This is a genomic window from Dehalococcoidia bacterium (assembly GCA_003597995.1).
Lineage (GTDB): Bacteria > Chloroflexota > Dehalococcoidia > Dehalococcoidales > UBA1222 > SURF-27.
In genome coordinates, this window is sequence record QZJY01000026.1 from 1 (window position 1) to 57,671 (window position 57,671).

The window sequence follows — 57,671 nt, forward strand, 5'->3', positions numbered from 1 at the left end:
AAATCGCCAAAAAGGCCGGCATCACCTCCATACTGGGAGTGCCGGTTGCCTGTGGCGAGGAGACTTATGGGGCGATTCGCGTCTATTTCAAGGAGCCATATTCGGTAACCAACCAGGACACCAGCTTCGTCGTCACGCTGGCGCACCTGGCGGCGTTGGCACTATGCGGTGTCGAAGCGCGCTCGGGCAATGGAGCGGTCCAAAAAGCGGCGGGGGAGCCGGCTGAAGCGTCCAAACAACGCAGCACCGTCCATTTCGCCCACGAAAGCGAAGCGGAGTTTGCTCACATACTGGATTTTTACGGCATTGACTGGATTTACGAGCCGCGCTCTTTCCCGCTGGAGAACAAAAGCGAACATGCCAGCGAGATGTTCACGCCGGATTTTTACATCCCCTCGCTTGACCTGTACGTCGAGCTTACCACCATGAAGCAGAACCTGGTGACGGGCAAGAACCGCAAGCTACGCCAGCTTAAAGCGCTCTACCCCGAGATAAAAATCAGCCTGTTATATAAAAACGATTACGACAGGCTGCTGGCCAAGTATGGGGCGGGGCCGCTGGCGCAGTCCAGGGCGCACGGCATCCGCCGGGTGCTTTTTTCCGCTTCGGAAATCGATAAGAGGGTGAGGCAACTGGCGGAAAAAATGTCGGCTGATTACGCAGAACGCAGGCCCATCCTGGTGGGAGTCCAGCGCGGCTTTCTGTGTTTCATGGCCGACCTGATGCGCCAGATAACGGTGCCGCTCGACCTGGATTTCATGGCCATCTCGCATTACAGCCAGGAGGAGGGCGTCAGGGTTACCAAGGACATCGACATGCAGGCCAAGGACCGCCACGTCATTTTAGTGGAAGACATCGTAGACACCGGCATCACGCTGAATTACATGCTCAAACACCTGCGGGCCAAAGAACCGGCCAGTCTGGCGGTATGCGCGCTGCTGGACAGAAGGGCGCGGCGGCTGGTGGATGAAAAGCTCGATTATGTGGGGTTCGAGGTGCCGGACGAGTTCGTGGTGGGCTACGGCCTGGATTTCCACGAGGAGTACCGCAACCTGCCGTTCATCGCTGTTCCCGAGATAAAAGAGTTTCCTCAGAAATAAGCCTCAACGGCAATACCTGTTTTTAGATTGGCAGCATTGCCACAGGCCTCAACTTGTCTCGACATCGATGGAATTAAGCCATTCCAGATTTTTTGCTGGCAACGCAGCCGGAAATAAAAAAGAGAGGAGTAAACTCCTCTCTTTCGGAACCCCTTAAAACGGGGCCCCAGGTAGCCTCTGCACCCGGAACAGTCCACTTAGCACTTTCCTTGGCGGCACCCCGCGGATTTCCGTTACGTCCATTTCGGTTGGGACCTAGTGCACGCTAGGTTGCCCTTTGGGGTTGACCACCAGGTGACTAGTCGGGTGGCTGTCGCCACTGCATTGGTTACCTGGGACGGGTTTACTATCTCATACGCACCGCGAAGTGTCAAAGCGGCGAACTAGAATGAAAAGGTATTTAAATCCACCCATCAAGGTCAAACATACCTGTTAACTCTCTGGAACTCTCTCGCTCTCTCGCTTTGGCTCTGGTCAGGCGTATTTGTTTGAAGCTTAGAGCTTGATTTTCATGCCCCAGACATCGGGGATAACCTGGATATAGGCACGACCAGATAAATGGATTAGAGGACTCTCGCCAGCCTTACAGCATCGGCTGCAATTTGAGAGACCGACGGCTCGTAGTACCTAAAGACCTATCTCTGGCACAGGTCCGGCGGGAATCTGGGACGCGGACCTAAACCCAGGCGCAGCCGGCTGTATTCCGAGCTTATTTCTGCTCCCATGACAAGGATAAAGGCCACGTAGCGGGCAAATATCAGCAGGATGATGATGGAGCCGAACCAGCCATAGACTGTCTCTACGTGGGAAAATCGGCTGAAATAAACCACCATAATAATGCGCGCCACTTCAAATGCCGCACTCGAGAAAAGAGCTCCAGGCCACACATGAAGCCAGTAGGTTTTAGTACAGGGTATGGTTTTATAAACCAGTAAAAAGATCAAGAACACGAATGCGAACTCAAATATATTAAGTGCCAGACCTCCTGCTACTCCACCTCCGGCGCCGAAGGAAACGAGGACCGCAGTCGCTGTAATCGCCCCATAGAAAAACATGCAGGCGCCGACCGACATGGCGACTTCGCGCAACTTGCGGATGTGAAATGGATGGCGGACGTTGACCCCCCAGGCGCGATTGACCCCCAGGCTGATAGCTCTGAACATGGCACCGGCCGACAAAAATAGCGCTACCAAACTGAAAATGCCCAGCGGCCCGCGTACCTGAATAATGCTCGTAATGTTGAGCCTTAATATGTCCTCGGCGGCCGGCAGATTCATTTCTATGAAACTGAATATCTGGTCCTGCACTGTAGCAGAGGGTAGGAAGAAACCCAACAGGGAAATAACCACCAGCAGCAGGGGGAACAGAGAAAGAATGGCATCATAGGCTATGGCTCCCACCACCTCGGAGGCGCCGTCGTTGCCCATGCCCTCGATAACCTCGTTAAGGAAACCGAAAAAAGGTATCCTGATAAGCCTGGCACGAGCCTGTTCGGCCTTAATGCCCGGAATCCTGGAGAGGGTTACCATCCGGTCTCTCCATCGCCCAGGAGGCTTATTGAGATTCTCTCGGTTATCTTTCATTTGCGTGCTCTGGCATTCTTCACCTGAGGCTGACTTTCATATCTGGATTATTAGTCATTTCCGGCTTGTTTTACTTCAATTTTCAGCGTAAGGAGAGGAATTTGATGATAGAGTAATGACTGTGCCTATGTCAAATGCCGGCACTATGGATGTCGATTAAGAAATCATAAAATCGCTGCTGAAATAGTTACAAAGTTATGACTTTTAACATTTTTCAACCGTAACGGCAATTACGGGTTGCATTGAAAGCCGGAGGCGCGCTAGACTGAAACCTACTGGAATCCCGCATGAAATTCACCTATCCTGAACAGACTGCCTATGAATAAACGAAGGACACTTCTATTCGTGGGGGCGCACCCGGACGACGAAACCTTCGGCATAGGAGGCACGCTGGCACAGTATGCCGCAGTCGGCGTCAGAGTCTACTATGCCTGCGCCACGCGCGGCGAAGTCGGCACGGCCGACGCCGAGTCCATGAAAGGCTTCAACTCGGTGGGCGACATGCGCTGGGCCGAGCTTGAGTGCGCCGCACGGGTACTGGGACTGGCGGGGGTCGTACACCTGGGTTACCGCGATTCCGGTATGGCAGGCTCGCCTGACAATCGCCACCCCGAGTCCCTGGCCATGGCACCGCTGGAGCAGGCGGCAGGAAGAGTCGTCAGGGCAATCAGGGAGTTCAAACCGGAAGTGGTCATCACGCACGACCCGCTCGGCGGCTACCGCCATCCCGACCATATCGCTGCTCACAGGGCTACCGTTGCCGCCTTCGAGGCAGCCGGTGACAGCAGCAAATATGTGAACGCCGGAGCGGTTTTCGCGCCACAGAAACTCTATTTCAACGTTTTCCCGCGCGGATGGCTGAAGCTAGCCGTAAAACTGCTGCCGCTCCTGGGACAGAATCCCCGTAGGTTCGGGCGCAACCATGACATCGACATCGCCAGCCTGGCGCAGACGGAGTTTCCCGTCCACGCGCGTGTGCGTCTTGACAAGCGTTCCGTGGCTATCCGCGCCGAGGCTACCGCCTGCTATAAAAGTCAGATGGGCGGAGGCCCGCCGCGCCGGGGTCTTTTCCGTCTTATCAACACATTCTCCATCCAGCAGGACTCTTACATGCGCGCCTGCCCTGAGGTAAAGGGATATCTGCGCGAGAATGACCTTTTCGCGGGCGTCATCTAGCCATTCGCTTTTTTTCTTCTGCGGCGACGAGATACTGCTGGCGCAGTTCAAATTTCAAACAGCATCACGGGCATACACGAGATAAACATAGGAGCGGAACTATCGTATTTTCATTCCGAGACAGTAGAGTGCTCAGGCATCAGAGGAGATTAACGGACATTACAAAGAAGATGTTAATGAAAAGGTGGATGATAAAAGCCGGCCAGACGGACTTCCCTCGATACGCGATATACCCGAACAATATGCCGGTTAATATCGTGCTCACCGTTTCCAGTTCCGGCTTGCCCAGGTGCACCAGGACAAAGGGAATCATCTGAATGAAAATGCTCCCCTCTTTCAGTTTTTCTTTCAGACCGAACAAGAGAAACCCGCGGAAGAAAAATTCTGACGCAAACAGGCTGGCGCAGTTTACCAGAGAGTAATTGATGAGACTGAAGTGCTCTATGCTGTAGTACTTTTGAAAAGCGGGGGTGAATGAAGTGGCAAACAGTATCGGTGCTGCTATCAGACACACTATGGCGGCATAATAGCCCCAAACTTTAAAGTCCCCCCGTTTCAACCCAAAATCCAAAGGATTTCTGCGTAAACAAACCACAATGGTCAGGACGGGTAAAACAGCATAGTATAGAAGGGCGCTGAACCATTCGTTCCATATGGGATGATACCTGTTGAGAGACAGGAAGAGCGTGGCGGAACTGATGACAATGGCCTCATCCTTGTTCCTTTTTAAGAAAAGGTAGATGCCGTTAAGCTCAGTTTGGATAAATTGTGTCAATAAGACTCCGTTCAAATAGAAAGGCTCAGCGCTTTGACCAAATTAGCATCAGTTTATATCATCATTAGCTTGCTCGGCAATTATCCTTCCCTTTTGGGGAGCAGTATAGGTTCTCACACTTCCTGTGTCTTTGACGGACTGAGACACATCTGCTATAGTCCTCGTTTCTAATTATGGACGTTGGCAGGAACAAGTGATAAGATTTAAATAGTAACATATGCTGATGGCCATTCAATGCCCAATGTATGTTCACTATTACGGTTGTCCGTCATCAAGAGCCTCTCGCTGTCAAGGAGCGATAGGTAGCCCAAGCAGGCCACTACGGCCTGGGAGACGCCAATTGGATAAAGCACAAAGGGCTCACTCCAAATTTGGGAAATAAAATAAGAATACTTCTGGCTGATGACCACGCCGTTTTGCGCGCCGGGTTGAAGCTCCTGCTAAATTCCGAACCCGATATGGAAGTAATCGGCGAAGCGGCTGATGGACGGGAAACAGTGCAAGCAAGTCGTCAAACTAATCCGGATATAGTTCTCATGGATATCAATATGCCGGGGTTAAACGGCATAGAGGCTACCCGCGAAATATGCAGATCGAACCCGGAGATAAAAATCGTGGCACTAACGATGTATGAAGACTATGGGTACGTTGATCAGATGCTTCAAGCCGGGGCTATAAGTTATGTATCCAAGAAATCTGCGGACAAAGAACTGATCAATGCCATCCGATCTACCTACCGTGGAGAGCAGGTTATTTATTCCTCGAAGACCTCCGGTGTTGTGGTGGAACATCATAGTAAAAAGGATGCTATCAGTTTGGAACATCAGGATGTTAAACTCAACCAAAGGGAAATAGAATTGCTCAAGCTTATAGCGATGGGTTTTACTAATCAGGCAATTGCCGATAAAATACATTTAAGTCTCAAGACCATAGAGGATAACAAGGCTTGCCTCAAAGAGAAGCTGGGGCTTAGCTCCCGTTCGGAATTAGTTCGCTATGCCATACAAAAGGGTTTAATGGAAAACGCACCCTGAAACTTACCTCAAAACAAGTAGTTTAACGAGAGATACCTGAAATCAGTATTCTCTTTATTTACGCCGCATAATTATTTACTATCCCCAAATTCAATAGTTTTACTGCAGAAACAGGGTTTTCCCTTACATCAATCTTCATAACATTCTGCTATAATTGCTGAATTATTTGCGAGGAGGGTTAGTGTATGCCCAAAGAGGTTAACCGTCGTGATTTCATCAAGTTAGCCGCTGTCGCTGCCTCGGTGGTTACGGTAGGTCAGGTACTACCGCTACAACCGAAACAGGCAATGGCAGCTAGCAGCGCTCCGAATCCGGCAGTGACGTTACCGGTCGGTGCTGTCTCGGATACATCGGATGTCCTGCTACGTATGCAGCAGGAACTGATACAAGCGCTCAAAAAACCTGTGGAACAGCGTCATTGGCGCATGGTGCTTGACCTGAACAAGTGTGTTGGATGTTCTGCTTGTACTATAGCCTGCGTCTCCGAGAACAAATTGCCTCCCGGAGTTGTCTATCGCCCGGTGTTAGATGAAGAAATCGGAACTTACCCCAATGTTACTCGCCGCTTTACCCCGCGTCCTTGTTTTCAGTGCGACCATCCTCCCTGTGTACCCGTATGCCCTGTTAATGCCACCTGGAAACAGGCCGATGGCGTTGTTGTTGTTGACTATAACCTCTGCATTGGTTGCCGCTATTGTCTCGTTGCCTGTCCATATCACGCACGAACCTCTGATTTCGGGGCAAACTATTGTCAAAATACTGCCGAGGCAGCCGGAATCATTGTAGGCCAGCAAAAGGCTGATGATTACGAAAAGATGCCAAATTTTGAGTATGGCAAAAAATGGCCTAGAAAGAAATATACATCCCCAATTGGAAACGCGCGCAAGTGCCATTTCTGCTTGCACCGAGTGGCAAATGGGATGCTGCCTGCCTGTGTCACCACGTGCATTGGTCGTGCCACCTATTTCGGTGACACAAACGACCCAGACAGCTTAGTTTCTGAACTTGTTTCCCGCCCGGATGCTATCAGGTTAAAAGAAGAACTGGGGACCGAACCCAGTGTCTATTATTTGGTCTAAGTGAGGACAGATATGAACTACGAAAAGGTGCGAAAACTGCTTTGGGTCATACTTGGAGTAACTCTGATTATCGGCCTGATCTCGTTTGTCTTCAGGGTTATGGGTGGGCTTGCTACTACTGACCTGGGAAGTTATGTTCCCTGGGGGCTATTCATAGCTGGCGACATATACTTTATTAGTATGTCGGCGGGGGCTTTCCTTATATCATCACTGGTCTACGTCTTCGGTGTAAAAACCTTGGAACCTGTTGGCCCGTTAGCGTTGTTTACCGCGTTAATCTGCCTTCTTGCATCCATGTTGCACGTTATTTTCGATTTAGGTCGTATTGAACGCTTCTGGTATATGATAGCTAGCCCTAATCTTGGTTCCCTGCTGAACTATATAGTATGGGCATATATGGTCTATTCCCTTCTAATGATTGCCGAACTATTCTTAGCCATAAGGGGTCGCTTGTGGGTAAAGGCAAAACGAGTTTATACCCCCGATATGGAGGCTAAAGACAAACGCATTGTAAAAATTCTTGCTATCTTGGGCATACCTTTGGCTATTTCTTTCCACGGCGGTGTTGGTGCCATGTTTGGTGTGCTTATAGCACGTCCCTATTGGCATGGTGGAGTGTATCCCATTCTTTTCCTTATCGCCGCCTTAGCTGCCGGTGGTGCGTTTATGACTTTCATAATTGCTTTTTTTAATTCCAAAAAAGGGGAGAGTTCTAATCTCCTACGTTTTATAGCCCGTCTTAGCTTGGGGATACTCATTTTCGAGAATCTCTATCTTCTCGCGGAGTATTTCCTGGTGCTTTACCAGGGAGCCCCACATGATGTACAAGCTGTCATGTGGGTTTTCACCGGACCTTATTCATGGGCTTTTTGGTCAATCCAACTTATATTGGGGACTCTGGTACCGATTATCATCTTGTCCCATCCTCGCTTAATTCGTAAGACAACCTGGGTGGGTATGGCCGGACTACTAATAGTCATTGGTTTCTTCGTAACGCGCTTAAACATAATTCTACCGGCTTTAGCCACATCCACATCCGAGAATGAAGCGTTTCTAAGTGCCTTTGATGGTGTAAGGTTGACCCTCAGCTACATTCCCACATTAACAGAATGGGGAGTTGTCATTGGCGCTATTAGTCTCGCCGCTATACTTTTCCTTATTGGTTATGAACGGTTGCCTCTAATTGATAAAACCCATACCGAAGTGGCTGACCGATGAGTGTGTGGTTTTTATGCGAAACGCATAATGCTTGTCTAATATGGAGCTGGTAAAGCGGAAGCTGTTTGTACAGAAACTAAATAAGGAGAGAAGCAGAGAGAAAATGGATAATAAGATAATCAAAACCGAGTCGGCCAACAGCGAATTCAATCGCCGCGACTTCCTTAAAATTTCGGCCCTTCTGGGTGGCAGTGCTCTGCTAGCAGGTTGCAACGGCTTGGGGCCAGGATTGTCCAAGGCAGAACGCGAGAACCTTTTAGGGGATGTCTCCTACGAGTTAGCCAAACCTGAAAACATCATCTATAGCGTCTGCCAGCAATGCAATACCCAGTGCGGAATCAAGGTAAAGATAATCGATGGGGTTGCATCCAAGATAGACGGCAATCCCTATAGCCCGTGGACTATGATGCCACACCTGGACTACAAGACTCCTATAGCATCAGCAGCCCCCGTTGACGGCGCCATCTGCCCTAAAGGTCATGCCACATTGCAAACTGCCTATGACCCCTACCGGCTGGTGAAGGTACTGAAGCGGACTGGACCCCGCGGCTCCAACAAATGGGCTACCATCCCATTCGACCAGGCTATCACCGAGATCGTCAACGGAGGGAAGCTTTTCAACGGTGTCCCCGGTGAGGAAAACCGAGTTGTTTCAGGGCTCAAAGATGTCTGGGCACTGCGCGATGCCAATGTCATGAAGGCAATGGCAGCGGACGTGAAGACCCTTTTAGGCGAGAAAGATCCAGTTAAAAAGAGGGATTTGATAAGCGCTTTCAAAGTTAAATATAAAGACAACCTAGATAAGCTAATTGACCCGGAGCATCCTGACCTGGGGCCGAAGAACAACCAGTTCAACTTTATGTGGGGACGCCTGAAAGCCGGCCGCTCGAACTTTATTACTCGCTTCACTAATGATGGTATGGGTTCAGTAAATGCTCATGGTCATACTACTGTGTGTCAGGGAAGCCTGTATTTCTCCGGCAAAGCTATGAGCGAGCAATTCAACTCTGCTAGCAACACATTCACCGGCGGGGCCAAGGCTTACTGGCAGGCAGACACGGCTAACAGTGAGTTTATCATCTTCGCGGGGGCATCCCCTTTCGAAGGCAACTACGGACCTCCATTCCGTGTCCCGCGATTAACCAACGGCTTGGCTGATGGCAGATTAAAGTTTGTGGTTTTCGATCCTCGTCTCTCCAAAACTGCGGCTAAAGCCTGGAAATGGCTACCGAATATTCCCGGCAGCGAGGCGGCTGTTGCGCTGGCTATGATCCGTTGGATTATAGAAAACAAGCGCTATGACAGCAAGTATCTCGCCAACGCCAACAAAGCGGCAGCCACCGCTGATGGCGAACCGAGTTGGAGCAACGCCCCCTGGCTGGTATTACTAGACACTGCCGGGCTACCTACTAGATTCTTGCGAGCTTCAGACCTGGGTTTACCCAAAGAGCCTTTCACCTTTGACCCGTTTGTCGTTCTGAAAGGAGGCACCCCTGTCGCATTTGACCCGAATGATACCAAGACCCCGGCGGAGGGCGACCTGCTGGTCTCTACTGAAATAAGCGGCAAAAAGGTTAAGAGCAGTCTGCAAATCCTGTGGGAGTCGGCATCGAGCAAGACCATGGAAGAATGGTCCAAGATCTGCGGAATAAAGGGCAGTGACCTGGAGGAAACGGCTCGCGAATTCACCAGCCACGGCAAGAAAGCTGCGGCTGACATTCATCGCGGAATCAGCCAGCACACCAACGGCTTCTACAATGTTATTTCTTGGTACAGCCTCAATCTCCTTATCGGTAACTATGACTGGCAAGGAGGCATGATCCAGCTAAGCGCTTATGACACTGTCGGAGCCAAAGCTGCTGGGCCTTTCAATCTAAATACCATGAGACCTGGAGTGTTAGGTCCGTTTGGTATCAGCGTTATCCGGCACGATGTCAAGTACGAAACCACCAGTCTTTACCTGAGCGATGGCTACCCTGCCAAACGCAACTGGTACCCGCTGGCATCAGACCTTTACCAGGAACAAATCACTTCAGCAGGCGACGGCTATCCTTATGGTATCAAAGTGTTGTTTATCTATATGGGATCTCCGATCTATTCTGTACCTGCGGGAAACAAAATGATTGAGATTCTGGCCGATCCGACCAAGATTCCACTGGTGGTTGCCTCTGACATCATTGTGGGCGAGACCAGTATGTATGCCGATTACATCTTCCCGGATATCAGCAATCTGGAACGCTGGGAATTTTCGGGTAGTCACCCCTCGATACCGTTCAAAGTGCAGGGCATACGCCAACCGGCTATTGCCCCGCTGGTCGAGACAGTCACTGTCTACGGTAAGCAGATGCCGCTGTCTCTGGAGGCTTTATTGCTTGCCTCGGCTGAGAAACTCGGCCTGCCCACATTTGGCGCTAACGGGCAGGGGGAAGGGATACCGCTGACCCATCAGGACGACTACTATCTCAGAATGGTAGCCGATCTTGCCTTTGGGGAGAAGGCTGACGGCAGTGATGCGGTACCTGATGCGGATGATGAGGAGGTGCGCCTTTTCATTGCGGCGCGCAGTCATCTTCCCAAGACCGTTTTTGATTCCGAGCGCTGGAAGGCAATAGTGGGCGAAAAACATTGGCGTAAAGTAGTCTATGTCCTCAATCGCGGTGGCAGATTCCAGGAATTCGCCAAAGGATATCCCGCCACCGGGCTCGTAGGCAATCCGTACGGCAAGCTGATTAACCTTTATCAGGAGAAAACCGCTGGCGTCAAGAACTCCCAGACCGGCAAATCTCTGATCGGCTATCCGGCCTATATCCCGGCACCGCTGGATATCACTGGAAAGCCGGTAGAAGATGAGAAATTGGGTTACGACCTGACTCTTATCACATTCCGTGAAATATCCCAGACCAAATCACGTACGCCAGGCAACTACTGGCTCTCTGCCCTGCTTCCAGAAAATCATATCGTTATGAACCAACAGGATGCTACTCGTTTAGGACTCAAGACTGGCGAGCAAGCTAGAATCGTCTCGGCTTCTAACCCTGAGGGTGTCTGGGACCTTATGAACGGGCAAAAGGTGCCTATCGCAGGCAAGGTCAAGGTGGTGGAAGGCATTAGACCTGGAGTTATTGCTTTCTCTCTGGGCCACGGACACTGGGCCTATGGTGGTGTCGACATCACGATAGATGGTCAAGTGATTGAGGGCGATGGCCGTCGCGTGCGGGGCTTCCATGCCAATGCCTCCATGCGCGTTGACCCATACCTCAAGAACACCTGCCTCAGCGACCCTGTGGGAGGTAGTTGCGTCTTCTACGATTCGCGAGTCAAGGTGGAAAAGGTCAAATAACCTGAAGGACGTAAAGCAAAGCTTGAACTATGGAAATGCCGCAGGCGCTGCCCGGATGTATACACAGATACATGGCTGAATAGGGGGCTGCGCTGGTTGTGTTAACTACTACTGACCGCGGCTGAATGTGCAATCAGCCGCGGTCAGTTTCACCAAGGGGGGAGGTAACAATGCTAAGTGTAGAGATGGCTATGGAAGAATTCCTGCGAAATGTGGATGTTCTTGGAGCAGAAGAACGTCCTATCCTAGAATGTCTTGGGCAGGTACTAGCTGCGGATGTGTACGCCAACATAGATGTGCCTCAACACAATAACTCAGCTATGGACGGCTACGCGCTTCAATCTTCGGACACTCGTGGAGCCAGTTTGCAGCGGCCAAAACTATTGCGCGTCATCGAGACAGTAGCGGCCGGTCACATGGCTAAGAAAACCGTATCGCGAGGGATGGCAATCCGTATCATGACAGGGGCTCCTATCCCTCCTGGTGCTGACTCTGTAGTACGATTTGAAGACACCGATGAGATATGCCGACAACAACCGTCGGCTGAAATAGCCATCTGCCAAGAAGTATCGGTTGGTTTCAATGTACGCCTTGCTGGCGAAGATATTGCCAAGGGCAATAAGGCACTGAGTGCTGGGATGTTAATTCGGCCACCTGAGGTTGGAGTCCTGGCGTCGCTGGGACTGGCGAGTGTTAAAGTGATTCGGCGGCCAAAGGTTGCTATTCTTTCAACTGGCGATGAGATAAGTGATATTACCGAGCCCCTGGTATCTGGCAAAATCTATAACAGCAATACCTACAGCCTTGCGGCATTAATTAAGAGCTACGGCGGAGTACCTATTGTGTTAGGGGTTGCCAATGACAATGAGGATTCCCTACTGGCGAAAATAAATCAGGGTCTGGACGCCGATCTGTTGCTGACGAGTGGAGGCATTAATACTGGTGACTACGATTTGGTAAAGACCTTTCTTGCAAAGCATGGAAGCATCAGATTCTCTTCAGTTCGCATGAAACCTGGGAAGCCTCTGGCCTTCGGTACAATTAAAGGAACCAACGACGGCGGTGTCAGTAAAGTCATCCCATATTTTGGCCTGCCTGGCAATCCGGTTAGTTGCATGGTAACATGCGAGGTTTTCGTTAGGCCTGCAATCCTTAAAATGTTGGGACAGAAGAACCTCTTTAAGCCTACCGTAGAAGCCACAATGCAGGATGCTAAAATTAAAACAAATGGTACAAGGACATTTGCCCGTGCTAATGTGGAGAAAAAAGAGGGCGGATACGTTGTCCGTTTAACAAGCCACCAAAAATCCGGTATGCTTATTTCTATGAGCCTTGCTAACGGGTTGATAGTTATTCCTGAGAGCGAAAATGAGGTAAGGACAGGGGATAAAGTTCAGGTAATGCTGCTGGACTGAGTTTGTTTCTATGTGAGTCGAAGTTCTGTCAGGTTTGTCTTGGTGCTGGCGGGAATATAGAGGCGGCAGACTAAATATAAAAATGGGTGCAAGAAACCAGGAATATAAAGGGGGAACGGAAGGGATGGAAAAAAGAATCCCCTTTGTTTCAATTGTCGGTAAATCAAATGTGGGTAAGACCACCTTCCTTGAAAAACTTATCAGGGAATTGAAAGATAGGAATTACCGCGTGGCAATAATTAAACATGATTGTCACGGGTTTGACATCGACCACCCGGGGAAAGATACCTGGCGGATGGCTAAAGCTGGAAGCGACGTGGTAGTCATATCATCCCCCAACAAGATGGCGATAATCAAAAGGACGGACCAGGAGCTCTCTTTAGATCAATTAGAAGAGCAGATAATGGGCGGAGTAGATATCATACTGACAGAGGGATACAAGCGTGGTGACAAACCCAAAATAGAGATTTCGCGTGAGGCAGTAAGCAATCAATTACTATGTTCCAAAGAAGAGCTATTGGCTGTGGTGACTGACCAACATTTTGACATTGATGTACCCTATTTTGGGCTGGACGATGCTGTTGGAGTGGCCGATTATCTTGTAGCCCACGTTCTAGCACGCAAAAAGGCCCCATAAGCACCACTTGGTTTCCGATAAATCACTACCAATTTGTCTCCTGTCTCTCATGCGTATTTGGATTGTCCTACCCTGTAGGAGTAATACATGCCTAACCTTTGCAGCGCAATTGTTCTCGCGGGTGGGAAAAGTTCGCGGATTGGGACTGACAAAGCCCTATTAAAAATTCTTGGTAATCCTACAATAATTCAAACCGTTGTGGGAAAACTGCAAACCATAAGTGACGATGTTATCGTAGTGATGCGCGACCGAAAGTATCGTGATCTCGATGTAAAATGGGCGAGTGATATTTATCCTGATGCTGGGCCGCTGGCTGGTCTTCATGCGGGGTTGTTAGCTGCTAAGTATAGCCATGCCCTAGTTGTAGCCTGCGATATGCCTTTCCTGAATACTCAACTGCTCGAATATATGGTAAGCCTGCCACGAAAATATGATATTCTCATCCCTAAGCTAACAACTGGTGTTGAACCGCTGCATGCTATCTATTCGCGCCGATGTCTGAGCCCAATTGAAAAACGGTTACAAGAACATCGTTTCCAAACACTAGATTTAATCAATGATGTTAATGTTCGTTATTTGCCAGAGGGAATTATTCGCAAGTTAGACCCTCACCTTCGGTCTTTCTATAATGTTAATACATGGGAAGATATTCGAGAGGCGGAAGGCATACATACTACTCCGGAATAAGAGATTAGAGATGTGTGTCGTTGTCCAGCGAAAATGTCAGTGTTTATTGTTCAGCGATTTTGTCAGTATGCCACCACTACCAAGGCATTATTTTCGCTAGATACATTGAAAGTGGAGAAGGTAGCCCCTCGCCTTTACCCTGAGGTCGGGCATCCAGTAGCCGATTGAGTGTCCCATAACTGATAGCCATCTCCTGTGCCCCCTGCTGGCGGGATAGTATGCCCGAGGCAATTCTACCTACTGAAACCTTTGGTGGAGCTGAGGGGACTCGAACCCCTTACCTCCTCGTTGCGAACGAGGCGCTCTCCCGGCTGAGCTACAGCCCCACGCGGACAGATAAGATTATAACATACTCCTTTCAGATTGCCATGTAGCAGTCAGCGGTCAGCACCCAGTGGTCAGTTGATAGCTGAAAGCTGATAGCTGACAGCTTGTCTTGTCAGCCCCAGCCTATATTGATATACTGATAACTTGTTTATGGAAAGCACGACCGCTGTCAAACCCGTCGAATACGAGACCGTCATCGGCCTGGAGGTCCACGCGCAGCTGCGCACGGCGAGCAAGATGTACTGCCGCTGCTCGTCAGACTACGCCAGCGCCCCGCCCAACACCCACGTCTGCCCGGTGTGCCTGGGCATGCCCGGCGTGCTCCCCAACATCAACAGGCAGGCGGTCGAGTACGCCATGATGACGGCACTCGCCCTCAACTGCGCTATCTCAGACTACACCAAGTTCGACCGCAAGAACTATCCTTACCCCGACCTCATGAAGGGCTATCAGATATCGCAGTACGACCAGCCTGTCGGAACCGGCGGCTGGCTTAATATCGAGGTCGGCGGCGAGGTCAAGCGCATCGGCGTCACCCGCGTGCACCAGGAAGAGGATGTGGCCAAGCTGCTGCACCGCGACGAGGGCGGCATGTCCTACAGCCTTGTCGATGTCAACCGCTCCGGCGTGCCGCTCATGGAGATAGTCAGCGAGCCCGACATGCGCTCGGCGGAGGAGGCCCGCGCCTACCTGGTCAAGCTGCACTCCATCCTGCGCTACCTGGGCGTCTCCACGGCCAACATGGAAGAGGGCAGCTTCCGCTGCGACGCCAATATCAGCATCCGCCCGAAGGGGAGTGAAAAACTCCTCGCCAAGGTGGAAGTCAAGAACATGAACAGCTTCCGCGCCGTGTTCAAGGCGCTGGAATATGAAGGCGAGCGCCAGCGCAAGGTGCTGTCTCAGGGCGGTAGACTGGCGCAGGAGACGCGCGGCTGGGTGGAGGCGGAGGGAAAAACGGTCTCCCAGCGCAGCAAGGAGTTCGCCCACGACTACCGCTATTTCCCCGAGCCCGACCTGCCGCCCGTCATGCCGTCCAAAGAGTGGATAGAGGAAGTTCGCTCCCGTTTGCCCGAGCTGCCCGAGGCCCGCATGTCCCGCTTTATGTCGAATTTCGGCCTGCCGGCTTACGACGCCAACCTGCTCACCGAGAGCGCCGACATGGCCGATTATTATGAGTCGCTGGTTTACGCCGCCCCCGACCTCTCCCCCAAGGAAATGGCAAACTGGCTGGTGGGCCCGGCGGCGGGTATCCTCAATACGTCGGGATGTGATATTATAGAGTTTAGCAGTCGCGTCAGCCCGGATGCCTTTGCGGAGCTCGTCGGGCTGGTGGGCAAGGCCGTCATCAACGCCGGTACCGCCAAGAGCGTGCTGGAGGAGATGTTCGCATCGGGCAAGACGGCGCAAAGCATCATAGATGAAAAAGGGCTGGCTCAGATATCCGACATGGGGGCGCTGGAAGCCGCCGCAGAACAGGTGATAAAAGACAACCCGCAGGCCGTGGCCGACTACAAGGCCGGCAAGGCCCAGGCGGTGAAGTTCATGGTAGGCCAGTTGATGCGCCTCTCGAAAGGGAGGGCCAATCCCAACATGGCCGCCGAAATAATAACCCGGAAACTGGGGGAAGTGTAAAAAAATGAGGACCTATTTCATTATCGCGCAGATGATACTCTCGGTGGCGCTCACCGCCGCCCTGCTGTTACAGACCAAGGGCGGGGGACTGGGCGGCATCTTCGGTCAGGCGGACACTGTCTACCGCACGCGCCGCGGCATGGAGAAGACGCTCTTTCAGGTCACCATCGTGCTGGTGGTACTCTTCCTGGGCATCTCGCTCGCCATGCTAAGGATTGACTAATCCCTTCACTATCTCCTCTCCCCTTGCGGGAGAGGACTAAGAGCCTGCACTGAGTCCGCCTGGGCGGACGAATGTGTGAGGGGGTTCCACTCTAACCCAACCAAAAAGCCCCGGATTCCAAGAACCCGGGGCTCTGTCTTCGTCCCCTACTCCTCCAGCCTGATGATATTCACCAGATGCCCGTTTCGGAGCATTTATAAAACACGAGGAGCTCGAGAACCTTCATGTGCTCCACGCTGAGTTTCTAAGACTTCCCACCTCTGACCAGCGAGGAGCGCGTCCAAGGAAAATTCCTCCGGCATAACATCGCCAGTAGCTTCATTATGCACTCCCTCCTTCTTCGCTGTATTGAGGGGGTTTCCCATATCCCCTCTAGTTCAATTAAAGCACTTCGGCTGAAATTGTCAATATTCCTCGTCGTTGCGAGCCCCGATATATCGGGCGAAGCAATCTCTACAAATCTTCGTTGCCATGCCGAAGGCCCGCCTCAGGAGGGCTGGAGGCCATGATGGATGGCCGCTTGTCCTGAGCGAAGTCGAAGGGAAGCATCTAGTGGAGAGGTCTCCTCGCCCCTTGATATTTTCCGGTGGTTGACACAAGGTGTATAATAGCACATATGTTCGATGTGGGAAAGGATTTTGTCATCCCTTTGTTATGATTATCTATCGAAATAAATTAAGTTATTTGTTTCTATTGAGCTGATTCTGGTGATATAATTTACTTAGTAAAGTTGGCTTCTGGCCATCAAGTTTTAATTCAATACAAAAAGAGGACAAATTGGAACTTCTTACGATAAAACAAGCCAGTGAATGGGCAACGGAACATCTAGGAAAAGGTGTCTCGGAGTCGAATATATCATACTTAATACAGTACGGTTGTGTGAAAAAGATAGGCGAAAATGAATCCACAATACTCGACCTTTTCTCGGGAATCGGAACAACAATGGTTCAATCTTGCGAGCTCGATATGCATGCTAGGAATTGATGTTTCGACCTTAATGTCGTTTATTGTTTAGTGTTTGAGGATTAGAATAATGCAACAACAAAATGATTCGGTCTTTTCTATCAGTTTAGAAGATTTGCAGGGTGAGGCACTTAGAATTATCGGAAGAACTCTAACGGAAGAAGAAGTTTATATCGCTAAGGACGGGTTAGAATCCGGGCTTCTAACTGATATTGATACTGTTTATAAAACTATCTTTCTTGAAATGTTAAAGAAATGAACTTTATCGCAAAAACGTTAAGCCCGTCGGATTTATTAGCTTCGCATTTTCTTGAGAGAGCAAAAGAATTACAGGCAAGTGTTGAACCAATAAAAGTTCTTAAATCAAGGACTTTTCACATTGGTGAAGCTAATGTTCTAGTCCGTGCTTCATCGGATGGTAACAGAAGATATTTTTTTGGGATTAACTACATTACCGTAGAAGAAATTGCAAACCTGGATAACCCATTCATTGCTTTCATTTGTGGCTCTGTTGATAAAGTGGTGATTATTCCTGCAAAAATTCTTTTCAAACATCTACCACAAATTAGCCACGACAGAAATGGCGAATACAAGGTAAATATTGATAAAGAATTAAACATCGTTTTGGCTGGAAGAAACAACCGTATTGATTGTAATGAATTCATTAACAACTGGAATATGCTTTTATCTCCGCCTAAAATAGAAGAAGAAGCAAAGAATACGGTCGAGGAAAGCTTACATTCGATCTTACAAGGCCGCCTTTTGGAGATTGGAAATATTCGTGGCTATCAGACTTACTGCCCTAATAAATCAAAGATATTCAACGAAACGAAATTAGAAGAAATATCAACACTTCAAACTTGTCCTAAATTGCAGTTTTCAGATTACGATTTGCTTCGGCAAATAGATGTACTTTGGTTCAAAAATCGTGGGAATAATATTGTCCCTGAATCTGCCTTCGAAGTTGAGTTGTCCACAGGTGTTTGGTCAGGCGTAGGTCGAATGGCAACTCTCCTTGATTATAACAGCGTAAAGTTCTATGTAATTGCTAACGACCCCAAAAAATATAATCAGGTCATCAATTCATTTTCAGAGCATAAGGAGCGATATCAGTTTGTTGCCAATGATTTAGTTGGGGAACTTTATTCAGCAGAAAAGAATCTAAAAGAATTGCGAATTGATATTGGTTTATAACACTCACAACTTCAGTCCTGAACCACATATACTAGGTGGACAATGCGCGGTATGCTCGACCTTGATAAGGAGTTAATGGTCGGTAAAGAGTTTTGGGATTTCGTGGGCGGACCCGGCACTTATGAAGACCTTTTAGATTGTTTTGAACGTGTCGGTATCGAACTTCGACAAGAGATTGACGATTATTTTGCTAGATTTAACATCAATTGTTAATTTCTAGTCTTTAACCCCCACCACGACAATCACCCCTTGCCAACCACTAGAACGCCTGTACTATTATTCCCTCATGACCGAAGACTTTAATCCCAAACCCGTCAAGCGGAATCGCGGCGGGCAGCCGGGCAACCAGAACGCCCGCACCCATGGCAGGTATTCCCTGGTAATTCCTCCTCGCACCCTGGAGGTGTTGAAGGCCGTGCGCGCCCTCGACATGCATGGCCAGCGCGTTATTTATACCTGGCTACTAGAGCGTTTGCTCAAACTCAAAAGCGAGGGGCTATTGGAATCCCATTCGTCCCGCCCCTTGCCTGAAAAAGCGGAACGAATACCTCGGGACGCCGGATTTGAACGGGAGTTGAGTGCGTGGGCGAAAAAACAAAACATCGACCTCGACGAATTCATGCATGACGCCTTAAAAACGATTCAAGGCTAAATGAGAAACGAATAGTCGTTCCATAGATTCGGCTCCCGGGCATAGCCCATAGCTAAATTGTCGGTTAGTCGTTTCCCGAAAGAGGGGGTGCTCCGAAAACGAAAACGAATTGCCCCCACCCTACAAGAAAAGCTGTATTGACACATAAGCGCGGCTTATTTATACTCGTTAAATCGCAGAGCGAGCCGCCTAAAGCCAGCCGTGTTGTGTTATAATCACGGAGGAGGCGGATAGGCTCTGGTGGGCCTTGCGGACTTCAAATCCGTTGGCGGCGGTTAACCCGCCGCGGGGGGTTCGATTCCCTCCCCCTCCGCCAGGCTGAATAAAGGAGAAAAGCAAGTTGGTTGAGACCGGTGGCGAAATAAGGCTGACCGCCCTCTCCCGTTATTCGGGTTGAGGGGCCAAACTAAGTCCGGGTGACTTAGCCAAGGCTCTGGGCTGTCTTCAAATTCCGCAGAACGAGAACGTTCTGGCCGGGGTAAAGGATGATGCAGGCGTGTACAAGCTGCGCGACGACCTGGCTATCGTGGAGACCGTCGATATGATTGCGGCCATCGTGGATGACCCGTACAGCTTCGGCATGATCGCCGCCGCCAACGGCATTTCGGATATCTACGCCATGGGCGGCAAGCCCATCACGGCCATGAACATCGTGGGATTCCCTTCCGAGAGTATGGATATATCGGTGCTGACTCGTATACTGCAGGGGGCGCTGGCCAAGCTGAACGAGGCCGGCGTCATACTGGTGGGCGGCCACAGCGTGCGCAACGATGAGGTCAAGTTCGGCTTGAGCGTCACGGGCATTATTCACCCCGACAAAATTCTGGCGAAGGGCGGGGCGAGGGTGGGCGACCGCCTGATACTCACCAAGCCCATCGGCACGGGCATACTCACGACAGCCTTAAAGGCTGAGATGCTGCCCGCACCGGTGCTGGAGAAGCTGGTGGCCCAGATGGCGCGCCTCAACGACAAGTCCTGCCAGGCCATGCTGGAAGTAGGAGCGCACGCCTGCACCGATGTCACCGGCTTCGCGCTGCTGGGGCATGCCTGCGAGATGGCCGAGGCGTCCGGCAAGTCGATAGAACTGGACTCCAAAAAAATCCCCATGATACCAGAATCTCTGCAGTTCGCCCACATGGGGCTGATACCCGAGGGCATGTACGCCAACTGGGAGTACCGCAAAGACATGATTGTAGCCGATACCATAGACGAGGATACCATAGCTGTGCTCTATGACCCGCAGACCTCCGGCGGGCTTCTTATTTGCGTAGCCGAAAAGAAAGTCAGCGCCATGCTGGCGCGGCTGAAAGAGCTGGGCGTAAGCGATGCCGCCGAAATAGGACGGGTTACCGAAGCGTCGGCCTCCCCACAGATTATCGTGATATGAACGCTCCCAAATCTCCACGCGCCAAAACTGAGGCGGGTACAGCCCTGCGCCGCCTGCCGGCGGTGGAGAAACTGCTCGAATCCCCCGAACTTGCCCCCGATATAGCGCGTTATTCCCGGCCGCTGGTTACCCAGGCTGCCCGGCACGTTCTCTCGGAACTCCGCGCGGGAATTAAAGAGGGCAATAAATCACGCCGGAGTGCTGATGTCATCAAACTGATTAAAGAACACCTCAGCAGCGAATGGCCCGCTTTCATGAGCCCGGTAATAAACGGTACAGGGGTAATCCTGCACACCAACCTGGGACGCGCCCCGCTTTCCCAAAAGGCGCTGGAAGCGGTGGCAACTCTAGGCGGGCAATACTTTAATCTGGAGAGCGACCTGGAGGGCGGCGGGCGGGGAACGAGGGCACTTGAACTGAGACGTTTACTGGCACTCCTCACCGGGGCGGAGGATGCAGTAGTCGTCAACAACAACGCCGCCGCCGTGCTGCTGGTGCTGGTGGCCCTCGCGCATGGCAAAGAGGCGGTCGTCTCGCGCGGCGAACTGGTGCAGATAGGCGGGGGCTTCCGCGTGCCCGAGATTATGGAGCAGAGCGGAGTGACGCTGCGCGAGGTGGGCGCCACCAACCAGACCTCCCTGCGCGATTATGAAAAGGGCATAGGCGACAAGACGGCGCTCATCCTCAAGGTGCATCCCTCCAACTTCGTGCAGAAGGGATTTGTCAGCGAAGTCGGAATCAACGAGCTTGCCGGGCTGGCCAGGCGGCGCAACCTGCCGCTGGTGTACGACCTGGGCAGCGGGGCCATGCTGGATACGGCGGATTTCGGGCTGGAGCACGAACCTACCGTGCAGGAAACCCTGCGCGACGGGGCCGATTTAGTATGTTTTTCGGGCGACAAGCTGCTGGGCGGGCCGCAAGCAGGTATCGTTGCGGGTAAAAGAAAACTCATCCAGCCCCTGCTTAAACACCCTCTGATGCGCGTCATCCGCCTGGACAAACTCTCGGCCGCCGCGCTGGAAGCTACGGTCAAGAGCTACCTGGACAAAACGGCCATCAGCGATATCCCAGTGTGGCGCATGATGAGCGCCGTTCTTCCCGAACTGCAAACGCGAGCAAAGGCAATTATTCGCAAACTTAAAACCTCCGGCATCGTCACGGAGCTGAAATCCGGGGTTAGCATGGTGGGTGGCGGTACGCTACCGGAACAGAGCCTAGCCACCGCTCTGGTGTGCATCAAACCGGAAGGCTCGGCCGAGGCGTTCTCGCGCTCTCTCAGATTGTCGCAGCCGCCTCTTGTATCACGCGTAGAGAATGACACCATACTCATCGATATGCGCACGATCTTTCCAGAACAAGACATGTTGCTTGTCTCAATCATCCAAGCCGCCCGGGCGCGGAAGGACTGAGCCGTGCTGACCATCGGCACCGCCGGACACATCGACCACGGCAAGTCGTCCCTGGTCAAGGCGCTCACTTCGATAGACCCCGACCGCCTGCCCGAAGAAAAAGAGCGCGGCATGACCATCGACCTGGGTTTCGCCTGGCTGGCGCTGCCCTCGGGCGAGACTGTTGGCATCGTGGACGTGCCAGGCCACAAGCAATTCGTGCACAACGTCATTCCCGGGCTTTTCGGCATCGACGCCGTGCTGCTCGTCGTGGCCGCCGACGACGGCTGGATGCCGCAGACCGAAGAGCACCTGCGCATACTGGACCTGCTGGGCATTAAACACGGCATAGTCGTCCTCAACAAGGTGGACTTGATCTCTGACACAGAGTGGTTATCACTGGTGGAAAAAGACATCTCCTCACATCTCACGGGAACTGGCCTCGAGGGTTCGCCCATCATGCGGGTGAGCACGCGCACTGGCTCCGGAATCGAGGAACTAAAAAAGACCATCGCTGCGCTTTCCGAAAAACTCGCGCCGCGCCAGGACATCGGCAAGCCGCGCCTGCCCATCGACCGCGTGTTCGTTATCAAGGGGAGCGGCGTGGTGGTCACCGGCACCATGTCGCAGGGCACGTTTTCCACCGGCCAGGATGTTATCATCGTGCCGTCCGGCGTGAGCGCGCACATAAGAAGCCTGGAAAGCTATAAAAAAGAGACCCGCAGGGCGGAGCCGGGCAGCCGCGTGGCCGTCAACCTGGCGGGCATCAAGCGTGAAGACGTCAATCGCGGAGACATCATAGTGTCTTCCGCGCTGTACGCGTCCCTCAGCCGCAACCTGGACGTGGACCTAAAGCTGCTGCCCGCGGCGGACGTCCCGCTCAAAAACATGGCCGAGGTGCTGGTCTACATGGAGACGCGCGAGCTGCTGACGCGTGTGGCTTTAATCGGGGCTAAAATACTCAAGCCCGGCGAAAGCTGCCCGGCACAGCTCAGGTTTCAAGAGGATGTGGCAGCCTTTATCGCGGAGCGCTTCATCGTCAGGCAACAGTCGCCGACCAAAACCATCGGCGGAGGAGTTGTGCTCGACCCACGAGCATCCAGATTCAAGCTGGCGGAAATCCCCGCCCGGCTGGCATTGCTCGAAAAACGGCGCAGCCTCGACCTGGACGAGTTGATACTGGCCGAACTCGAAAAGAACCGCTTCGCCGAGACAAAAAGCCTGCTGGCGGCCAGCCTTTTTCCCGTATCCGAAATCAGCGGCCATGTGAAACATCTCGCCAGCCTGAAAAAGTTAGTCATTGCCGGAGCTTACATCGTTGACGGGGGGATCTGGCAAAATGCCTCATTGAGATTATTATCCACGCTGGAAAAAGAAATGGCGGCCGATAAGCTTAAAAACGGCGTCCCCCAGGCGGGTCTCCAGGCGACATCAGGTCTCCCCAGAGAAGTATTCGACGCCCTCGTGCAGCAGCTGGCCTCTGCGGGCAAACTGGCGCGCCAGGAGGATACCCTGTTCCTGCCCCAGAACAAGCCGGCGCTCTCCAAACAACAGGAAGCTCTAAGGACTGCCGTCCTGAGCCTGTTCGCCAAAAGCCCCAGCAGCCCTCCGAACCTCAAAGAACTCGGCATCCAGCTCCCCGCCAGCACCCCGGTGGTGTATTTTATGATAAAACAGGGGGAACTGGTGGAGTTGCCGGATGGAATACTGATGGAGGCCAGGCATTTTCAGGGCATTCAGGATGAAATAATAAAGCTGCTCAAGCAGAACGGCCATATAAGCATACAGGACATCAACGCCCGCTTCGGCTTCAGCCGTAAATACAGCGTTCCGCTGCTGACGCAGCTCGACAGGCTGGGCTTCACGCGCCGCGAAGGGGACTTGCGGGTGGCGGGCAAGAAGCTGGCGTAGCCCTCAGATAGATTGGCCCCCGCAGGACGCAACACGCGTTTATTTACAGAGCACATCTGATAGTTGCTATGCGCTTTTGCGGATTTGGATTTAAGCAAGAGGAAGTACGTCTAGGAATTGCTTTTATCACAGACGCAAAATACTCAGCCGCAGATGGCACTAGGCACCGGGTAACGTCACCCGGCAGTGGCAGTCTTTTTCCCGGTTCCCTTGCAGGCAGGATCGGGGTCCGGGTCCCTTCCCGAACCTTTGCATCTGTAACATTCTCCTTTTGGAGAACTCGAGACTACCCAGGGATTGAATCCCTCTTTACCAGTCCCACCGCACTTTTGGCACCATCGATGACCAGTACCATCGCAGGTTATGCATTTCTCTTCGCGAGTCATCATAAACCTCTCGAAGCCCTCTACTAGCTTCAGGAGCCAAATAGACGAATGCGGAAATGGTCAAAAGATGTGTATTTCATCTTGACTCACCTCAAACTCGTCGGAGCATGAGGAACATTGAAATACGACTCTACTTAGGCTTTGTCCCGATTTCTCTATCTGTGCCACCGATGCGTAGCTGCCATCTTTGGGACAAAAGGCAACCATCGAATATTTATAACCGGATGGTATGTCGACTATGAACGGCTGGCCCTGGGCGAACATTTTCTTCACTTTTTTGGCGTCCTTGACTGGTTCCATAGTTCACCTCTCTTTTTTCCCTTGAAACCATATATTGAGTGATGGCCTAATCCTAGAACCGCAATAGCCCGATGTCAATCCCTTCTATCCATGGTGGTCTGACGTTATTATGATCCTTTTCCCATGCCTCAATAACGTCCTTGGCATACTTCATATTCAGAAACTGGTTATGTTTAAGCATTCACCGGCAGATTCGCTACAATACAGAATGCGTGTATTTACAGAATACCTTTAATAGTTACCTCTTGAATGACTCCCTCAAAAATCCCTCTTAATCTCCTTTTAGAAAAGAGGAAGCCGACGAAGGCATAGGCATTTTGTAATAGCGCTAACCTTTTCTCGTATAATACGTTAGATAATGTTGCAAGACATCAAAAAATAATCCGCAGCATTAAGTCTCAAGGAGGTGCCAGTTGAAAAAAATATTGTTAGTCGCCGCGGCCATACTCGCCATAGTAACCACGGCAGCCTGCAGCAAAAGCACAAATGAGGGCAGGAGTACCGGCCAGAATGTCCTTCCGCCGGTGACGAAGTCGGTCGTGTTTGGTAAGGATACCATTCCCGCTCCCTCAATTACTGTCGGGGCCCCCTCATCTGAATTCGGCGGAGCATTTACCACATCGTCAAGCATACCGGATGACCGCATGATAGTGCGCACCGGCAATATGTCGATAGTGGTGGACAACATCAGCGCCGCCCTTGCCAACATAGCCCAGATGGCCGAGGGTTATAAAGGCTACGTCGTCTCTTCCAATAGCTGGAAGGACGGCGAGAGGGTGTATGGTTCCATCAGCATACGCATCCCCACCGCAAGCTACGATATCGCATCCAAAACAATCAGCCAGATGGCAGTCGAAGTGACCTCTCAGAGCACCTCCAGCCAGGACGTGACCGAGGAATACATCGACCTCACCGCCCGCCTCTCCAACCTCAAGGCCACCGAAGCGCAGCTGCTGCTCATCATGGCCAAGGCCGACAAAGTGACCGATATCCTGGCGGTCCAGGCACAGCTCACTAATATACAGGCTCAAATCGAGCAAATCAAAGGCCGGATGCTGTACCTCGAAAAGACCTCCGCCACCTCCCTCATCAATGTCAGCCTGTCCCAGGCCAAGCTGGAAGCCAAATTCACAGCCAGTTCGGTGAACGCCAAAACGGGCAACGAAATCCGGTTCTTCCCCGACGTGGCCGGCGGGTTCACGCCCTACAGCTACGAATGGGACTTCGGGGACGGCAAGACCAGCACCGAGTCCAACCCGGCTCATGTTTACGCTAAGCCTGGCTCGTATACCATCAGTCTCAAGGTGACAGACGACCGCGGCAACACCGTCACCGAGACACGCAAAGATTACATCAAGATTACTCAGGGTGGATGGAGCATCGGCGGCGTGGCTTCCGGAGCCTGGAGCGCCCTGCTGTGGCTGGGGCGCGGGCTGGTGACCATCGTTATCGCACTGGCCGTATTCAGCCCCGTTATTATCGTCATCGGAGGCGTCATCTGGTGGCTGCGCCGCAGGAGAGCCAGAGCTAGCTAACACTCCCAAACGTAACCTGTCATTGTCGCGCTTGATGCGACAATCCAGAACAAAAGACCCCTGGATTCCCGCTTTCGCTGGAATGACAAAGGCTCCTTGCCTGAAGGGGACTCGACCTGTATTCAAGGTCAAGTCCCCCTTCTTTTTCTCTGGCGGGTAGTTTTCGACGATTCATGTTGATTTTTAAGACAAAAGTGTATAGCATAATACGGAAGTAAAATATTTTTATAGATTTTTCAGGAGAGAAACCACCGGCCTATGCAAATCGAAGAAGTACATAAAAATACCAAGCTAATGTATTCGGGCAAGCCCTGGAACGTAGACAATGCCGAGTTCGTCAAGCCCGGCAAGGGCCGCGCTATCTACCGCCTGCGCCTCAAAAACCTGCTTGACGGAAGCGTGCTGGACATTACCTTCCACTCGGGCGAAAAGGTGGACGAGGCCAGCATCAGCAACCAGGAAATGCAGTACCTCTACAAAGAGACCGACCACTATGTCTTCATGAACACCCAGAGCTTCGAGCAGACCTTCGTCACCGAAGCCCAACTGGGAGATAAGACGCACTTCTTAAAGGAAGGCACGCTGGTCAACGTGCAGCTGCTGGACGAACGCCCCATCGACATCACCATCCCCACTTTCGTCGAGCTGGCAGTGGTCGAGACAGGCTCGTCCATCAAGACGGCCACGGTCACCGCCCAGAACAAGGCCGCCAAACTGGAAACAGGCTACAGCGTGGACGTCCCCACTTTCATCAAGGAAGGCGATGTGCTCAAGATAGACACCCGCACCGGCAATTATGTGGAAAGACTGAGCACCAAGAAGTAGTATATGCCGGCCGAACAGGAGCGCCTGGCACAGATTAAAAGCAACCTCAAACGCCGCGCTCAGATTTATGACCTCGCCCGCGAGTTTTTTCGCGGGCGGGGCTTTTTAGAGGTGGAAACCCCGGTGCGCGTGCCGGTTGTCGCGCCGGAGATAAATATCGTGCCTTTCGAGAGCGAGGGGTGGTACCTCGCCGCGTCGCCCGAGCTGCATATGAAGCGCCTGCTGGCGTCCGTGTATGAAAATATATTTCAGATAAGCCATTGCTTCCGCAAAGGGGAGCGCGGGCGCCTGCATAACCCCGAATTCAGCCTGCTGGAGTGGTACCGCGCCGGGGCTAACTGCATGGACATGATAAGCGACACCGAACAACTGGTCACAATGCTGGCCAGAAAACTACGCACCGGCAGCATCGTCAACTACCAGGGGCAACCCATCGACCTCCGTTTGCCCTGGCCGCGTCTCAGCATCAAGAATGCCTTTATCCAGAGCGCCGGCTGGGACCCGGTGGAAAATTATGATGCTGCACGTTTCGACCAGGACATGGCTGCTACAGTACTGCCGGGACTGGAAAAGGGCCGCCCCACTGTTCTGACAGAGTACCCCGCCGCCGCCGCCTCGCTGGCGCGACTCAAAGCGGGCGACCCGCAAGTAGCCGAGAGGGCCGAGGTATTCATCGGCGGGCTGGAGCTGGCCAACGCCTACAGCGAGCTGACCGACCTCAAGGAGCAATGGAGGCGTTTCACAGAAGAAATAAAGCAGATAGAACGCCAACAGGGAAGAAAAATGAAAATGCCCGACTCTTTCATCGAAGCGGTAGGGTTCATGCCTGAGTGCGGCGGCATCGCGCTGGGCATGGACAGGCTAGCCATGTTGTTGTGCGACGCAGGCAGCATCGATGAAGTCATAGCATTTACGGCGGATAATATATGAGCATGCTTTCCCGCGACGACATACTGGCTTTAATTCAGGGCGACCCGCCGCTCATTGAGTGCTACCTCGACCTGGAGGCGCAACTTCAAACCAATGGCTTCGACCTGAGCCTGCGCAGCGTTTCTCGCCTCATATCGTGCGGAAAGCTGGCTCTGGACAACAAAAATCGCGTCATATCCACCCAGGAAAAGATGGAGTTCGGCGCGGGGGGCGTGATGCATCTGGGTCCGGGGTCTTACAGCATCATATACAACGAAATCGTGCACCTGCCCAAAGACATCATGGCACTGGGGTTGTCGCGCTCCAGTTTATTGCGCTGCGGCGCCAGTTTACACACCGCCGTTTGGGACGCCGGTTATTCAGGGCGTTCGGAGTCTCTGCTGGTGGTGCACAACCCGCTGGGGCTTGACCTGGAAAAAGACGCGCGGGTGCTGCAACTGGTGTTCTCGAAACTGACAGGGAAAAGCCAGGGTTACCAGGGGATGTACCAGGGGGAAAATACCGGCTAGACCGCCACGTTGAGGGCGGCGGGCAGTATCTGGAAGGTGACCGGGCCCTCGCCAAGCAGCTCGCCATCGGCCTGGAGCAGGATGCGCCTGTCGCATTCTATGGTAATCCGCTCGGCTTTTTCCATGCGCACCTTGGGGTGCGTGACATGCGTCCCCTTGTAAACGCGCGGGAACACCTGCAAAAGCTCGGCTTTGCCTATGTCACCGAGGGTAAGCACATCCAGGCGGCGGTCGTTCAGTTCGGCCTCCGGCGCTATACGCATGCCCCCGCCGAAGTAGGCCCCGTTGGACACCACCACGCTGAGGACACGGCGCGCTTCCTCGCGGCCGTCGATGTTCATGCGGATATTTTTATTGCGGTAACCCGGAAGCGTTTTAAGCAGCGCCAAAACGAAGGGCACAGTGTTTCCCATAAAGCGCGGGACGCTCTTGCCGGCTTCGGCTACCTCGGCGTCGAAGCCCACGCCGGCGCTGTTGATAAAATAGCGTCTGGCATTTTGGCCGTTCCGTTTAAATTCCACCAAGCCGACATCTATACAGGTGCGCCGGTCGCCCGTAAGGCACTTACAAGCCTTGATGTAATCCCTGGGGATGCCCATAGACCGGATGAAATCGTTGCCGGTGCCGGTGCTGACGATTCCCAGTGTGGTGGTACCGGCGTTGGTGGAATCGAGGAGGCCGTTGGCCACTTCGTTGATGGTGCCGTCGCCGCCGACGGCTACCAGGAAACGGTAGCCATCGCTGGCCGCCAGACGCGCCAGTTCGGAGGCATGGCCGGCCCTTCCGTGTACTGGTAATCGAAGGATAAGCCGCTCTCCCGCAGCAGACTCTGTATATGAGGCCACTGGCGAAAGGTGGATCTGTTGGCACCGGCCACCGGATTGACGATTATTTTGGCGTGGATTTTCGCCATTTAATTCCTTTTCAGAGGACGACACTATTATACCATGAAACGCAAGTGGTTAGTCCAAGAAGACTATCGTATTCGATGGTTTGGGCAACTGTTCGAATGCGATGCCCGCCTCCCGGAACATTTCCTGGAAGGAGTTGTCGGCATATTTACCAAAGCTGACGTAGCGTTTTATCCTGGCATTGGTGAGCATCTTGGCGCACAGGACGCAGGGTGTATGAGTGGCGTACACGGTAGCCCCTTCGAGGCTCACGCCGTGAAGCGCCGCCTGGATAATCACGTTCTGTTCGGCATGCACGGCGCGGCATATTTCGTGGCGCGTGCCGGACGGTATGTGCAGTTCGTCCCGCAGGCAACCCAGTGTCAGGCAGTCCTGCAGTCCGGACGGCGCGCCGTTATAGCCCGTGGAAAGAATATGCTTGTCCTTCACCGCCACCGCGCCCACGTTATGCCTGCGGCAGGTGGAGCGCTCAGCCACCACGGCCGCTACTTTTAAGAAGTATTCGTCCGAATTGGGCCGGCTCAAGGATTTTTCTCCATGCCGGAGATGGTCTTTTTGGTCTCTTTTTCGAGGTCTTTCAGCGATGACTCGTTGATGATGGTAAAATCCGCCATGGCGATGGGGCCGCCCTTGTTGAGATTGACAATCTCGGATTCATCGCGGCTGTAGGCTTCTTTCAGCGTCAGCGGGCGCACCGGGCGCTGGGAGAGCCGGGCGTAGCGCGTAGCCGGCGAGGCCCAGACCGCCACCACGCGGAAATTCTGATGGTAATAATTGCTGAGGAAGGTGTATTCTTCCCAAGAGTATAACCCGTCGACCACCACCGGAGTGGTTTTAACCGCCAGGTCTATCTTCGACAGGTTGAGCATGGCATAGGCCTGCATGCCATAACGCTGGCGCAGGGATTCGCGCATGCGGCGTTCGTTTTCCTCGGTAATGGTCAGACCTTGTTTTTTTAACTCTTCATCGGTGGCGTCGCCGAAACGAATGCGGGCAAAACCCTTGCTCTCGAATATGCGGGAAACTTCAGACTTACCGGCGCCGGCCATACCGACGATAGCGACAACTAACATAATGCTCCTTCAAGACCGACAATGGTTAATTATAAGCGAAATGCCATATGTATAACAATATAAAAAATATAATTGATTATTTAATCGGAAAACCCAGGGCAAAGGCCTCGCCAAACCGTTCTCATGGCCGCCACAAACCGATTCCTATGACTCTGTATATCTCTTGAATACAATTCCTCACGCAAAGCGGAAATCGAATCCTGGCGTCCCGCACGCCGTGAGCTGTGCTATAATTCCACCGTCTATGGAAAATATCAATCTGGGGCTTAAAATCAAAGAGCGATTGCCTGCCAGGGCACTACCTATTATCGAAAAGGCCGTAAGACTGGCTGGCGTGCGGAGGGAGAAACTTTTTCTGGTCGGCGGGGCGGCGCGCGACATGCTGCTGGAAAAACCCGTATCAGATATAGATCTTGTGCTGGAGGGTAACGCTCTCACCCTGGCGAATGAACTGGCGCAAGGAGAAGACGTCAAAGTAACCCTGCATAAGCCTTTTTTGACAGCAAGTCTCCAGTATCCTGACCTCAGCCTGGACCTGACCACTGCGCGGCGCGAGAGCTACATCCGCCCCGGCGTGCTGCCTGATGTGCAGCCCGGAAATCTCAAGGACGATCTTTTTCGCCGGGACTTCAGCATAAACGCCATGGCCATTTCTCTGAACTCGGAAGATTACGGGCGGCTGATAGATTTCTACGGTGGGTTGGGCGACCTTCACAACAAACTCGTGCGCATCCTGCATGAGAAAAGCTTCAGAGATGATGCCACACGTATCTGGCGCGCCGTGCGCTACGAGCAGAGGCTGGATTTCCGCATCGAGGAGGGAACTCAAGCCCTGCTGCGACGGGACCTCCCCATGCTGAAGACTATCAGCGGCGACAGGATATGGTATGAGCTCGAATGCGTGTTCGGCGAGGAACTACCGGAAAAGGTAATGGCGCGCGCAGGGGAGCTCGAAGTGCTGGCATACCTGGACCCCGCGCTGAAGGTTGATGGCTGGCTTGAGGCATGGTTCGATGAAGCGCGGCGTATAAGCTTGCCTCAAAAACCTTCCGCCACACTATACATGGCGCTCCTGACATTCAACCTCGATTCAGAGGCAATCGAAAGGCTCATAGAATATCTAAAACTCGACAAGACGATATCTCGTACCCTGCGCGACAGCCAGAAAATCAAAGCCCTCCACGAAGAGCTGTCCGAAGAACCCTTGCAGCCGAGCACTATCTATCTGCATTTACACGGCTACTCGGAGGAAGCGATAAAGACCAATCTCATCGCCAGCGAACCGGCAGAGGTCAGACGTAATATCCAGCTATACCTGGACGAATTACGTTATGTCAATACCTCGCTCAACGGGGACGACCTGATAGCACTTGGCATAAAAGCAGGGCCGAGCATTAAACTGCTGCTCGGCCTGCTGCTGGACGCCAGGCTGGACGGCGAGGTCAAAACACGAGAGGACGAAGAGCGGCTTATACGAACTGAAATAATAAGCAAATAGCCTTGGGCTCACTCACCAGCAGCTCGCTGCTCTCGACTAGCCCTATCAAGCATATCTGTCAAGAGTGACTCCAGTTTTGGTGGTAACTTACAAACCATCATAGAGATACTTTCTATTCCAAACCTGCTGGCTCGACGTCGAATCAACTCCATGAACTCAACATCGGTAAAAACCATTATTTTTTTACAATTTCCAGGCGACTGCTTCAAACCACTAACATTTTGTAGTGCTTTACGCACCCCGCCCGTATTTTCGTTGCCCGTTCTCGTCTTGGGTCTGTTGCACAGAATTTCACCTACAATAGAACCATCTTCAGAAACAGCATCATATTTAAACCCAAAAATATCCCTTTCTTTAAATATATGCCCAGGATACTGAGCGGCTAGCCAATGACAGACATAGGGTTCAATAGTTGTTTTTATTACCGTCGTTGATGCCATATTCAAGCCCCATCTCAGACTATTTTCTTGAACGTCTTCCCCTGCATGGCGCAGATGGGGCATATTTCGGGAGCCACGCCAAAAACCGTATTGCCGCACACCGGGCAGACGTAATACACGCCCTCAGTAAGCTTACCACCCTTTTCGAGTGCCGCCAGCGCCTGACTATAAAGCATGTGGTGGATTTCCTCAACTTTGTTGGCATGAGTAAAGCTGCGCTCCGCTTTGCCGTCCTTATCAGCTTCGGCCTGCTTGATAAACGGGGGATACATCTGGCTGAACTCGTAATGCTCGCCGGAAATGGCCCCCTTGAGATTGTCCTTGGTTGAGCCTATGCCCGCTGCCGCGTTCAAATGGTTGCGCGCATGAACGGTCTCAGCCTCGGCGGCGGCGCGGAAGAGGCGCGCCACCTGCGGCTGTCCCTCAGCATCGGCCTTTTCGGCGAAATAGGTGTATTTGCGGCTGGCCTGGCTTTCGCCGGCAAAAGCGGCCTTTAGATTATCCTGGGTCTTGCTCATCGTTTCCCTCCCTTATTCATTTTTTGTTATCCGATGGTTTACTTCGTTTTGACTGCCACCATGTGTAGTCTCTATCGATTATCAGGTTTTTGCGCACCCCGGGGTCCGAGAGTTTATGGCGGTCGGCAACCAGCATGCGCGTGCCAAGTATCAAAGGCACTATGACAGAATAGACTATGACGGCCAAGCTTCCGCCTAAAGCCCAGATAAAGAATGGCTGGGTAATAAACCCGCCGGTAAGGGACAGCCGGGCGTTGCTGGTTATAAGCATGATTATCAGCATCACGCAGAAGGTAATTGCCGCTGCCAGCGGCGCCAGCGCCAGGAAAATGCCGTAGCCCGTGGCGCCGCCTTTACCGCCCTTGAATCCCAGGAAAACCGGCCAGCTATGGCCCGCAACCGAGGCCAGACCGGCAATGAGAATGACCACTTCATTTACGCCCAGCCACTTTGCCACAAGGATTGCCAGCGCGCCTTTGGCAGCATCGGCTATAAAAACCAGCAGGCCGGGTATGAAGCCCACCTCGCGCAGCGTGTTAAGAGTCCCGACATTGCCGCCGCCGATGCGGCGGATGTCCCGGCCTTTTGCTAAACGACCCGCAATGTAGGCCGAGGGGAAGGAACCCAGCAGATAGCCTGCCAGAACAGCCAGAAGCGACCTAAGCAACATAAACCAATTCTATCATATAATCGCGGAATTTTGGGTCTCCGCAAGATACGTTTCGAGTCCCCTTTCTTTTAGATTCCGCCAGACACGCGCGGCTTTTTCCGCATCGCTGAACAAGGCGCACAGAGCGGGTCCGGCACCGGCCAGGTGTACCGGCTCTGCAGCGATGTTCTCGAACCCATCCCGGTATTTCCCCAGGCCGTTAAAGGCCGTGAACGCCACATTCTCAAAGACGTTGCAGAGGTCGCATGAACGAATCGACTCACCACGCGTCAGCCGCGCCACCAGAGCATCTGTCCTATCACCTGAAGTGAAATGCTCCGGGCGCAACCGGGAATAAAGAGCACCCGTCTTGAATTCGGGGCTTTCCACATGCGGCAGCAGGAGCACCATCCATGCATGATGCATATCGGGCAAAGGGCTGATGAACTCCCCACGCCCCTCGGCCAACGCCGTACCGCCGCTGAGGAAAAAAGGCACATCGGAACCCAGTTCGCCGGCCATCTGCGCCAGATCTCCCGGCGGTATACCCAGTTCCCACAACCGATTGAGCCCCAAAAGGACAACTGCAGCGTCGCTGGAATCGCCGCCGAGTCCGGAAGACAGCGGTATAGTTTTGGTAATATCTATCAGCGCTCCACGACACGAATTAGTTTGCCGCCTGAGAATATCGACAGCGCGGGAAACAAGGCTCTTTTCAGCCTGCCAGAGAGGACTGTCGCATTGGAATATTATTTTCTCGTTGGTTTTAAAAGATAGACGGTCGCTCAGGCTGATAGCCTGCATGACGCTGCGGATTTCGTGATATCCGTCGGGGCGTTTTTGCAGCACTTCCAGCGTCAGGTTGATTTTAGCCGGAGTCGCAAGCGTCAACATTGTTTAGCCTTAATATCAAACACTTCCCAGAGCTTCACCCATTCCGGGATGGCAAGGGTTTCAGCCCGGCGCCTTGGCTCTATCCCGGCCTTCTCCAGCAGCGGGCGGATTTCTTCTTTAGGCAGCGATAACCCTTGCGAAAGCGAATTTACCAGCTGTTTGCGATTGGCGCAAAAACCGGCGCGCACCAGTGCGAAAAACCCATCCGTTCGGGCAGTACCAATGAAGGGCTTGGGATACAGGTGAATCTTGAGAATGGCGGAATCGACTTTGGGCGCGGGGTAAAAACTGTGCGCGGATACGCTGCTTACGATGCGCGCTTGGCCGTAAAATTGCACGGCAACGCTGAGCAGGCTCATTTCTCCGGGGGCGGCTGTTATGGCTCTGGCAACTTCTTTCTGAACCATGACGACCATCACCCCTGGCCGCGCGTCCCCTTCGAGGAAATGGCGCAATACCGCTGAGGTGATGTAATACGGCAGGTTGGCCACCACCTTATATGCGCTTCCCATCTGAAGGCCGGCCTTTGCCAGCAAAGCCGACGGCTTGATTTTTAAGACATCCTCGTGAACGACGGTCAGATTAGTGGCCCACGAAAGGGTTTGTTTAAGCAGCACAGAGAGGTGGTCATCCAGTTCGACGGCAATAACGCGCCCGGCGCGTTTTGCCAGTTCGGCGGTGAGCACTCCCAGACCGGGGCCGACTTCTATTACCACATCTTGCGATGAGAGATCAGCCGCTTCTACTATCTTGCGCAAGATGCCGGAATCAATAAGAAAATTCTGCCCCAGACTTTTCTTGGCGCGGGTGTCCAGGTGGGCAAGCAGCCTCCTGGTGGTTTGCATAAGCGACTCACCCGGCACGGGTTCGGCAGTCATGCTTAGACCCCATGCTCGAGGCGGGACGCCAGACGCACCGGCAGGCCGCAGCCCCACATGCGCTCACGGACTGCCGCAATATCGTAAGGCACGCGGTGCAAACGGAATATCCCGCTGTCGCTGTCGTAGGTGGCATAGCTGGCGCGCGGGTCGCTATCGCGCGGCTGCCCCACGCTCCCGGGGTTCAGAATAAGCGATGCTTTGCCCAGCACCCGGCCGACGCTTTCGGAAAGGGGCACGGCGCTGATGCTGCCGGCCTCTTTTTTAAAGCCCATGGGGATATGCGTGTGCCCCACCAGGCAGTAAGGCGTATTAAAGCAGGGGAAGTTCTCCCGGGCGCTGCTCAGCGAGACGACATACTCCCAGACCGGCTGGCGCGGGCTGCCGTGCACGAGCGTGAACCCGTCTTTTTCAAGCATAGGCTGTAAACGGCTGATAAACAGGGCGTCCTCGGTGCTTATCTGGCGCATGGTCCAGCGAATGGCCTGGGCTGCATCCGGGTCAAAGGCGTTCAACCCCGTTTTCTCTATCGCCGCCAGGTCGTGATTGCCGGCCACGCCCACGCACTTGAACTGCCTCAGGATTTCAAGACAACGGTGGGGGTCGGGGCCATATCCCACTATGTCTCCCAGACACCAGAGCTCATCCACGCCGCCGCGGCGATCGGCGTCTTCGAGGACAGCCATCAGAGCGGTGGCATTGGAGTGTATGTCGGCAAGAATAGCGCAGCGCATGGCATGAATATAATATCACAAGGCGCAAGCCCTCTCCAGCTATCAGCTGTCGGCTATCAGCTATCAGCTGTCGGCTATCAGCTTTCGGCTGACTGCTGAGCGCTGGCGGCTTCTTTGACCCTCCGAAGCGGCACGTGATACAATAACCGGCATGGAAATCACATGGCTCGGACACTCGTGCTTCAGGATTCGCGGCAAGCAGACCACCATCATTACCGATCCTTTTTCCCCCGGGGTGGGCTATTCTCTGGGCAAAGCCAGCGCCAATATCGTGACGGTCAGCCACGACCACTCAGACCATTCTTACAGCGCCGGTATCGGGGGCGACCCACGGGTGATTAAACGCCCCGGTGAATATGAAATCGCCGGTGTGCTCATCATCGGCATGTCCACTTTCCACGACGCCAACAAGGGCGCCGACAGGGGCAAAAACACCGTCTATGTCCTGGAGATGGAAGAAATGACAATCTGCCATCTGGGCGACCTGGGCCAGCCGCTGACCGACAGCCAGATCGAGGAAATCGGCAAGGTCGATGTCCTCATGGTTCCGGTGGGCGGGATAACCACTATCAACGCCACCACTGCTGCCGCCATGGTGCGCCAGATGGAACCGAGGGTCATTCTTCCCATGCACTACAAGACGCCGGTTTTCCAGGGTGAACTGGAGCCGGTTGAGAATTTCTTACGCGAGTTCGGGATGCAGCAGGCCACACCTCAGCCCAAGCTCAACGTCAACAAAAACAATCTGCCGGTGACCACCCAGGTCATCCTGCTGGAATATCCTACGGGCAAGTAAAACCAGACATCACGGGTATAGTGACAGGACGGCTATCGGCTATCAGCTATCAGCTTTCAGCTATCAGCTTTCGGCTTTCGGCTATCGGCTATCAGCTATCAGCTTTCGGCTTTCAGCTTTCGGCTTTCGGCTATCGGCTATCAGCTATCAGCTTTCGGCTTTCAGCTTTCAGCTTTCAGCTTTCGGCTATCAGCTTTCAGCTTTCAGCTTTCAGCTATCAGCTTTCGGCTATCAGCTTTCAGCTATCAGCTTTCGGCTATCGGCTATCAGCTATCAGCTTTCAGCTTTCGGCTATCAGCTTTCAGCTTTCGGCTTTCGGCTATCAGCTATCAGCTTTCAGCCACCAGCTTTCGGCTGACCGCGGGCTGCCAATTCTTGGCAGATTCTTCGTCGTTGCGCTTCTTAGAACGACACGGACGTTGGGTACGAGATTGCCACAGGCATTTACATGCCTTCGCAATGACAATCGGAAATGGATTCCCGCTTTCACGGGAATGACATCAACCATTGTATGTCGAGCAATTTTCATAATGGCGCCCCAGGACGCCAATTCAGGCAGTACAATAACATGGATGAGGGGTTTTTCGCTCCGGGTTCCCTGCAGACCCAGTTTTGGGACAGGTTGCCTCTCGGCGCATTTTCACAGAATCACCCGGCTATAATAACGGTTTTTTGCGGCTTCTCGCCAGCAGGATGATGGCCGACAGCAGCACCACGCCTGCTGAGCCTCCCGCCAGCACGTAATAAACCCAGTCAGGCGTTTCGCCCGGAATTTGCGGGACTATCAGCGGCGCGCCAGCCGTGGGTGGGGGAACGACCGTCACCGGCGACTGAGCAGCAGTTGTCGAAGCAGGTACAATAACCGTTGGCACGGGTGACGGAGGAAGTACCGGAAGTATCGTAACAGTAACAGTTACAGCAGGCACCGTCGATGTTACGGGCGTTGTCAAAATGCTCGGGGGAGGCGTAGAAACAGGCAGTGCGGTGGTTGTTGCAGGGCTAGTATTGGGTGTAGTGCTTGATGGAACAACAGTCGTAGTAGGAACCGTTGCGGCTTGTGTTAAAAATGCACCCGCCGCGCTCCATTCTCCTGCGAGCGATGACGCCAGTGCTCTTACCCGCCAGTAATAAACGGTGGAATTATCAAGCGCAACGTCAGACTGCCAGTAGCTGTTTGTCAAACTGTGCGTGCCCGTTTTCGATACCACCGGATTCGTAAAGTCGGATTTCCTGGACACTACCAGTTCGTAACCAGTGGCTTTAGACACCGGATTCCATTGAAACAGGGGCTTAAGCGCGGCACCCCACGCCAACGGACTGACCAGCTGTGGCACTCCCAGAGAGGCAGTGACGAAAGACCAGGTATCTGACCACGGGCTGTACAGCGGAGTAATCCCGCGTACGCGCCAGTAGTACGTGCTGGCAAGAGCCAGCGAAGGAGCGGTTACCCCCGTCCCGGCGCTGCTCGCAGCAAAGCCATCGGCAATAATAGAGAAATCGCTCTGCGCACTTAGCTGCCATTGATAGAGGGTGGCGCCTTCCAATGGCTGCCAGCTAAGCGACACGCCGCTCACCCGACCAGATGAAATATTACCCACATCCGAAGCGTTATGGGCGGGAAAGGATAATCTAACAGGCTGGCTGAGGGTGTCTACAAAAGTCATCAGCCGGTTACCCGCGCTATCGACGGCCCACAACTGATTGCCGACGCACTCCAGCACGCCTTCTGACAGAACGGCGCCGTCGCTCAGCCCGACGGTCACCCTTTCGAATGAAGCCGGCGAAACGGGACTGAGGCAGCGCAGCAAACCTCCCCGCGAGCTCGCCGCATTAACCGGGCGGAAGCTTGAGGCATATAATACGCCCGTGGAAGAGACTGCCAATCCCCCCAGCGTCTCATCTGAGGGAGAAGCAGGGTCCAGTCTCTGCCACGGTTGTCCTGCGCCGACACTGGCGCTGTATATTCCCCCGCCGGAAGAATCGCTTACGGCGTATACAATACGGCTGGCAGCGAAATTCTCATCGAATTCCACGCGCATCATACCGGTCAAAGGAGTAGCTGAGACCGTCTGAAAGGAGCCGCCACCGTCGCTGGACCACAACACCCCGCCGTCCGTGTTTCCGATGAGCAGTGTGCGGTCCTGGGCATAGCCCGGCGACAATGCCATGGAACACACCGGTAAACTGCCGGCAGAAACACCGGCGTTAAAACTCGCGCCGCCGTTGGCGGAATAGCGAACAAAAGCCTGGTTAATGCCGTCGAATTCCGATAAGAACAGGCCGCTGTCCGACGCCACGATAAAAGGATTGGGCGCGCCCGTGCCCTCGGGCGCAGGCCTGACAGACCAGGTGGAACCCGCGTCGGCCGAATACCATAACGCCGGGCCGCTTTCCGTGCTGCCCAACAAATACACCACGCGCGCTGACCTGCCGTAATCCGGCGACAGCCCTACATAATCCAGCTGGACGCTGCCCGAAGCGGCGAACACCTTCTGCCAGGTAAGCGCCCCGTCCTGCGTGCGCCATACGTTGAATAACGCCCCGCCTGAATTCGCGAAGGTTAAAACAAAGATGGTCTTATCCTGGGCGTATTTCGGTGATACTGCGACATCGCGGAGCTGTTCGCTGGAAAAGGCTCCCGTGTTGAGCATAGCCCACGCGGGCGCTCCGGCGGCCTGAAGAGTATGGTGGGGTACAAGAGAAAGAGCAAGACAGGCGCAAAGCAAAAGGCCAGGCAGCGCCCGCTTGAAAGACATAATGCGTCCATTTTAGCCAGAGATATAGAGGGAGTCAATACCTCGGCTATCAGCTATCGGCTATCAGCTATCAGCTATCGGCTATCAGCTATCGGCTTTCAGCTTTCAGCTATCAGCTTTCAGCTTTCGGCTGACTGCTGACCGCTGACTGCTGACCGCTGACCGCTGACCGCTGACCGCTGACTGCTGACCGCTGACTGCTGACTGCTGACTGCTGACTGCTGACTGCTGACCGCTGACTGCTTATTCGAGCCAGATTTATTCTTCGCGGAGTTTACACTGAGTCCGCCTCTTGCGGACGAATGTGTTCAGAAGGAGAAAACAAGATTGCCACACTCGTCCTCTCACACAAGGGAAAAAGGAAACCCCTCCAGCCAGATGCTTCGGCCACTCCTGTGGCCTCCAGCATGACAACCAGGGAACTACCCCCTCACTTCCATTCGCCATGCTCAGGACAGGCTTATCTCTCCCGCAAGGGGAGAGAAGAAGGGGCGGGATTGCCACGTCGCTACGCTCGCAACGACACCAGGGCTCGAACAAAAAGAAGAGGGCTCCCCTTGCGGGGAGCCCTCTTTGCCTTTTGGATTATCCTATCTTCCGGACGCTGGTGGGGTTTAGACCACTCTGCGGGTGCGGATGATGAGGACGATCACAGCCAAAGTCAGCAGCGCGCCGACACCGACGATGACCCAGATGTAGGCCGGGGTTGGGCCAGCAGGAGGTGTGGTGAGCACGATGGTCTGCTGAGGAGGCAGAGTGAGGGTCGGGGCAGGAATAGGAGCAGCCTGCGTAATGGTAACGACCGGCTGCTGCGAGAGGATGATGGTAGGAACAGGAGCGGGAGCAGCCTGCGTAACAGTCACAGGAGGTACAACGGCTTTTTCAGTGGTGAAGTTGCCGTCGACCCATGCGCTGCTGCCGCCGCCGGCGATATCAGCCCTTACGCGCCACTGGTATGAGGTGTTGAAAGACAGCGCGGGGCCGGTATAGTTCCAGGTGACGGTCGGGGCGCCGGCCACGCCAGCCGGAACAGCGTTATTGCTGTACAGAGGGCTGGCGAAGTTGCCGGTGGCGAGGGCAATCTGCAGGGTATAGGAAGTGGCACCCGGGACCGCCATCCAGCCGAACTGGGGCAGAACAGGTACGTTGATAGCGCCCACAATGGGCACCAGATTCATGGGAGTGACCGGGAAGGGCAGCGGGGTAACAAATGAGGTGCTGCCGCCGAACATGAAGCTGGACATAACATTAGCGGGGGCAGTGGTGGTGAGGATGGCCCAGACACTGGCGTAGTAGGTGGTGCCCGGAGCCATGAGTGTAACCGTAACGAAACCAGTGGTAGCGCCCACGGTCACAGCGGATACAGCCACGCCAGCGCCGTTAACAGCAGTGTAGAGACTGGTCTGCCTGACGGGGTTGACGACGACGACATAACCGTTGGCGTTGGGCATGAGGTTAAAGGTTACAACGGCAGTGCTGGTAGCCAGGGGGGTAGCCAGGTTGGAAATGGCTACGCCGGTGCCAGCGATGGCCAGGGTATCGTTATAGGTGTAAAGCTTGGGAGTACTGGCGGTGCCATCGATGGTGAAGAGCACGTTGCCGCTGGCGGACGGGTAAGACCACAGGCCCGCAAAGACAACGGCCGGGCGAGAAGTCACTGCGGAATCCAGGTTCTCGGCGGTGGCTTCCAGACCGCGGACGCGAACAACGTCGCCGGTGGCGGCGCTGTTGTCGCCGGCATATACCATGCCGGCGCCTTCAGTAACGCTGCCGGGGCCGCCCGGGGTGGTTACCAGACCGGGATTGTAGACGGTGAAGTTGATGGCGGCGGCGGTGTTAGTGACAGGCGCGGTCGCATCGACCAGCAGCCAGCCACTAGCGGTAGCGCCGGCGGCGATGGAAGGATAGCGCCATAGGCCGCCTACGGCGGAGACGAAAACATTGCCGGTGGTGGCATAGTCAGCGGCGGGAGCTATAGAAGCAGGACCGCTGGTGACTGTCAGGGTCGAGGTAGTAGTGGTCGAGCCGGGTACCCGGAGAAGCGTCCAGGTGAGGCCGTTATCGGCGGACTTGGCCGCTCGGAGATTGGTACCATTGGTGGCTACGGCCACCAGGTTGGTGCCGCCGGCTGATTCGATGTCGGAAACGATGTAGCCAACGCCGAAGGGGCTGTTGGCGCCCTTAATCCACCAGTAAGCGGTGGTGTTGGTGACGAGGTTGCCGGCAGCATCACCGACAACAACGTTGGTGGAGTTCAGGGGCAGCAGGGCGTTAACAGCGGTCGGGCTGACATTGGCGCCAGGAGCGGAAGCCATGTCAGCGAAACTGTTGGCGTTGTTGGTGGACACCTTAATGGCAGCAGCGCTGCCTACTATGGTGTAGAAGACCGCCTTGTCGGTGGCATAAGCGGGAGAAAGACGGATGATTACGCGCTGGGCATCGGTAGCGATAGCGACAGCAACGCGCTCCCAGGGGCCACCGGCAATCTGACGCCAGAGCTTGCTGGTGTTGGTGGAGGGAACAGCGTTTACCTGAGCCGTCAACGAAGTGAGGACTCTGTTTGTGCCGGTGCCGCCCCAAGCTCCGGGGACAGCAAACACGCCGCCAACGCCGTTGGTGGCGACAGGGTCAAGAGCTCCAGCGGTGGCGCCGCCAACCAACATTGAATAGGTTGCGGTGAGAGTGAACGGGCCAATTACGCCGGTGGTGGTGGTGCTGGTGATGGTAGCCACCTGGCCGACAGCAGTAAAGGTGATGGTGCCGGTGCCCTGGGTCCAGATGGAGGCCGGCGATACGGTGATACCCGTGAGGGGCAAGCCCGTAATCACGGTGTCGGTGGTTAGCGCATCGACTTCCGCGGCGGCGATGTTAGGCAACTGCACCGTGAAGTTCGGGTCGGTGCCAGTTACGACGGGGGCGCCCGTGCCGGCCGGGAAGGTTAGATTGGTTGCGATGTTAGCCTGAACGGTGAACTGGGTGTTGGCGACCGTACCGCTTACGGTACAAGTGCCAGCGCCGGTGAAGGTGATGACGTTAGCGGTACGAGTGCCGCCGGTGACAGCGCCGTAGGTAACGCCACCATTGGTTACGGTTATGGTGGCAGTGCCGGCAGCCGCGGCGGTGATGACGACGGTATCTGCGGGAACAGCAGCAGTAACCAGGGTGGATACGGTGCCAGCGGTAATGGTAACTATACCGCCAGTAACCCCGGCAATAGCCACAGCGCCGTCGTTGTTGCGGGTGACCATAAACATATCGCCATTGCTGCCGATAGCCAGGTCATCGATGGCACTGATGGTAGAGGTCAGGAGGTCTTCAGCAATCATGCTCCACTGGTTGAAGGTGGAGAGGCTGTCAACACTTACATTGAAAGCACCGAGCGTAGCGCCGACGTTAAGAACGTAGGCCATCTTTTGGCCAGCAGCGCCTGCAACGCCATAGTTCCTGTCGAGCAGAACCCAGGCGGTGGCTACTGCGGTCGAGCGCAGGGTCACAGCGGTAAAGGTGCTGCCCGAGGTGATGGATTTCTTGACGGTACCGACGGAAGAACCGACCAGAATGGTGGCGGTACCGGAAGCGAAGGTGCCGCTGACGGACATGTTGGTCCAGGTGCGGACGGCGTCAAGAAGGAACGGACTATTGCCGGTAACGCGGTAGACACCGCCGACAGCAGCGTCGGATATGGCAATGAAGTAGATGGGGCTGGTGGTGGCGTTGAAGTCAGACGGGCACTGGATGTCGCCCGCGGTGACGGCGCCGCCGATAGTAAAGTCAGCCACGACAGCGCCCCAGGCGCCGCCGTTGATATCCACACGCACTGTTGCCACGCCGCCAGCCACACCCATGGCAATGACAGCGCGGTCAGTAGCGAAGGTGGGGGCCATTCTGACGGACAGGATCTTCTTGGCGAGGATCCCGTTGAAGGTGGTGGTGCCCACCGGGAGCAGGTTGTTGAAGACGTCGCTCTGGTCCCAGGCATAGACACCGGCGGTCAGGGTAGCGGTGCCGAGGGTGGAGTCGACGCCCACGACGGCGATATAGCGGCCGTTCCATTTGGCCGCATCCAAAGCAGTGATAGCATCGCTGACAGGTACGCTCACTATGGCTAAGAAGGTAGCGCCGCTATCAGTGGACATCCAGAGAGTGGAAGCGGTGACATAGAAGACGACGTTGCCCTCAGTGGGGGAGCAAACGATCTCTATTACAGGAGAGGTGGGCTGTCCGACGGAGCCGGTGACCGCCCAGGTGCGGCCGCCATTGACGGACTTGACGATTTGCTGAGCCGGAGTTAAAGCCGGGTCATTGACGAAGGCATAAATAGTGCCGATGCCGGAAGCGTTGGAAGCGGCATCGACGGCCTGCGCAATGGGCCCGGCCAGGGCTATGGTGCTGCTAAGCATCATACCCGTGGTGGACGGGATGGGATAGGTATTCCATCTCTGGACGGGGGTGAGGGGGGCCGCGGCGGCGGTCGGTACAGCCATGACGAGCATGCTGGCAACCATCACCGCAGTGAGGACCACGCCCAGATATTTAGCAATTTTGTTTTTCATCGACCTTTAAATTTCTCCTTGTTAGTTTATTTATATGGTACCGTCTCCAGGGTCTTGCCTTAGAGACGACTAAAGTCAAACCGTATCCAGCCTGCGCTTAACGGCGCTCTCCCTCGCGGGTATATACAAGCATACCACCTCCTTTTATACAGGCTCTAACTTAATATGATACCACAGCTTGTCAAGTGGTCAACTGCGCAGGCAGGATAACCAGCTTTCGGCTTTCAGCTTTCGGCTTTCAGCTATCAGCTTTCAGCTATCGGCTTTCAGCTATCGGCTTTCAGCTATCGGCTGACGGCTGACCGCTGACGGCTGACGGCTGACGGCTGAGTGCTGACGGCTGACGGCTGACCGCTGACGGCTGACGGCTGACGGCTGAGTGCTGACGGCTGACGGCTGACCGCTTATTCGCGTCAGATTCTTCACTGCGTTCAGAAAGACAGGGGGCTGGTGTCTTCCTGAGGCCCGATTTCATCGGGGCGAAGGATCTCACACGGATTGTGTGACGAGTTTGGACATCGAGGCTGCTGGGTACCAGTCAGATTCTTCACTGCGTTCAGAAAGACACCTCTTATTCGCGTCAGATTCTTCACTGCGTTCAGAAAGACAGGGTAATTTTATATCTCAGGATATAAATCATGCCAATCAGGATTCTGGCTCTCAATCAAGGCTACCTTGCGTCGCCTTAGCCAGCCCTTAAGTTGCTTTTCCCTAGCTATAGCGGATGTAACGTCTTCGCATGCTTCATAGTAGACGAGCTTGTCTACATTGTAGCGATGGGTGAATCCTGCAACGAACCTTTCCTTGTGCTCCCAAACCCTACGCTTGAGGTCGTTGGTAACGCCTGTATAAAGCACAGTGTTAGCGCGGCTGGTCAGGATATAAGTGTAGTACTGATTAGTTAACATACATTACTACCTGATCAGCTTCTCCCGTCAATAATTCGCGTCAGATTCTTCACTGCGTTCAGAAAGACACATCTTAATTCGCGTCAGATTCTTCACTGCGTTCAGAAAGACACATCTTAATTCGCGTCAGATTCTTCACTGCGTTCAGAAAGACGCTACAGCCGCTCCTTGCCCAGGCTGGCGAGGAAGTCGGCGTTGGTGCGCGTCTTGCGCAGGTGCTCGATGACCCTCTCGGTGATGTCCGTAGAGCTGCCCGAAGGCCCGTCGGATGAAATCATGGACACCATGCGCCGCAGCAGCTTTATTTGCTTGACGGTGGCCTCGTTGAGCAGCAGGTCGTCGCGGCGGGTGCTGGAACGGGTGATGTCCACAGCCGGGAAGACGCCGCGCTCGGCGAGGCGCCGGTCGAGGTGCAGCTCCATGTTGCCGGTGCCCTTGAACTCTTCGTAGATGAGGTCGTCCATGCGCGAGCCGGTGTCCACCAGACAGGTAGCGATGATGGTGAGCGAGCCGCCTTCCTCTATATTACGGGCGGCGCCGAAAAACTTCTTGCCGGGGTGCAGCGCCACGGGGTCTATGCCGCCGGAGAGGGTGCGGCCGGAGGGGGGCATGGCCAGGTTGTAGGCGCGGGTGAGGCGCGTGATGCCGTCCAGCAGTATGAACACGTCCTTGCCGCCTTCCACCATGCGCTTGGCTTTTTCCAGCGCCAGCTCGGCCACGCGCGTCTGGTTTTCCACGGCTTCGTCGAAGGTGGCGGCGATGACCTCGCCCTTAACGGAGCGCTTCATATCGGTGACCTCTTCCGGGCGTTCGCCTATAAGGCACACGATAATGCTTATATCGCTGTAATTGGCGCTGACGGCGTTGGCGATGGCCTTGAGCAGCATGGTTTTGCCGGCCTTGGGAGGCGACACGATGAGGCCGCGCTGGCCGCGCCCGATGGGGGCCACCAGGTTGACGAGCCGCGTGGAGAGTGTATCCTGGCGCGTTTCCAGGTCTATCATCTTGTCGGGGAAGGTGGGAGTGAGGGAACTGAAATTGGGACGAGCGCGGGCCATTTCCGGATTGATATCGTTGATGGCCTCGACTCTGAGCAGGCTGTAGTATTTTTCGCCGGCTTTGGCGGGACGGCCCTGACCCACCACGGTATCGCCGGTGCGCAGGCTAAAGCGGCGTATCTGAGACTGCGAGACATATACATCCGAGGGGCTGGGCAGCAGCGTTTCCTGGCGCAGGAAGCCGTAGCCGTCAGGCATGATGTCAAGCACGCCCGAGCAGAAAACGTTGCCCTGCATCTCGGCGTAAGACTGCAACAGGCGCATGACGATATCCTGCTTCTTGAGGCCGGTGACACCGCTGAGTCCGGACTCTCTGGCCAGGTCGAGCAGCTCTTCACGGCTTTTCTCTTCAAGAACTTTCATTTCCAGCGGCTGAGGCGGTTTGACCTCTACCGGAGGGTCCATGCGGGGCGGCGGCTTGATTTCCACAGGCTCCACCCGCGGGGGCAGTTTTGTTTCGACAGTGTTCACGATGTCCGCGGGCTGTTGTTCCTGCGGCTCATCCGGCTGCGTTGCTTCAATTGGCTGAGGTTGGTCTGTCATAGGTCTCTTTTCTTCCTCCCTGTCCATCAGGAAAATAGTGATTAGGTTTTACCCGACACGCGGCGCCAGTCCGCCAGAAAACGGGCGTTGCCGGCCTCGGTGAGCGGGTGTTTCATCATCTGTTCCAGCACTTTGAAGGGCACGGTGGCGATATCGGCGCCGGCCTGGGCCGCCGCCACGCAATGCAGCGGGTGGCGGATGCTGGCGGCGATGACCTCCGTGTCGAAATCGTATTCCTTATATATATCCATGATGTCCCGCACCAGCGCCATGCCGTCCTGACCGATATCATCCAGGCGGCCCACGAAGGGGCTGATGAAGGCCGCGCCGGCCAGGGCTCCCAGCAGCGCCTGGTTGGCCGAAAAGCAGAGGGTCATGTTCACTTTTATGCCTTCTTTAGCCAGCTTGGATGTCACTTCCAGACCTTCGGTGGTGGCGGGAATTTTGACCACCACGTTTTTGTGCCAGGCGGCGATGTCGCGCGCCTGTGCCAGCATGGCTTCGATGCCCTCGACGGTTACTTCAGCCGATACCGGACCGTCAACGATGCCGCAGATTTTTTTTACAACGGCTTTATAGTTTTTCTGTCCTTCCGATGCCACCAGCGTGGGGTTGGTGGTGACGCCGCTGACGACGCCCCACCTGACGCCCTGGCGGATCTGTTCGATGTTGGCTGTATCCAGAAAGATGCGCATGGTTCTCCTTTTAGCTATCAGCTGTCAGCTATCGGCTTTCAGCTACGGCTGACCGCTGACTTCTGAGCGTTGACGGCTGACTTCCGACCGCCAGGCGTTTCACCCTTTGAATTAAAACCGTAATCATTCTCTTCACTTCGGTAACCTGTTTATTTAGAGAAGCTGAGTCTTCTTCTTTCAAGAATCCGAGTTCCCGCGCCAATATTAAATGGTATTCCAACTCACTGGCGGAACCCATCGCGATTTGAAGAAAGCGACCGAACTCAGCATCGCCTTGTCCCCCACAACCTTCTGCAATATTAGCCGGGATGGAAACACATGCACGGCGTATTTGGGACGTGAGACCATAAATTTCATCACGAGGAAAAGACGCGGTGGCTCCGTAAACCTCAAGCGCCAACTCATGAGCTTTTTGCCAGACATTTAACTTCCTAAAGTCTTTCATATTAACCGCTTTCAGCTAACAGCCATCAGCTTTCGGCTGACTGCTAATCGCTGACGGCTGATTGCCCGTCATGAGCGGCAGCGCCGGCTGCGAGCCTTCGCGCAGCACGTCCTTGGCAACGCCGATAAAGCCGCTGAAGAGCGGATGAGGGCGGTTGGGGCGCGAACCGAACTCGGGATGGAACTGGCAACCCACCATCCACGGATGGTCGCGCAACTCGCAGATTTCTACCAGCCTGCCGTCGGGCGAAAGGCCGCTGTAAATCAGGCCGGCATCGCCGAGTGGTTTGCGGTAGTCGTTGTTGAATTCAAAACGATGGCGGTGACGTTCATAAATGATACACGAATTCTCGCCATAGGACTGGGCGGCGCGGGTGCCCGGTTGCAAATGGCAGGTATAATTGCCCAGCCTCATGGTGCCGCCTTTGCCGGCCACCGTGCGTTGTTCGGGAAGTAAATCTATTACAGGATAGGGAGTATCCGGATCGAATTCAGTGGAATTGGGCTTGTTCGATTTGAGCACGAACCGGGCAAATTCTATAACCATAATCTGCATGCCCAGGCACAGGCCGAGATAGGGTATCTTGTTTTCACGGGCATATCGCGCAGTCTTTATCATGCCCTCGATGCCCCTGATGCCGAAACCGCCGGGGACGACGATACCCTGCACATTCCTTAGCTGATGCTCGACGTCGTTGTTTTTCTCCAGTTCTTCGGAATGCACCCAGGTCAGCTCTATCTTGCGGTTGTGGTACAGCCCGGCGTGGTGCAGCGATTCGCGCACGGAATAGTAAGCATCTTCAAGCTCTACATACTTGCCCACCACGGCGATATTGACCGGCTGGCAGGATTCGCTACGGCAACTCACCATGCGCTGCCAGTAGCCCAGCTCCGGTGAAGCTGTTTTAAGTCCAAGCCGGTCTACCACCAGATTGCCCATGCCTTCGCTTTCGAGCACCAGCGGCACTTCATAGATGCTGGAAACGGTCGGGAGCGGAATAACAGCCTTGCGCTCCACGTCGCAGAAAAGCGAGATCTTATCGCGGATGCCGTCGGATATGGGGTAATCGGCGCGGCAGACGATGACATCCGGCTGTATACCCATGCGCCGGAGCTCGTTGACGCTGTGCTGAGTCGGCTTGGTTTTGAGTTCCTTGGTGGAGCCGATGTAAGGGAGCAGCGTTACGTGTATATATAGTACATTGTCGCGGCCGACGTCGTTGCGCATCTGGCGTATGGCTTCCAGGAAAGGCTGGCCTTCGATGTCGCCTACCGTACCGCCCACCTCGACCAGAATGACATCCGCCGCGGAATTTTTAGCCAGTTTCTTGAAGCGGTCTTTAATCTCCGCGGTGACGTGCGGGATTACCTGTATGGTGCCGCCCAGAAAATCGCCGCGTCGTTCTTTGGCAATGACGGAGCTGTATATCTGGCCGGAAGTGATGTTCGATTCCGCGGTGAGTTCGGTATCTATAAAACGTTCGTAATTACCCAGGTCAAGGTCGGTTTCAGCGCCATCCTTGGTGACGAATACCTCACCGTGCTGGTAGGGGGACATGGTGCCGGGGTCGACATTGAGGTAGGGGTCCAGTTTCTGTACTGAGACGGTTAAGCCACGGCTTTTGAGCAGGGTTCCGATCGAGGCTACCGTAATGCCTTTACCGACAGAGCTGACCACGCCACCGGTTACAAAGATATACTTCGTCATAAACACAATCGAATTGCTGACATAATGAAGACCCTCAAAGTCTTACGGGAAATAGCAATTAAAGGCTGGGAATGTCAAGTCTCAGAAGCGGAGAGGTCCTTGTTTCTTTTTATTATAGGGGTGACATTCTGCCTTTGTCAATAGCATAAAAGTATTTCCCATGAAATTTTGCCGGGTAGTTAACAGCGCTTTATCAAATTTATTAATTATCGCTTGACAATAGTGGCAAGGTTCGATTATAATCAATGCAGTCTCTACAAAACCCCCAATACAGCCCGAATACAGGATATTCTATGGCCGCCAAAGACTATTATACAATTCTCGGACTCAGCCGTAGCGCCAGCGACAAAGATATCAAGCTGGCTTACCGCAAGCTGGCCCGTAAATACCATCCCGACGTCAATCCGGGCAACAAGGCCGCCGAAGAAAAATTCAAGGAAATCAACCAGGCTTACGAGGTCATTTCCGATAGCGAAAAACGCAAAAAATACGACCAGTTCGGAGAGGATTGGGAACACGCCGACAAGTTCACTCAGGCCGGCAGGCAGGGACAGGCAGGAGCGGGATTCGATTTTAGCAGCTTCAACTTCGGAGGCGCCCAGGGTGGCACGACGTTCACTACTGGCGCGGGCATGGACAGCCTCTTCGAACAGATGTTTACAGGCTCGCGGGGCCGGCACGCACAGCCCAGGCGCGGCCAGGATATCGAGCATACGGTAGAAATATCTCTGGAAGAGGCTTTTTCTGGTACCAGCCGGCTCCTCAGCCTGCAATCGGAAGAGATGTGTCCCACTTGCGGCGGCACTGGAAGGGTGCAGAAAAGCGTCTGTGCCACCTGCCGCGGAGCAGGAGCAGTTCCGCGCCTGCGGCAGCTTGAAGTCAAAATACCGGCAGGCGTTAAAACAGGCTCGCGCGTGCGCATAGCGGGTCAAGGGGGGGCGGGGAGAGGAGGAGCAGGCGACCTTTATCTATTGATTACTGTGTTGCCGCATGCTTCCTTCGAGCGCCAGGATGACGACCTGGTCACAAACGTGCCGCTGCCCCTGACCACAGCTGTGCTGGGCGGCAAAGTCGAAGTACACACTCTCAAGGGCAAACTGGAGCTAAAAGTGCCTGCTGAGACGCAGAACGGCCGTATTTTTCGGCTGGCAGGTCAGGGGATGCCACGCTTGGGGAAAGAAGGGCGGGGCGACCTGCTGGCCAGAATAAACGTCGTGCTGCCGCTCAAACTGAGCGCGGAAGAGAAAGAACTCTTCACACGGCTGCGCTCGCTGCGTGCAGAATAGGGGGTGGTGATTCATGAAAAGTAGAGAGGCCGATGCCAGCCAGCCGCGTTATGTTATCAGTGTGGCCGCCGAGATGCTGGGAACCCAGCCTTACACGCTGCGTTATTATGAAAGGGTCGGCATAATCAAGCCGGCCAGGTCGCAGGGCAATCTCAGGCTGTATTCGGAGGAGGACCTGGTCCAGCTGAGGCGTGTCATGACGTTAATGTACGACCTGGGCGTTAACCTGGCAGGCGTTGAGGTCATCCTGAGAATGAGCCAGCAAATTATTGATTTACAGAGAGCCGCAGAGGTAATGCAAAACGAACTGAATAGATACAGACAGGAAGAACTATGAGACAGGAAAAATACACAGAACAGGCGCAGGAAGCGTTAAATTTATCACAACAACTGGTGCTGCAGTACCACCACAGCCAGCTCGATGTCGAACACCTGCTGATGGCTTTGCTGACGCAGGAAAAAGGGCTGGTGCGCGATATAGTCAAAGAACTCGGCGCCGATATCGACGGGATACGCATCGAGGTCGATGCATCACTCAACCGTTACCCCAAACTGGGGTACCAGTCCCAGCAGATCTTTGCCACGCCGCGCATCAACCAGGTCCTCATGGCAGCAGCGCAGGAAGCCTCTCGTCTTAAGGACGAATTCGTCGGGACGGAGCACCTTTTCATCGCTATCGCCACCGAGCCTCACGGCCAGAGCGCTGCCATACTGAAAAACTTCGGTATCGACCAGGAAAAAATCTACGCCGCGCTGCAAAAAATCCGCGGCAGCCACCGCGTGACCGACGCCGGCGCCGAGAGCCACTACCGCTCGCTGGCCAAATACAGCCGCGACCTGACCGATCTGGCCACACAGGGCAAGCTCGACCCGGTCATCGGGCGCGAAGAAGAAATCAGGCGCGTCATGCAGATACTGTCGCGGCGCACCAAGAACAACCCCGTCATCGTAGGCGAAGCCGGTGTGGGCAAAACCGCCATCGCCGAGGGGCTGGCGCAGCGCATCGCGGACGGCGACGTGCCGGAATCCCTCCTCGGCAAGAAGGTGCTGGCGCTCGACATGGGCGCGCTGGTGGCCGGCAGCAAATTTCGCGGCGAGTTCGAAGAGCGGCTGAAAGCCGTCATGGACGAAGTGCGCCAGGCGCAGGGCGAGGTCATCCTTTTCATCGACGAAATTCATACGGTTGTCGGGGCAGGCGCTGCCGAGGGTTCCATTGACGCCAGCAACATGCTTAAACCGGCGCTGGCCCGCGGCGAGTTGCGCGCTATTGGCGCCACCACGCTCGACGATTACCGCAAATTCATCGAAAAAGACAAGGCGCTGGAACGCCGGCTGCAGCCCATCTTCGTTACGGAACCGTCCATCGAGTCCAGTATCGAGATACTGCGCGGCCTGCGTCCGCGTTACGAAGAGCATCACAAGATAAAAATAAGCGACGAGGCCATCGAGGCCGCCGTGAAGCTGAGCCAGCGCTATATCGCCGACCGCCACCTGCCGGATAAGGCCATCGACCTGATAGACGAGGCTGCCAGCAAGATACGCCTGGAGACGGAAAGCGCCCCGCCAGGGGTAAAAGCGCTGGCCGACAAATTAAAAACACTTACGACCGAAGAGGAAGCAGCCTCGCAAAAACAGGAGTACGACCACGCTGCCGAGCTGAAAGCCGAGAAACTCAAGCTGGAAGCCGAGTACAACCAGAAGCGCAGCGAATGGCTGGAACATGAAAAAATAAAGCCCGAGGTGACAGAGAGCGACATCGCCAGCCTGGTGGCTAAATGGACAGGCATACCGGTGACCCACATGCTTGAAGGCGAGTCGCAGAAGCTGCTGCACATGGAGGACAGCCTCCACGAGCGGCTGATAGGCCAGGAGGAAGCCGTTAAATCGGTGTCCGAGGCCATCAGGCGCGGGCGAGCCGGGCTCAAGGACCCCAGGCGCCCCATCGGCAGCTTCATGTTCCTCGGCCCCACCGGCGTAGGCAAGACCGAACTGGCACGCTCGCTGGCCTGGTTCCTCTTCGGTGACGAGACCGCCATGATCAGAATGGATATGTCTGAGTACCAGGAAAAACATACCGTTTCGCGCCTTATCGGCTCGCCCCCCGGCTACGTCGGTTTCGACGAGGGAGGGCAGCTTACCGAGGCTGTACGCCGCCGTCCCTACAGCGTCATCCTGCTGGACGAGATGGAAAAGGCTCACCCGGAGGTATATAACAGCCTGCTGCAGGTGCTCGATGACGGGCGCATGACCGACGGGCACGGCCATACCGTGGACTTCAAGAACACCATCATCATCATGACCTCCAACGCCGGCGTGGACCTCATCCGCCGCGAATCGGCCCTGGGTTTCGCCACTCAGAAAGACGAAGGTCAGTTAAGAAAAGGCGCCTACGAGCGCATGAAGGAAAAAGTGATGACCGAGGTGCGCAAGACCTTCCGGCCCGAGTTCATCAACCGCATCGACGATATAATCGTCTTCCACGAACTTAATGAGGAACAGCTGATGCAAGTGGTCGGCCTGCTCGTCAAAGACTTGCAAAAAAGGCTGGAGGACCGTAAGCTTACCGTCAGTGTCAGTGACGCGGCTAAAGCGTGGCTGGTCAAAGTAGGGTACGACCCGGCTTTCGGCGCCAGGCCTCTGCGCAGAGCCATAGAGCAATACGTGGAAAGCCCGCTGGCCAGCAGGCTGCTAAAGGGTGACTTCAAAGAAGGCGACACTATTGTAGTGGACAGCGGTCCTGACGGCCTGAGTTTTAACACGCCTGAAAATACTCCCGTCAAGAAAACACGCCGCAATTCTGAAGCCAGGGCGAACAAGACTCAGGAGTAAGGGACTACGGCGACTAAGGCGCAATTGCTAACCGGATTTAAGGGCCTGTTCCGTAAGTGGGAGTACTGGGTGGGCATACTCGCCGTACTTATCACCTTCGGACTGGCCATCCTGGTTGTTTTGAACTGGCATTCCAAGGACCAGATTACGGGCTACGGCTATCTCGGCGGCTTCGTAGTCAGCGCGCTGGGCGGCGGTACGGTGCTTATCCCCATCCCCATGGCTGCGGTGCAGTTCGCTCTGGGAGGCATACTTCAGCCCTGGTTCGGGCCGGCCTTTCTGGGGCCCCTGTTTGTGGGGCTGGTCTGCTCCATCGGGGAGGCGGCGGGGGCGATGAGTATTTACGCCGCCGGATACAGCGGCGGCACGCCTCTTTTCAAAGCGGCTCCCGGCGAGCGTGTGAGCCGGCTCCAGAAACTCTACGCACGGCTGACGGAGCTGATGGAACGCCGCGGCTTGCTGGCGCTGTTCATTTTATCCGCCGTGATGAACCCCTTCTTCTTCCCGGCCTCGATAGCCTGTGGGGCGGTGCGTTTCGGGATAAAGAAATATTTCTTAATCGCCCTGGCCGGCAAGTTCATCAAATGCTCCGCCATCGCCTACGCCGGCTACTTCGGCCTGCGCGGCATTTTCGGCGCACTGGGCATCCATGTCTGACGAGGCACACGACGTTGCTATGGGGGTTGATTCGAGCTATAATAGGTTATAACCCATCTGTCCCAAAAAGGGTGTTGATTTGCACGAAGCTTGCGGCATTTTTGGTATTTACGCTCCTGACGAAGATATAGCCCGGCTTACCTATTTTGCGCTGTTCGCCCTGCAACACCGTGGGCAGGAGAGCGCTGGCATAGCCACCTCGGACGGCAAGCGTATCCAGGTATTCGCCCGTATGGGGCTCGTCTCACAGGTGTTCGACGAGGAATCCTTGAGCCGCCTCACCGGCCACATCGCCATCGGCCACAACCGTTACTCTACAACAGGTTCCAGCCGTATTTGTAACGCGCAACCGCTGGTAGTAGGCAGTGGCGATAATACTATTGCCATCGCTCACAACGGCAACATCACCAATGCCGAGCCCCTGTTCAAAGAACTCACCGAAAAAGGCTACGCCTTCAACACCACCACCGATTCCGAAACAATAGCCAATCTTCTCTTGGCTTCTACTGAAAAGGAATGGCACGCCAGGGTCAGGCAGACGATGCACCGTCTTCAGGGCGCTTATTCGCTGGCCATTATGACCAAAGACACCCTTTTTGGCGTACGCGACCCGCTGGGAGTGCGCCCGTTGTGCCTGGGAAAACTGGGCAACGGGAGCTGGGTGCTGGCTTCGGAAAGCTGCGCGCTGGACCACATCGGGGCGACTTTTGTCCGCGAGGTGGAGCCGGGAGAGATAGTGACCATCGATGAAAACGGGCTTAAAAGCTACAAGGAAGACTCTGAAAAGCGCGCTATGTGCATCTTCGAATATATCTATTTCGCCCGCCCCGACAGCGTCATTAACGATCGCCTGCTCTACGACGCCCGCCGGGCCATGGGCGCCGGGCTGGCAGAAGAGTATCCGGTTGAGGCCGACATTGTCGTCGGCGTACCCGATTCCGCCACGCCCGCCGCAGTAGGCTATTCGGCCGGGTCAGGCATACCCCTGGGCATGGGGCTGGTAAAGAACCGCTATATGGGGCGCACCTTCATCGAGCCCGACCAGCGCATCCGCGACCTGGGCGTCAAGCTGAAGTTTAACCCTATGCGGTCGCTTCTGGAAGGCAAGCGCGTGGTGCTCGTTGACGACAGCATCGTGCGCGGCACCACCACGCCGCAGGTCATCCGCCTGCTGCGCAAGGCCGGCGCCAGGGAAGTGCACATGCGCGTCTGCGCCCCACCCATACGCTTCCCCTGTTTCATGGGCGTGGACATGGCCACCCAGCGCGAGCTGATAGCGGCGCGCAAGAGCATTCCCGCAATCCGCGATTACATCGGCGCCGATTCTCTGGGTTATCTTAGCCTGGAAGGACTGATAAGCGCCGTAGGTCTGCCCAAAGACAGCTTCTGTCTGGCCTGCTTCACCGGCAACTATCCCATGCCGGTGCAGCTCGAAATGGACAAACTGGCGCTGGAAAACCTGCAAACGAAACCAGTTGAATCCGAATACTGCCAGGCCGCCGTAATGCCCCCGGAATAGCGTCTTGACGCCCTAGAACATGCTCGCCGAACTCCTCGACCCCGTTAAAATCTTTCTTTATTTTTCCCATCATAAGATTCTTTACGATAAAACACTGTTTTTATGCACATTTTCCATTGAAACCGACCTCCGCGAGATGTTATGATTTATCTCATCCATCTGAAGGAGGTTACTGAACATGGGTGGTTATTTCCGCATTCTGGCCGCCATCCCCGGTTTCTTTCTCAGTTCCTGGTTTTTAATGCTGCTGTGGGGCGTTATCGCCGACAGGCTGGGGCTTTCTGCTACGCTTAGTTATGTCAACTCTATGCTCGTCACTATCACCCTCTGGCTGGCAGTCGCCCCGCTGGCGGCTGTAGGCAGAAAATAATAGATGGAGGCGGACATATAGAAGACAAGTACGCCGCGGCAGGCGTTAATATCAATGCCGCAGACGCCGTCAAAAAAGAAATAGGCAGGCTGGCGCGCGCCAGTTTCACCCCCGGAGTGCTGGCCGGGCCGGGTCTTTTCGGCGGCCTGTTTGAGCTAAAGGGCTTCAAAAATCCGGTGCTGGTCTCCAGCATGGATGGAGTGGGCACCAAGCTTAAACTGGCAGTCTCTTTTGACAGTTATGACAGCGTGGGGATGGACATTGTCAATCACTCGGTCAACGACATCCTGACCTGCGGCGCCACCCCTATTTTCTTCCTAGATTACATCGCTATGGGCAAGCTGCTGCCCGAAAAAGTTAAGGCCATTGTCAAAGGCCTGTCCACAGCATGTCAACAGGTTGGCTGCGCCCTTATTGGCGGTGAAACGGCCGAGATGCCCGGCCTGTATAGCGGCGAGGACTTCGACCTGGTAGGCACCATCGTCGGAGCGGTGGAGAAGAACCGCATCATCAACGGTCAGAGTATTGCCCCGGGAGATGTCATCCTCGGCCTCTCATCAAGCGGACTGCATACCAACGGCTACACGCTGGCGCGCAAGGTGATGGGGGAAAGTAAGGAAGCTCTGGACATTTTTTACCCCGAGCTCGGACAAACCCTCGGTCAGGCGCTTCTCGTGCCGCACCGCTGTTACTTTAATGAACTCAAACCGATGCTGTCCCTAGTCAAGGGGCTGGCGCACATCACCGGCGGGGGATTCCCCGGCAACGTCCCGCGCATCATGCCAGAGGGAGTGACGGCCAGGTTCGACACGGCAGCCTGGACGGTGCCGCCTATTTTCAAGCTGATTCAGCACAAGGGCGGCATCGACCGCAATGAGATGTACCGCGTTTTTAACATGGGCATAGGCATGGTCATTATCGCTTCGGAGGACGATGCAAAGGAGATTACTAAGCGGCTGTCCGAAGCGAAAAGGATTGGCGAGATAACTCGGCAGGCAGATAACCAAAGGGTAGTACTGGATTAGGAAGCTCATCAGTCTATCCATTAGAGATTGCTTCGTCGGGCCTGCCCTCCTCGCAACGACGGATAAATCGCTCCCCGGAGGTGGGGATAGGTAAACCAGATTTTAGATTAGGAGGAATCAATGCGGGCTATTATCAGCGTATCCGACAAGAGCGGCGTCACCGATTTTGCCAGGGGGCTGGCGGGACTGGGGTTCGACCTGTTCAGCACGGGCGGCACTAAAAAGGCGCTCGCTGAAGCAGGCATTCCCATCCACGGCATATCCGATATCACCGGATTCCCCGAGATATTGGATGGCCGGGTCAAAACCCTGCACCCCATGGTTCATGGCGGGCTGCTGGCGCGGCGCGACCTGAAATCACACATGGACGAGCTGGCCAAAAACGGGATAACGCCCATTGACCTGGTGGCGGTCAACCTCTATCCATTTGTCCAGACCGTGTCAAAGGGTGGCGTGACGCTGCAGGAAGCCCTCGAAAATATCGACATCGGCGGGCCGACCATGATACGCGCTGCGGCCAAGAATTTCCCCGGCGTCATCGTGGTGGTCGACCCGGCGGATTACAACAGGATACTGGAAAAGTTAAAAAAAGGCGGCCTTGACACGGCCGAGCGCAAGCGGCTGGCGCAGAAAGCCTTCCAGCACGTGGCGCTCTACGACACCGCCATATCCCAGTACCTGAGGCAGGACATGCCGGGTTTCCCGCAGGAAATGACCATCGCC

General features: G+C 54.5%; 51 protein-coding genes, 2 tRNA genes and 3 pseudogenes (1 of these 56 running past the window's edge). 36 read left to right on the plus strand and 20 right to left on the minus strand.

The features are described from left to right. Nucleotides 1–1,100 (plus strand): hypoxanthine phosphoribosyltransferase (gene hpt / locus C4542_03910; protein RJO62378.1); only part of this gene is annotated, 1,100 nt, incomplete at its 5' end. A 635-nt stretch (nt 1,101–1,735) separates the two neighbouring features. On the opposite strand, the gene C4542_03915 is transcribed toward hpt, so the two are convergent. Then, complete coding sequence (locus tag C4542_03915) at nt 1,736–2,683, minus strand: YihY/virulence factor BrkB family protein (protein ID RJO62379.1); 948 nt, start codon at nt 2,681–2,683, stop codon at nt 1,736–1,738. A gap of 318 nt (nt 2,684–3,001) precedes the next feature. On the opposite strand from C4542_03915, the gene C4542_03920 reads away from it, so the two are divergent. Then, nucleotides 3,002–3,859, plus strand: a complete 858-nt coding sequence (locus C4542_03920; protein ID RJO62380.1) for a GlcNAc-PI de-N-acetylase — start codon at nt 3,002–3,004, stop codon at nt 3,857–3,859. Nucleotides 3,860–3,998: 139 nt separating this feature from the next. Here C4542_03920 and C4542_03925 read toward each other — a convergent pair whose 3' ends face one another. Next, on the minus strand, nt 3,999–4,649 hold the full coding sequence (locus tag C4542_03925) for a CPBP family intramembrane metalloprotease (protein RJO62381.1): 651 nt from the start codon (nt 4,647–4,649) through the stop codon (nt 3,999–4,001). 365 nt (nt 4,650–5,014) lie between these two features. On the opposite strand from C4542_03925, the pseudogene C4542_03930 reads away from it, so the two are divergent. From C4542_03930 to C4542_03960, 7 genes and pseudogenes are all read left to right on the plus strand, one after another. Further along, nucleotides 5,015–5,668: pseudogene (locus C4542_03930) on the plus strand (DNA-binding response regulator). A 185-nt stretch (nt 5,669–5,853) separates the two neighbouring features. After that, the gene (locus tag C4542_03935; GenBank protein RJO62382.1) at nt 5,854–6,747 is read left to right on the plus strand and encodes a 4Fe-4S dicluster domain-containing protein; all 894 of its coding nucleotides are present in this window, start codon (nt 5,854–5,856) and stop codon (nt 6,745–6,747) included. A 12-nt stretch (nt 6,748–6,759) separates the two neighbouring features. Beyond that, a complete protein-coding gene (locus tag C4542_03940) occupies nt 6,760–7,965 on the plus strand; it encodes a hypothetical protein (protein RJO62383.1) in 1,206 nt (401 codons plus the stop codon). A 103-nt stretch (nt 7,966–8,068) separates the two neighbouring features. After that, complete coding sequence (locus tag C4542_03945; protein RJO62438.1) at nt 8,069–11,305, plus strand: molybdopterin oxidoreductase; 3,237 nt, start codon at nt 8,069–8,071, stop codon at nt 11,303–11,305. Between the two features lie 125 nt (nt 11,306–11,430). Next, nucleotides 11,431–12,720 (plus strand): molybdopterin molybdenumtransferase MoeA, encoded by a 1,290-nt coding sequence (locus C4542_03950; protein RJO62384.1) that lies wholly within the window; start codon nt 11,431–11,433, stop codon nt 12,718–12,720. Between the two features lie 124 nt (nt 12,721–12,844). Then, nucleotides 12,845–13,357, plus strand: coding sequence for a molybdopterin-guanine dinucleotide biosynthesis protein B (mobB, locus tag C4542_03955; protein ID RJO62439.1), 513 nt, complete (start codon nt 12,845–12,847; stop codon nt 13,355–13,357). An 87-nt stretch (nt 13,358–13,444) separates the two neighbouring features. Next, nucleotides 13,445–14,044, plus strand: a complete 600-nt coding sequence (locus C4542_03960; protein RJO62385.1) for a molybdenum cofactor guanylyltransferase — start codon at nt 13,445–13,447, stop codon at nt 14,042–14,044. Nucleotides 14,045–14,294: 250 nt separating this feature from the next. On the opposite strand, the gene C4542_03965 is transcribed toward C4542_03960, so the two are convergent. Beyond that, a tRNA-Ala gene (locus C4542_03965) sits at nt 14,295–14,370 on the minus strand. A 151-nt stretch (nt 14,371–14,521) separates the two neighbouring features. Between C4542_03965 and gatB the strand changes: the two genes are divergently transcribed. From gatB to selB, 11 genes are all read left to right on the plus strand, one after another. Next, nucleotides 14,522–16,003 carry an Asp-tRNA(Asn)/Glu-tRNA(Gln) amidotransferase subunit GatB gene (gatB, locus tag C4542_03970; protein ID RJO62386.1) on the plus strand — a complete coding sequence of 494 codons (1,482 nt, stop codon included), beginning with the start codon at nt 14,522–14,524 and terminating at the stop codon, nt 16,001–16,003. Nucleotides 16,004–16,007: 4 nt separating this feature from the next. Continuing rightward, complete coding sequence (gene secG, locus C4542_03975) at nt 16,008–16,226, plus strand: preprotein translocase subunit SecG (protein RJO62387.1); 219 nt, start codon at nt 16,008–16,010, stop codon at nt 16,224–16,226. Between the two features lie 777 nt (nt 16,227–17,003). Then, nucleotides 17,004–17,210 (plus strand): hypothetical protein, encoded by a 207-nt coding sequence (locus C4542_03980; protein ID RJO62388.1) that lies wholly within the window; start codon nt 17,004–17,006, stop codon nt 17,208–17,210. A 49-nt stretch (nt 17,211–17,259) separates the two neighbouring features. After that, nucleotides 17,260–17,448: a hypothetical protein gene (locus tag C4542_03985; GenBank protein ID RJO62389.1), complete on the plus strand. Its 189-nt coding sequence runs from the start codon at nt 17,260–17,262 to the stop codon at nt 17,446–17,448. Further along, the gene (locus C4542_03990; GenBank protein ID RJO62390.1) at nt 17,445–18,383 is read left to right on the plus strand and encodes a hypothetical protein; all 939 of its coding nucleotides are present in this window, start codon (nt 17,445–17,447) and stop codon (nt 18,381–18,383) included. The genes C4542_03985 and C4542_03990 overlap by 4 nt, the downstream gene beginning before the upstream one ends. A gap of 42 nt (nt 18,384–18,425) precedes the next feature. Further along, on the plus strand, nt 18,426–18,596 hold the full coding sequence (locus C4542_03995) for a TdeIII family type II restriction endonuclease (protein RJO62391.1): 171 nt from the start codon (nt 18,426–18,428) through the stop codon (nt 18,594–18,596). A 193-nt stretch (nt 18,597–18,789) separates the two neighbouring features. Further along, entirely contained in the window at nt 18,790–19,035 is a 246-nt protein-coding gene (locus C4542_04000; protein RJO62392.1) for a hypothetical protein, read from the plus strand. A gap of 222 nt (nt 19,036–19,257) precedes the next feature. Beyond that, nucleotides 19,258–19,351: transfer RNA gene (locus C4542_04005), tRNA-Sec, on the plus strand. Between the two features lie 24 nt (nt 19,352–19,375). Beyond that, nucleotides 19,376–20,422 carry a selenide, water dikinase SelD gene (selD, locus tag C4542_04010; protein RJO62393.1) on the plus strand — a complete coding sequence of 349 codons (1,047 nt, stop codon included), beginning with the start codon at nt 19,376–19,378 and terminating at the stop codon, nt 20,420–20,422. After that, the gene (locus C4542_04015; protein RJO62394.1) at nt 20,419–21,831 is read left to right on the plus strand and encodes an L-seryl-tRNA(Sec) selenium transferase; all 1,413 of its coding nucleotides are present in this window, start codon (nt 20,419–20,421) and stop codon (nt 21,829–21,831) included. Before selD ends, C4542_04015 begins: the two co-directional genes overlap by 4 nt. Before the next feature lie 3 nt (nt 21,832–21,834). Then, nucleotides 21,835–23,721: a selenocysteine-specific translation elongation factor gene (gene selB / locus C4542_04020; GenBank protein RJO62395.1), complete on the plus strand. Its 1,887-nt coding sequence runs from the start codon at nt 21,835–21,837 to the stop codon at nt 23,719–23,721. A 446-nt stretch (nt 23,722–24,167) separates the two neighbouring features. On the opposite strand, the gene C4542_04025 is transcribed toward selB, so the two are convergent. Further along, nucleotides 24,168–24,407, minus strand: coding sequence for a hypothetical protein (locus C4542_04025; GenBank protein RJO62396.1), 240 nt, complete (start codon nt 24,405–24,407; stop codon nt 24,168–24,170). Nucleotides 24,408–24,820: 413 nt separating this feature from the next. Between C4542_04025 and C4542_04030 the strand changes: the two genes are divergently transcribed. The 4 genes from C4542_04030 (at nt 24,821) to C4542_04045 (ending at nt 28,206) form a co-directional block, all read left to right on the plus strand. After that, nucleotides 24,821–25,942, plus strand: coding sequence for a DUF4349 domain-containing protein (locus tag C4542_04030; protein ID RJO62397.1), 1,122 nt, complete (start codon nt 24,821–24,823; stop codon nt 25,940–25,942). A 258-nt stretch (nt 25,943–26,200) separates the two neighbouring features. Continuing rightward, nucleotides 26,201–26,767: an elongation factor P gene (gene efp / locus C4542_04035; protein RJO62398.1), complete on the plus strand. Its 567-nt coding sequence runs from the start codon at nt 26,201–26,203 to the stop codon at nt 26,765–26,767. A gap of 3 nt (nt 26,768–26,770) precedes the next feature. Further along, on the plus strand, nt 26,771–27,697 hold the full coding sequence (genX, locus tag C4542_04040; protein RJO62399.1) for an EF-P lysine aminoacylase GenX: 927 nt from the start codon (nt 26,771–26,773) through the stop codon (nt 27,695–27,697). Further along, nucleotides 27,694–28,206, plus strand: coding sequence for a deoxyuridine 5'-triphosphate nucleotidohydrolase (locus C4542_04045; protein ID RJO62400.1), 513 nt, complete (start codon nt 27,694–27,696; stop codon nt 28,204–28,206). The genes genX and C4542_04045 overlap by 4 nt, the downstream gene beginning before the upstream one ends. Here the strand turns inward: C4542_04045 and C4542_04050 are convergent. The 3 genes and pseudogenes from C4542_04050 to C4542_04060 all read right to left on the minus strand — a co-directional run bounded on the left by C4542_04050 (nt 28,203) and on the right by C4542_04060 (nt 30,190). Continuing rightward, nucleotides 28,203–29,110 (minus strand): annotated as a pseudogene (locus C4542_04050) (diacylglycerol kinase family lipid kinase). The gene C4542_04045 and the pseudogene C4542_04050 overlap by 4 nt on opposite strands. Before the next feature lie 58 nt (nt 29,111–29,168). After that, nucleotides 29,169–29,642 carry a cytidine deaminase gene (locus tag C4542_04055; GenBank protein RJO62401.1) on the minus strand — a complete coding sequence of 158 codons (474 nt, stop codon included), beginning with the start codon at nt 29,640–29,642 and terminating at the stop codon, nt 29,169–29,171. After that, nucleotides 29,639–30,190, minus strand: coding sequence for a dephospho-CoA kinase (locus C4542_04060; protein ID RJO62402.1), 552 nt, complete (start codon nt 30,188–30,190; stop codon nt 29,639–29,641). The genes C4542_04055 and C4542_04060 overlap by 4 nt, the downstream gene beginning before the upstream one ends. Nucleotides 30,191–30,434: 244 nt before the next feature. Here C4542_04060 and C4542_04065 point away from each other — a divergent pair, with 244 nt between their 5' ends. After that, a complete protein-coding gene (locus C4542_04065; GenBank protein ID RJO62403.1) occupies nt 30,435–31,688 on the plus strand; it encodes a CCA tRNA nucleotidyltransferase in 1,254 nt (417 codons plus the stop codon). A gap of 8 nt (nt 31,689–31,696) precedes the next feature. On the opposite strand, the gene C4542_04070 is transcribed toward C4542_04065, so the two are convergent. The 6 genes from C4542_04070 to C4542_04095 are packed head-to-tail and all read right to left on the minus strand — an operon-like array spanning nt 31,697 to nt 35,801. Continuing rightward, nucleotides 31,697–32,128, minus strand: a complete 432-nt coding sequence (locus C4542_04070) for a hypothetical protein (protein RJO62404.1) — start codon at nt 32,126–32,128, stop codon at nt 31,697–31,699. Between the two features lie 14 nt (nt 32,129–32,142). Beyond that, the gene (locus C4542_04075) at nt 32,143–32,646 is read right to left on the minus strand and encodes a rubrerythrin family protein (GenBank protein RJO62405.1); all 504 of its coding nucleotides are present in this window, start codon (nt 32,644–32,646) and stop codon (nt 32,143–32,145) included. 16 nt (nt 32,647–32,662) lie between these two features. Beyond that, nucleotides 32,663–33,316 (minus strand): glycerol-3-phosphate acyltransferase, encoded by a 654-nt coding sequence (locus tag C4542_04080; GenBank protein ID RJO62406.1) that lies wholly within the window; start codon nt 33,314–33,316, stop codon nt 32,663–32,665. Between the two features lie 12 nt (nt 33,317–33,328). Continuing rightward, a complete protein-coding gene (gene ispE / locus C4542_04085; protein RJO62407.1) occupies nt 33,329–34,189 on the minus strand; it encodes a 4-(cytidine 5'-diphospho)-2-C-methyl-D-erythritol kinase in 861 nt (286 codons plus the stop codon). Continuing rightward, nucleotides 34,183–35,034 (minus strand): 16S rRNA (adenine(1518)-N(6)/adenine(1519)-N(6))-dimethyltransferase RsmA, encoded by an 852-nt coding sequence (gene rsmA, locus C4542_04090; GenBank protein RJO62440.1) that lies wholly within the window; start codon nt 35,032–35,034, stop codon nt 34,183–34,185. Before rsmA ends, ispE begins: the two co-directional genes overlap by 7 nt. A 35-nt stretch (nt 35,035–35,069) precedes the next feature. Next, a complete protein-coding gene (locus tag C4542_04095) occupies nt 35,070–35,801 on the minus strand; it encodes a metallophosphoesterase (GenBank protein ID RJO62408.1) in 732 nt (243 codons plus the stop codon). A 151-nt stretch (nt 35,802–35,952) separates the two neighbouring features. Between C4542_04095 and C4542_04100 the strand changes: the two genes are divergently transcribed. Next, nucleotides 35,953–36,597 (plus strand): lactamase, encoded by a 645-nt coding sequence (locus C4542_04100; GenBank protein RJO62409.1) that lies wholly within the window; start codon nt 35,953–35,955, stop codon nt 36,595–36,597. Between the two features lie 41 nt (nt 36,598–36,638). Beyond that, nucleotides 36,639–36,890, plus strand: a pseudogene (locus tag C4542_04105) (hypothetical protein). Between the two features lie 363 nt (nt 36,891–37,253). Here C4542_04105 and C4542_04110 read toward each other — a convergent pair. Next, nucleotides 37,254–39,248, minus strand: a complete 1,995-nt coding sequence (locus tag C4542_04110) for a hypothetical protein (GenBank protein ID RJO62410.1) — start codon at nt 39,246–39,248, stop codon at nt 37,254–37,256. Between the two features lie 33 nt (nt 39,249–39,281). Here C4542_04110 and C4542_04115 point away from each other — a divergent pair, with 33 nt between their 5' ends. Then, nucleotides 39,282–39,494 carry a hypothetical protein gene (locus C4542_04115; protein ID RJO62411.1) on the plus strand — a complete coding sequence of 71 codons (213 nt, stop codon included), beginning with the start codon at nt 39,282–39,284 and terminating at the stop codon, nt 39,492–39,494. A 473-nt stretch (nt 39,495–39,967) separates the two neighbouring features. On the opposite strand, the gene C4542_04120 is transcribed toward C4542_04115, so the two are convergent. The 6 genes from C4542_04120 to C4542_04145 form a co-directional block, all read right to left on the minus strand. After that, nucleotides 39,968–43,906 (minus strand): hypothetical protein, encoded by a 3,939-nt coding sequence (locus C4542_04120; GenBank protein ID RJO62412.1) that lies wholly within the window; start codon nt 43,904–43,906, stop codon nt 39,968–39,970. A gap of 617 nt (nt 43,907–44,523) precedes the next feature. Continuing rightward, the gene (locus C4542_04125) at nt 44,524–44,814 is read right to left on the minus strand and encodes a GIY-YIG nuclease family protein (GenBank protein ID RJO62413.1); all 291 of its coding nucleotides are present in this window, start codon (nt 44,812–44,814) and stop codon (nt 44,524–44,526) included. Nucleotides 44,815–44,969: 155 nt separating this feature from the next. Continuing rightward, entirely contained in the window at nt 44,970–46,235 is a 1,266-nt protein-coding gene (locus C4542_04130) for a transcription termination factor Rho (GenBank protein RJO62441.1), read from the minus strand. A 221-nt stretch (nt 46,236–46,456) separates the two neighbouring features. Continuing rightward, on the minus strand, nt 46,457–47,110 hold the full coding sequence (gene fsa, locus C4542_04135) for a fructose-6-phosphate aldolase (GenBank protein ID RJO62414.1): 654 nt from the start codon (nt 47,108–47,110) through the stop codon (nt 46,457–46,459). A gap of 28 nt (nt 47,111–47,138) precedes the next feature. Continuing rightward, entirely contained in the window at nt 47,139–47,555 is a 417-nt protein-coding gene (locus C4542_04140) for a four helix bundle protein (protein RJO62415.1), read from the minus strand. Between the two features lie 15 nt (nt 47,556–47,570). Then, on the minus strand, nt 47,571–49,262 hold the full coding sequence (locus tag C4542_04145; GenBank protein RJO62416.1) for a CTP synthase: 1,692 nt from the start codon (nt 49,260–49,262) through the stop codon (nt 47,571–47,573). A 293-nt stretch (nt 49,263–49,555) separates the two neighbouring features. Here C4542_04145 and C4542_04150 point away from each other — a divergent pair, with 293 nt between their 5' ends. The 8 genes from C4542_04150 to purH form a co-directional block, all read left to right on the plus strand. Beyond that, complete coding sequence (locus C4542_04150) at nt 49,556–50,548, plus strand: J domain-containing protein (GenBank protein ID RJO62417.1); 993 nt, start codon at nt 49,556–49,558, stop codon at nt 50,546–50,548. Between the two features lie 13 nt (nt 50,549–50,561). Further along, a complete protein-coding gene (locus tag C4542_04155; protein ID RJO62418.1) occupies nt 50,562–50,885 on the plus strand; it encodes a MerR family transcriptional regulator in 324 nt (107 codons plus the stop codon). Beyond that, on the plus strand, nt 50,882–53,377 hold the full coding sequence (locus C4542_04160) for an AAA family ATPase (GenBank protein ID RJO62419.1): 2,496 nt from the start codon (nt 50,882–50,884) through the stop codon (nt 53,375–53,377). The genes C4542_04155 and C4542_04160 overlap by 4 nt, the downstream gene beginning before the upstream one ends. Before the next feature lie 24 nt (nt 53,378–53,401). After that, the gene (locus C4542_04165; protein RJO62420.1) at nt 53,402–54,034 is read left to right on the plus strand and encodes a hypothetical protein; all 633 of its coding nucleotides are present in this window, start codon (nt 53,402–53,404) and stop codon (nt 54,032–54,034) included. A gap of 79 nt (nt 54,035–54,113) precedes the next feature. Beyond that, nucleotides 54,114–55,553 (plus strand): amidophosphoribosyltransferase, encoded by a 1,440-nt coding sequence (gene purF, locus C4542_04170; protein RJO62421.1) that lies wholly within the window; start codon nt 54,114–54,116, stop codon nt 55,551–55,553. A gap of 178 nt (nt 55,554–55,731) precedes the next feature. Next, a complete protein-coding gene (locus tag C4542_04175) occupies nt 55,732–55,923 on the plus strand; it encodes a hypothetical protein (GenBank protein ID RJO62422.1) in 192 nt (63 codons plus the stop codon). A 17-nt stretch (nt 55,924–55,940) separates the two neighbouring features. After that, nucleotides 55,941–56,948 (plus strand): phosphoribosylformylglycinamidine cyclo-ligase, encoded by a 1,008-nt coding sequence (locus C4542_04180; protein RJO62423.1) that lies wholly within the window; start codon nt 55,941–55,943, stop codon nt 56,946–56,948. Between the two features lie 120 nt (nt 56,949–57,068). Beyond that, nucleotides 57,069–57,671, plus strand: the 5' portion of a protein-coding gene (purH, locus tag C4542_04185) for a bifunctional phosphoribosylaminoimidazolecarboxamide formyltransferase/IMP cyclohydrolase PurH (protein ID RJO62424.1). 939 nt of this gene lie beyond the right edge of the window; 603 of the gene's 1,542 nt are visible here — the first part of the coding sequence; its start codon is at nt 57,069–57,071; its stop codon lies off the right edge, out of view.

What these genes read in the sequence shown, in the direction of transcription:
- C4542_03915 (RJO62379.1), bottom strand. Translation starts at nt 2,683, where the DNA reads ATGAAAGATAACCGAGAGAATCTCAATAAGCCTCCTGGGCGATGGAGA.
- C4542_03920 (RJO62380.1), top strand. Translation starts at nt 3,002, where the DNA reads ATGAATAAACGAAGGACACTTCTATTCGTGGGGGCGCACCCGGACGAC.
- C4542_03935 (RJO62382.1), top strand. Translation starts at nt 5,854, where the DNA reads ATGCCCAAAGAGGTTAACCGTCGTGATTTCATCAAGTTAGCCGCTGTC.
- C4542_03940 (RJO62383.1), top strand. Translation starts at nt 6,760, where the DNA reads ATGAACTACGAAAAGGTGCGAAAACTGCTTTGGGTCATACTTGGAGTA.
- C4542_03945 (RJO62438.1), top strand. Translation starts at nt 8,069, where the DNA reads ATGGATAATAAGATAATCAAAACCGAGTCGGCCAACAGCGAATTCAAT.
- C4542_03950 (RJO62384.1), top strand. Translation starts at nt 11,431, where the DNA reads ATGTGCAATCAGCCGCGGTCAGTTTCACCAAGGGGGGAGGTAACAATG.
- mobB (RJO62439.1), top strand. Translation starts at nt 12,845, where the DNA reads ATGGAAAAAAGAATCCCCTTTGTTTCAATTGTCGGTAAATCAAATGTG.
- C4542_03960 (RJO62385.1), top strand. Translation starts at nt 13,445, where the DNA reads ATGCCTAACCTTTGCAGCGCAATTGTTCTCGCGGGTGGGAAAAGTTCG.
- gatB (RJO62386.1), top strand. Translation starts at nt 14,522, where the DNA reads ATGGAAAGCACGACCGCTGTCAAACCCGTCGAATACGAGACCGTCATC.
- secG (RJO62387.1), top strand. Translation starts at nt 16,008, where the DNA reads ATGAGGACCTATTTCATTATCGCGCAGATGATACTCTCGGTGGCGCTC.
- C4542_03985 (RJO62389.1), top strand. Translation starts at nt 17,260, where the DNA reads ATGCAACAACAAAATGATTCGGTCTTTTCTATCAGTTTAGAAGATTTG.
- C4542_03990 (RJO62390.1), top strand. Translation starts at nt 17,445, where the DNA reads ATGAACTTTATCGCAAAAACGTTAAGCCCGTCGGATTTATTAGCTTCG.
- C4542_03995 (RJO62391.1), top strand. Translation starts at nt 18,426, where the DNA reads ATGCGCGGTATGCTCGACCTTGATAAGGAGTTAATGGTCGGTAAAGAG.
- C4542_04015 (RJO62394.1), top strand. Translation starts at nt 20,419, where the DNA reads ATGAACGCTCCCAAATCTCCACGCGCCAAAACTGAGGCGGGTACAGCC.
- C4542_04025 (RJO62396.1), bottom strand. Translation starts at nt 24,407, where the DNA reads ATGGAACCAGTCAAGGACGCCAAAAAAGTGAAGAAAATGTTCGCCCAG.
- efp (RJO62398.1), top strand. Translation starts at nt 26,201, where the DNA reads ATGCAAATCGAAGAAGTACATAAAAATACCAAGCTAATGTATTCGGGC.
- genX (RJO62399.1), top strand. Translation starts at nt 26,771, where the DNA reads ATGCCGGCCGAACAGGAGCGCCTGGCACAGATTAAAAGCAACCTCAAA.
- C4542_04045 (RJO62400.1), top strand. Translation starts at nt 27,694, where the DNA reads ATGAGCATGCTTTCCCGCGACGACATACTGGCTTTAATTCAGGGCGAC.
- C4542_04060 (RJO62402.1), bottom strand. Translation starts at nt 30,190, where the DNA reads ATGTTAGTTGTCGCTATCGTCGGTATGGCCGGCGCCGGTAAGTCTGAA.
- C4542_04065 (RJO62403.1), top strand. Translation starts at nt 30,435, where the DNA reads ATGGAAAATATCAATCTGGGGCTTAAAATCAAAGAGCGATTGCCTGCC.
- C4542_04070 (RJO62404.1), bottom strand. Translation starts at nt 32,128, where the DNA reads ATGGCATCAACGACGGTAATAAAAACAACTATTGAACCCTATGTCTGT.
- C4542_04075 (RJO62405.1), bottom strand. Translation starts at nt 32,646, where the DNA reads ATGAGCAAGACCCAGGATAATCTAAAGGCCGCTTTTGCCGGCGAAAGC.
- C4542_04080 (RJO62406.1), bottom strand. Translation starts at nt 33,316, where the DNA reads ATGTTGCTTAGGTCGCTTCTGGCTGTTCTGGCAGGCTATCTGCTGGGT.
- ispE (RJO62407.1), bottom strand. Translation starts at nt 34,189, where the DNA reads ATGTTGACGCTTGCGACTCCGGCTAAAATCAACCTGACGCTGGAAGTG.
- rsmA (RJO62440.1), bottom strand. Translation starts at nt 35,034, where the DNA reads ATGCAAACCACCAGGAGGCTGCTTGCCCACCTGGACACCCGCGCCAAG.
- C4542_04095 (RJO62408.1), bottom strand. Translation starts at nt 35,801, where the DNA reads ATGCGCTGCGCTATTCTTGCCGACATACACTCCAATGCCACCGCTCTG.
- C4542_04100 (RJO62409.1), top strand. Translation starts at nt 35,953, where the DNA reads ATGGAAATCACATGGCTCGGACACTCGTGCTTCAGGATTCGCGGCAAG.
- C4542_04110 (RJO62410.1), bottom strand. Translation starts at nt 39,248, where the DNA reads ATGCTCAACACGGGAGCCTTTTCCAGCGAACAGCTCCGCGATGTCGCA.
- C4542_04115 (RJO62411.1), top strand. Translation starts at nt 39,282, where the DNA reads ATGGTGGGGTACAAGAGAAAGAGCAAGACAGGCGCAAAGCAAAAGGCC.
- C4542_04120 (RJO62412.1), bottom strand. Translation starts at nt 43,906, where the DNA reads ATGAAAAACAAAATTGCTAAATATCTGGGCGTGGTCCTCACTGCGGTG.
- C4542_04125 (RJO62413.1), bottom strand. Translation starts at nt 44,814, where the DNA reads ATGTTAACTAATCAGTACTACACTTATATCCTGACCAGCCGCGCTAAC.
- C4542_04130 (RJO62441.1), bottom strand. Translation starts at nt 46,235, where the DNA reads ATGAAAGTTCTTGAAGAGAAAAGCCGTGAAGAGCTGCTCGACCTGGCC.
- fsa (RJO62414.1), bottom strand. Translation starts at nt 47,110, where the DNA reads ATGCGCATCTTTCTGGATACAGCCAACATCGAACAGATCCGCCAGGGC.
- C4542_04140 (RJO62415.1), bottom strand. Translation starts at nt 47,555, where the DNA reads ATGAAAGACTTTAGGAAGTTAAATGTCTGGCAAAAAGCTCATGAGTTG.
- C4542_04145 (RJO62416.1), bottom strand. Translation starts at nt 49,262, where the DNA reads ATGACGAAGTATATCTTTGTAACCGGTGGCGTGGTCAGCTCTGTCGGT.
- C4542_04150 (RJO62417.1), top strand. Translation starts at nt 49,556, where the DNA reads ATGGCCGCCAAAGACTATTATACAATTCTCGGACTCAGCCGTAGCGCC.
- C4542_04155 (RJO62418.1), top strand. Translation starts at nt 50,562, where the DNA reads ATGAAAAGTAGAGAGGCCGATGCCAGCCAGCCGCGTTATGTTATCAGT.
- C4542_04160 (RJO62419.1), top strand. Translation starts at nt 50,882, where the DNA reads ATGAGACAGGAAAAATACACAGAACAGGCGCAGGAAGCGTTAAATTTA.
- C4542_04175 (RJO62422.1), top strand. Translation starts at nt 55,732, where the DNA reads ATGGGTGGTTATTTCCGCATTCTGGCCGCCATCCCCGGTTTCTTTCTC.